The sequence below is a fragment of the Nocardia acididurans genome (genome assembly GCF_016741815.1).
Lineage (GTDB): Bacteria > Actinomycetota > Actinomycetes > Mycobacteriales > Mycobacteriaceae > Nocardia > Nocardia acididurans.
The window spans coordinates 569,543-625,738 of sequence record NZ_JAERRJ010000002.1; the positions used below are offsets into that span (position 1 = coordinate 569,543).

57 protein-coding genes (2 of these 57 only partly in view) are annotated in these 56,196 nt (G+C 68.0%); 29 read left to right on the forward strand and 28 right to left on the reverse strand.

Annotated features, from left to right (window positions below; genetic code table 11):
* From JK358_RS06990 to JK358_RS07010, 5 genes are all read left to right on the forward strand, one after another.
* On the forward strand, positions 1 to 430 hold the 3' portion of the coding sequence (locus JK358_RS06990; protein WP_201944966.1) for a BON domain-containing protein. Its footprint begins 413 nt before the window's first position; only the last 430 of its 843 coding nucleotides appear in the window; its start codon lies off the left edge, out of view; the stop codon is at positions 428 to 430.
* Positions 431 to 468: 38 nt separating this feature from the next.
* Positions 469 to 1,179, forward strand: coding sequence for a metallophosphoesterase family protein (locus JK358_RS06995; protein ID WP_307817355.1), 711 nt, complete (start codon positions 469 to 471; stop codon positions 1,177 to 1,179).
* A gap of 174 nt (positions 1,180 to 1,353) precedes the next feature.
* Complete coding sequence (locus JK358_RS07000; protein WP_232850835.1) at positions 1,354 to 1,770, forward strand: hypothetical protein; 417 nt, start codon at positions 1,354 to 1,356, stop codon at positions 1,768 to 1,770.
* 1 nt (position 1,771) lies between these two features.
* Complete coding sequence (locus tag JK358_RS07005) at positions 1,772 to 2,101, forward strand: hypothetical protein (protein ID WP_232850836.1); 330 nt, start codon at positions 1,772 to 1,774, stop codon at positions 2,099 to 2,101.
* A 235-nt stretch (positions 2,102 to 2,336) separates the two neighbouring features.
* Entirely contained in the window at positions 2,337 to 2,585 is a 249-nt protein-coding gene (locus JK358_RS07010) for a hypothetical protein (protein WP_181578867.1), read from the forward strand.
* A gap of 178 nt (positions 2,586 to 2,763) precedes the next feature.
* Here JK358_RS07010 and JK358_RS07015 read toward each other — a convergent pair whose 3' ends face one another.
* Both JK358_RS07015 and JK358_RS07020 read right to left on the reverse strand, forming a co-directional pair.
* Positions 2,764 to 3,648, reverse strand: coding sequence for a Sco1979 family transcriptional regulator (locus JK358_RS07015; protein WP_201944967.1), 885 nt, complete (start codon positions 3,646 to 3,648; stop codon positions 2,764 to 2,766).
* Positions 3,649 to 3,737: 89 nt separating this feature from the next.
* A complete protein-coding gene (locus JK358_RS07020) occupies positions 3,738 to 3,968 on the reverse strand; it encodes a DUF397 domain-containing protein (RefSeq protein ID WP_201944968.1) in 231 nt (76 codons plus the stop codon).
* Positions 3,969 to 4,450: 482 nt separating this feature from the next.
* Here JK358_RS07020 and JK358_RS07025 point away from each other — a divergent pair, with 482 nt between their 5' ends.
* Together JK358_RS07025 and JK358_RS07030 are read left to right on the forward strand one after the other, a co-directional pair.
* Positions 4,451 to 4,615, forward strand: a complete 165-nt coding sequence (locus JK358_RS07025) for a hypothetical protein (protein WP_201944969.1) — start codon at positions 4,451 to 4,453, stop codon at positions 4,613 to 4,615.
* A 144-nt stretch (positions 4,616 to 4,759) separates the two neighbouring features.
* Entirely contained in the window at positions 4,760 to 5,047 is a 288-nt protein-coding gene (locus JK358_RS07030; RefSeq protein ID WP_201944970.1) for a hypothetical protein, read from the forward strand.
* Between the two features lie 62 nt (positions 5,048 to 5,109).
* Here JK358_RS07030 and JK358_RS07035 read toward each other — a convergent pair whose 3' ends face one another.
* The 3 genes from JK358_RS07035 to JK358_RS07045 form a co-directional block, all read right to left on the reverse strand.
* On the reverse strand, positions 5,110 to 5,886 hold the full coding sequence (locus tag JK358_RS07035) for a GntR family transcriptional regulator (protein WP_201944971.1): 777 nt from the start codon (positions 5,884 to 5,886) through the stop codon (positions 5,110 to 5,112).
* 94 nt (positions 5,887 to 5,980) lie between these two features.
* Positions 5,981 to 6,688 carry a polysaccharide deacetylase family protein gene (locus JK358_RS07040; RefSeq protein ID WP_201944972.1) on the reverse strand — a complete coding sequence of 236 codons (708 nt, stop codon included), beginning with the start codon at positions 6,686 to 6,688 and terminating at the stop codon, positions 5,981 to 5,983.
* Positions 6,689 to 6,695: 7 nt separating this feature from the next.
* The gene (locus JK358_RS07045; protein ID WP_201944973.1) at positions 6,696 to 7,055 is read right to left on the reverse strand and encodes a winged helix-turn-helix transcriptional regulator; all 360 of its coding nucleotides are present in this window, start codon (positions 7,053 to 7,055) and stop codon (positions 6,696 to 6,698) included.
* A 56-nt stretch (positions 7,056 to 7,111) separates the two neighbouring features.
* Between JK358_RS07045 and JK358_RS07050 the strand changes: the two genes are divergently transcribed.
* Positions 7,112 to 7,891 (forward strand): SDR family oxidoreductase, encoded by a 780-nt coding sequence (locus JK358_RS07050; RefSeq protein ID WP_201944974.1) that lies wholly within the window; start codon positions 7,112 to 7,114, stop codon positions 7,889 to 7,891.
* A gap of 69 nt (positions 7,892 to 7,960) precedes the next feature.
* Here JK358_RS07050 and JK358_RS07055 read toward each other — a convergent pair whose 3' ends face one another.
* Positions 7,961 to 8,602, reverse strand: coding sequence for a LysE family translocator (locus tag JK358_RS07055; protein ID WP_201944975.1), 642 nt, complete (start codon positions 8,600 to 8,602; stop codon positions 7,961 to 7,963).
* 145 nt (positions 8,603 to 8,747) lie between these two features.
* Here JK358_RS07055 and JK358_RS07060 point away from each other — a divergent pair, with 145 nt between their 5' ends.
* Positions 8,748 to 9,098, forward strand: a complete 351-nt coding sequence (locus tag JK358_RS07060; protein WP_201944976.1) for a hypothetical protein — start codon at positions 8,748 to 8,750, stop codon at positions 9,096 to 9,098.
* Here JK358_RS07060 and JK358_RS07065 read toward each other — a convergent pair.
* Complete coding sequence (locus JK358_RS07065) at positions 9,052 to 10,443, reverse strand: oxygenase MpaB family protein (RefSeq protein WP_201944977.1); 1,392 nt, start codon at positions 10,441 to 10,443, stop codon at positions 9,052 to 9,054. The genes JK358_RS07060 and JK358_RS07065 overlap by 47 nt on opposite strands.
* Before the next feature lie 4 nt (positions 10,444 to 10,447).
* Entirely contained in the window at positions 10,448 to 11,464 is a 1,017-nt protein-coding gene (locus JK358_RS07070) for an oxygenase MpaB family protein (protein ID WP_201944978.1), read from the reverse strand.
* A gap of 164 nt (positions 11,465 to 11,628) precedes the next feature.
* Here JK358_RS07070 and JK358_RS07075 point away from each other — a divergent pair, with 164 nt between their 5' ends.
* Positions 11,629 to 12,210, forward strand: coding sequence for a TetR/AcrR family transcriptional regulator (locus tag JK358_RS07075; protein WP_201944979.1), 582 nt, complete (start codon positions 11,629 to 11,631; stop codon positions 12,208 to 12,210).
* Between the two features lie 18 nt (positions 12,211 to 12,228).
* Here JK358_RS07075 and JK358_RS07080 read toward each other — a convergent pair whose 3' ends face one another.
* The 4 genes from JK358_RS07080 to ligD form a co-directional block, all read right to left on the reverse strand.
* Positions 12,229 to 13,602 carry a hydroxysqualene dehydroxylase gene (locus tag JK358_RS07080; RefSeq protein ID WP_201944980.1) on the reverse strand — a complete coding sequence of 458 codons (1,374 nt, stop codon included), beginning with the start codon at positions 13,600 to 13,602 and terminating at the stop codon, positions 12,229 to 12,231.
* A gap of 112 nt (positions 13,603 to 13,714) precedes the next feature.
* On the reverse strand, positions 13,715 to 15,121 hold the full coding sequence (locus JK358_RS07085; protein WP_232850837.1) for an amino acid permease: 1,407 nt from the start codon (positions 15,119 to 15,121) through the stop codon (positions 13,715 to 13,717).
* A 206-nt stretch (positions 15,122 to 15,327) separates the two neighbouring features.
* Complete coding sequence (locus tag JK358_RS07090; protein WP_201944981.1) at positions 15,328 to 15,741, reverse strand: pyridoxamine 5'-phosphate oxidase family protein; 414 nt, start codon at positions 15,739 to 15,741, stop codon at positions 15,328 to 15,330.
* 101 nt (positions 15,742 to 15,842) lie between these two features.
* A complete protein-coding gene (ligD, locus tag JK358_RS07095) occupies positions 15,843 to 16,832 on the reverse strand; it encodes a non-homologous end-joining DNA ligase (RefSeq protein ID WP_307817382.1) in 990 nt (329 codons plus the stop codon).
* Positions 16,833 to 17,116: 284 nt separating this feature from the next.
* On the opposite strand from ligD, the gene JK358_RS07100 reads away from it, so the two are divergent.
* From JK358_RS07100 to JK358_RS07110, 3 genes are read left to right on the forward strand one after another with little or no spacing between them, the layout of a single operon-like run.
* Entirely contained in the window at positions 17,117 to 17,566 is a 450-nt protein-coding gene (locus tag JK358_RS07100; protein ID WP_201944982.1) for a hypothetical protein, read from the forward strand.
* Positions 17,567 to 17,596: 30 nt separating this feature from the next.
* Complete coding sequence (locus JK358_RS07105) at positions 17,597 to 17,752, forward strand: DUF6131 family protein (protein ID WP_201944983.1); 156 nt, start codon at positions 17,597 to 17,599, stop codon at positions 17,750 to 17,752.
* A 54-nt stretch (positions 17,753 to 17,806) separates the two neighbouring features.
* Positions 17,807 to 18,721, forward strand: coding sequence for a 2-hydroxyacid dehydrogenase (locus JK358_RS07110; RefSeq protein ID WP_201944984.1), 915 nt, complete (start codon positions 17,807 to 17,809; stop codon positions 18,719 to 18,721).
* 13 nt (positions 18,722 to 18,734) lie between these two features.
* On the opposite strand, the gene JK358_RS07115 is transcribed toward JK358_RS07110, so the two are convergent.
* A complete protein-coding gene (locus tag JK358_RS07115) occupies positions 18,735 to 19,331 on the reverse strand; it encodes an Rv1733c family protein (RefSeq protein ID WP_443677900.1) in 597 nt (198 codons plus the stop codon).
* A 196-nt stretch (positions 19,332 to 19,527) separates the two neighbouring features.
* Between JK358_RS07115 and JK358_RS07120 the strand changes: the two genes are divergently transcribed.
* Positions 19,528 to 20,127 (forward strand): TetR/AcrR family transcriptional regulator, encoded by a 600-nt coding sequence (locus tag JK358_RS07120; RefSeq protein ID WP_201944986.1) that lies wholly within the window; start codon positions 19,528 to 19,530, stop codon positions 20,125 to 20,127.
* A 27-nt stretch (positions 20,128 to 20,154) separates the two neighbouring features.
* Here the strand turns inward: JK358_RS07120 and JK358_RS07125 are convergent, their stop codons facing one another.
* Entirely contained in the window at positions 20,155 to 21,024 is an 870-nt protein-coding gene (locus tag JK358_RS07125) for an oxygenase MpaB family protein (RefSeq protein WP_201944987.1), read from the reverse strand.
* A gap of 176 nt (positions 21,025 to 21,200) precedes the next feature.
* Here JK358_RS07125 and JK358_RS07130 point away from each other — a divergent pair, with 176 nt between their 5' ends.
* From JK358_RS07130 to JK358_RS07160, 7 genes are all read left to right on the forward strand, one after another.
* Positions 21,201 to 22,439: an aminotransferase class I/II-fold pyridoxal phosphate-dependent enzyme gene (locus JK358_RS07130; RefSeq protein WP_201944988.1), complete on the forward strand. Its 1,239-nt coding sequence runs from the start codon at positions 21,201 to 21,203 to the stop codon at positions 22,437 to 22,439.
* A 32-nt stretch (positions 22,440 to 22,471) separates the two neighbouring features.
* Positions 22,472 to 23,605 carry an acyl-CoA dehydrogenase family protein gene (locus JK358_RS07135; protein WP_201944989.1) on the forward strand — a complete coding sequence of 378 codons (1,134 nt, stop codon included), beginning with the start codon at positions 22,472 to 22,474 and terminating at the stop codon, positions 23,603 to 23,605.
* A 32-nt stretch (positions 23,606 to 23,637) separates the two neighbouring features.
* A complete protein-coding gene (locus JK358_RS07140) occupies positions 23,638 to 24,393 on the forward strand; it encodes an oxygenase MpaB family protein (RefSeq protein ID WP_201944990.1) in 756 nt (251 codons plus the stop codon).
* On the forward strand, positions 24,390 to 25,166 hold the full coding sequence (locus JK358_RS07145) for a M50 family metallopeptidase (protein WP_201944991.1): 777 nt from the start codon (positions 24,390 to 24,392) through the stop codon (positions 25,164 to 25,166). The genes JK358_RS07140 and JK358_RS07145 overlap by 4 nt, the downstream gene beginning before the upstream one ends.
* A 131-nt stretch (positions 25,167 to 25,297) precedes the next feature.
* Positions 25,298 to 26,107, forward strand: a complete 810-nt coding sequence (locus JK358_RS07150) for an SAM-dependent methyltransferase (protein WP_201944992.1) — start codon at positions 25,298 to 25,300, stop codon at positions 26,105 to 26,107.
* A gap of 27 nt (positions 26,108 to 26,134) precedes the next feature.
* On the forward strand, positions 26,135 to 27,406 hold the full coding sequence (locus JK358_RS07155; RefSeq protein WP_201944993.1) for a sensor domain-containing diguanylate cyclase: 1,272 nt from the start codon (positions 26,135 to 26,137) through the stop codon (positions 27,404 to 27,406).
* 129 nt (positions 27,407 to 27,535) lie between these two features.
* Positions 27,536 to 28,336, forward strand: a complete 801-nt coding sequence (locus JK358_RS07160) for an alpha/beta fold hydrolase (protein WP_201944994.1) — start codon at positions 27,536 to 27,538, stop codon at positions 28,334 to 28,336.
* A 44-nt stretch (positions 28,337 to 28,380) separates the two neighbouring features.
* On the opposite strand, the gene JK358_RS07165 is transcribed toward JK358_RS07160, so the two are convergent.
* The gene (locus tag JK358_RS07165) at positions 28,381 to 29,172 is read right to left on the reverse strand and encodes a phosphatidylethanolamine N-methyltransferase family domain-containing protein (RefSeq protein WP_201944995.1); all 792 of its coding nucleotides are present in this window, start codon (positions 29,170 to 29,172) and stop codon (positions 28,381 to 28,383) included.
* Positions 29,173 to 29,295: 123 nt separating this feature from the next.
* Here JK358_RS07165 and JK358_RS07170 point away from each other — a divergent pair, with 123 nt between their 5' ends.
* Positions 29,296 to 30,303 (forward strand): TY-Chap domain-containing protein, encoded by a 1,008-nt coding sequence (locus JK358_RS07170; RefSeq protein WP_201944996.1) that lies wholly within the window; start codon positions 29,296 to 29,298, stop codon positions 30,301 to 30,303.
* Here the strand turns inward: JK358_RS07170 and JK358_RS07175 are convergent, their stop codons facing one another.
* Entirely contained in the window at positions 30,304 to 31,710 is a 1,407-nt protein-coding gene (locus tag JK358_RS07175) for a cytochrome P450 (RefSeq protein ID WP_307817383.1), read from the reverse strand.
* A 152-nt stretch (positions 31,711 to 31,862) separates the two neighbouring features.
* Here JK358_RS07175 and JK358_RS07180 point away from each other — a divergent pair, with 152 nt between their 5' ends.
* Complete coding sequence (locus JK358_RS07180) at positions 31,863 to 32,507, forward strand: TetR/AcrR family transcriptional regulator (protein ID WP_201944998.1); 645 nt, start codon at positions 31,863 to 31,865, stop codon at positions 32,505 to 32,507.
* Here JK358_RS07180 and JK358_RS07185 read toward each other — a convergent pair whose 3' ends face one another.
* The 3 genes from JK358_RS07185 to JK358_RS39890 all read right to left on the reverse strand — a co-directional run bounded on the left by JK358_RS07185 (position 32,508) and on the right by JK358_RS39890 (position 35,647).
* A complete protein-coding gene (locus JK358_RS07185; protein ID WP_201944999.1) occupies positions 32,508 to 33,809 on the reverse strand; it encodes a phytoene desaturase family protein in 1,302 nt (433 codons plus the stop codon).
* A gap of 23 nt (positions 33,810 to 33,832) precedes the next feature.
* Complete coding sequence (locus JK358_RS07190; protein ID WP_201945000.1) at positions 33,833 to 34,696, reverse strand: SDR family oxidoreductase; 864 nt, start codon at positions 34,694 to 34,696, stop codon at positions 33,833 to 33,835.
* Positions 34,697 to 34,798: 102 nt separating this feature from the next.
* Positions 34,799 to 35,647 carry a hypothetical protein gene (locus tag JK358_RS39890; RefSeq protein WP_269811739.1) on the reverse strand — a complete coding sequence of 283 codons (849 nt, stop codon included), beginning with the start codon at positions 35,645 to 35,647 and terminating at the stop codon, positions 34,799 to 34,801.
* Positions 35,648 to 35,716: 69 nt separating this feature from the next.
* Between JK358_RS39890 and JK358_RS07200 the strand changes: the two genes are divergently transcribed.
* The gene (locus tag JK358_RS07200; protein ID WP_201945001.1) at positions 35,717 to 36,709 is read left to right on the forward strand and encodes a 1-aminocyclopropane-1-carboxylate deaminase/D-cysteine desulfhydrase; all 993 of its coding nucleotides are present in this window, start codon (positions 35,717 to 35,719) and stop codon (positions 36,707 to 36,709) included.
* A gap of 52 nt (positions 36,710 to 36,761) precedes the next feature.
* Positions 36,762 to 37,613: an NAD-dependent protein deacetylase gene (locus JK358_RS07205; protein WP_201945002.1), complete on the forward strand. Its 852-nt coding sequence runs from the start codon at positions 36,762 to 36,764 to the stop codon at positions 37,611 to 37,613.
* Positions 37,614 to 37,619: 6 nt separating this feature from the next.
* Here the strand turns inward: JK358_RS07205 and JK358_RS07210 are convergent, their stop codons facing one another.
* Positions 37,620 to 41,282, reverse strand: a complete 3,663-nt coding sequence (locus JK358_RS07210) for an ATP-binding protein (protein ID WP_201945003.1) — start codon at positions 41,280 to 41,282, stop codon at positions 37,620 to 37,622.
* 146 nt (positions 41,283 to 41,428) lie between these two features.
* Here JK358_RS07210 and JK358_RS07215 point away from each other — a divergent pair, with 146 nt between their 5' ends.
* Positions 41,429 to 42,307: an alpha/beta fold hydrolase gene (locus JK358_RS07215; protein ID WP_201945004.1), complete on the forward strand. Its 879-nt coding sequence runs from the start codon at positions 41,429 to 41,431 to the stop codon at positions 42,305 to 42,307.
* On the opposite strand, the gene JK358_RS07220 is transcribed toward JK358_RS07215, so the two are convergent.
* A complete protein-coding gene (locus JK358_RS07220) occupies positions 42,304 to 42,900 on the reverse strand; it encodes a TetR/AcrR family transcriptional regulator (protein ID WP_232850839.1) in 597 nt (198 codons plus the stop codon). The two genes, JK358_RS07215 and JK358_RS07220, sit on opposite strands and share 4 nt — an antisense overlap.
* A gap of 88 nt (positions 42,901 to 42,988) precedes the next feature.
* Between JK358_RS07220 and ilvD the strand changes: the two genes are divergently transcribed.
* From ilvD to JK358_RS07235, 3 genes are all read left to right on the forward strand, one after another.
* Positions 42,989 to 44,833 carry a dihydroxy-acid dehydratase gene (ilvD, locus tag JK358_RS07225; protein ID WP_201945005.1) on the forward strand — a complete coding sequence of 615 codons (1,845 nt, stop codon included), beginning with the start codon at positions 42,989 to 42,991 and terminating at the stop codon, positions 44,831 to 44,833.
* Between the two features lie 204 nt (positions 44,834 to 45,037).
* Entirely contained in the window at positions 45,038 to 45,883 is an 846-nt protein-coding gene (locus JK358_RS07230) for a helix-turn-helix transcriptional regulator (RefSeq protein ID WP_201945006.1), read from the forward strand.
* A 165-nt stretch (positions 45,884 to 46,048) separates the two neighbouring features.
* Positions 46,049 to 46,813: a glucose 1-dehydrogenase gene (locus JK358_RS07235; protein ID WP_201945007.1), complete on the forward strand. Its 765-nt coding sequence runs from the start codon at positions 46,049 to 46,051 to the stop codon at positions 46,811 to 46,813.
* Here the strand turns inward: JK358_RS07235 and JK358_RS07240 are convergent.
* The 7 genes from JK358_RS07240 to JK358_RS07270 all read right to left on the reverse strand — a co-directional run.
* Positions 46,810 to 48,027: an acetyl-CoA acetyltransferase gene (locus JK358_RS07240; RefSeq protein ID WP_201945008.1), complete on the reverse strand. Its 1,218-nt coding sequence runs from the start codon at positions 48,025 to 48,027 to the stop codon at positions 46,810 to 46,812. The two genes, JK358_RS07235 and JK358_RS07240, sit on opposite strands and share 4 nt — an antisense overlap.
* A 24-nt stretch (positions 48,028 to 48,051) precedes the next feature.
* The gene (locus tag JK358_RS07245; protein WP_201945009.1) at positions 48,052 to 49,734 is read right to left on the reverse strand and encodes a class I adenylate-forming enzyme family protein; all 1,683 of its coding nucleotides are present in this window, start codon (positions 49,732 to 49,734) and stop codon (positions 48,052 to 48,054) included.
* Positions 49,735 to 49,981: 247 nt separating this feature from the next.
* Entirely contained in the window at positions 49,982 to 51,157 is a 1,176-nt protein-coding gene (locus tag JK358_RS07250) for an LLM class flavin-dependent oxidoreductase (RefSeq protein WP_201945010.1), read from the reverse strand.
* 14 nt (positions 51,158 to 51,171) lie between these two features.
* Positions 51,172 to 52,632, reverse strand: coding sequence for a carotenoid oxygenase family protein (locus JK358_RS07255; protein WP_201945011.1), 1,461 nt, complete (start codon positions 52,630 to 52,632; stop codon positions 51,172 to 51,174).
* A gap of 85 nt (positions 52,633 to 52,717) precedes the next feature.
* A complete protein-coding gene (locus JK358_RS07260) occupies positions 52,718 to 53,632 on the reverse strand; it encodes a winged helix-turn-helix transcriptional regulator (protein ID WP_201945012.1) in 915 nt (304 codons plus the stop codon).
* Between the two features lie 4 nt (positions 53,633 to 53,636).
* Positions 53,637 to 55,604 (reverse strand): MFS transporter, encoded by a 1,968-nt coding sequence (locus JK358_RS07265; RefSeq protein WP_201945013.1) that lies wholly within the window; start codon positions 55,602 to 55,604, stop codon positions 53,637 to 53,639.
* A gap of 111 nt (positions 55,605 to 55,715) precedes the next feature.
* A protein-coding gene (locus JK358_RS07270; protein ID WP_201945014.1) for a hypothetical protein crosses the window boundary here: on the reverse strand, positions 55,716 to 56,196 show its final stretch. The gene runs 1,019 nt beyond the window's last position; only the last 481 of its 1,500 coding nucleotides appear in the window; the start codon falls outside the window, past its right edge; it ends in the stop codon at positions 55,716 to 55,718.

Consider the following 56,196-nt stretch of genomic DNA (forward strand, 5'->3'; position numbering starts at 1 on the left):
CTTCACCAAACTCCTGCACATCGCCCGGGACCTGCGCGAGCAGGTGGATTGGGGGCAGGTGCGCGCGGAAACGGAGATGTCCCCCTACGCGCGGGCCTTCCTGGGCCTGCTCGACGATCTCGGAATCAGCGACACCCGGAGGTCCGACCCCATGACCGGTAATCCCGCCGACCGTACCGAGGAGATCCTGCCCCAGTATCTGGTCGCGAATCTGCGCCGCGCCTTCGCCGAGGATCCGCGCACCGCCGAACTCGGCGTCCAGGTCACCCTGCGCGGCGATGTGGTGGTGCTCAGCGGTGAGGTCGCCAGTATCGCGCGACGGCGGCAGCTCGAGCTCGTCGTCCGCGAGCAGGCGCCGAAACTGCGGGTGCACAACGACGTTCGCGTCACGCCACCCGATCCGCCGCACGCGCCCGAGGAGCTGCACTGAACACGCCGGCAGCCGACTCCCATGTCCGCATCGCCGCCGTGGGCGATGTGCATCTGGGCACGGATTCGGCCGGTGTGCTGCGGCCCGCGCTGACCGGGATCGCCGATCGCGCCGATGTGCTGCTGCTCACCGGTGATCTGACCCGGCATGGCACGCTCGAGGAAGCGCGGGTGGTGGCCGCGGAGTTCAGCGACCTCGAGGTGCCGGTGCTGGCCGTGCTGGGCAATCACGACCATCACAGTGATGTGGGTGAGCAGGTGGCGCGGGTGCTCACCGACCACGGCATCACCGTGCTGGAGGGCAGCGCCGTCACGCTCCCCGTCGGGGATCTCACCCTCGGGGTGGCGGGCACCAAGGGGTTCGGCGGTGGCTTCGCCGGCAAGTGCGCGAGCATCTTCGGCGAACGGCTGATGCGCGAATTCGCCGGGCACACCGTCGATCTCGCCGCCGCCCTGGACGCGGCGCTGGCCGGCCTGGACACCGATGTGACGGTCGCGGTCACGCATTACTCCCCGGTCAGCGACACCCTGCACGGCGAACCCCGCGAGATCTACCCGTTCCTGGGCTCGTATCTGCTCGGTGAGGCCATCGACGCGCATCCGGTGCAGCTGGCCCTGCACGGCCACGCACACCACGGCACGGAATGCGGCACGACGCCCGGCGGCATCCGGGTGCGCAATGTCGCGCAGCCGGTGATTCACGCGGCCTATGCGGTGTATGACCTGCATCCCGTCGTCGCCCACCGGTGATTCACCCGTGAAACGCCGGGTATCCGACCGTTATCACCCGCTCGAACACGGGAGAAAGGACACCGATGATGGCTGCCGCGCCCGGCAATTCCGCCGGCGCCGCGGGTCATCCGGAATAACACCGATGGTGCTCGAACACCGTCGCATCGAGACCTTGGCACGGAAGGAAACTTCATGACGCTCCGGAGAATTACCGGCGGCGCGCTCCTGGCGGCGGGTTTGCTCTTCGCCACGGCGTGCAACAACAGCACCGAAACCACGGTTCCCGGAACCACTCCCACCGGAGACGGCTCCGGCGTGGTGACGTCCGAGGGCGCACCGACCATCTCCACCGAGGCCGCGCAGCAGCTGTGCGACATGATCCGCCCGGAAATCGCCACCTGGCGTGATCAGGGGGTCGCACTGGGCAAGGTGGCGTTCAACGGAACGGTGCAGAACTGGGCCGCGCGCAACAACGGCATCAACGCGGCCATTGTGCGCGACAAGGAGGTGGTCGATCAGGTGACCACCGCGCAGTGTCCGGATGTGCGGCAGGATGCGCTGCAGGCCTTGCAGATCGACGAGCTGGCCGACGGCCTGGTGGGGTTCTGACATGGCCGGCATACGGGTGTCCGTTCGGTCCATGGCGGCTGCGGTGCCGCTCGCCGTCGCGCTGGCGCTGCTTCCGGGGTGCGACAAGGCCGAGGAGATCGTCAACAAGGGTGGCGACACTCCCTGCAGTGAATTCATTCAGCAGGACTCCGAAAAGCAGCGCGTAACCGTCCGCAAATTCCTGGAACAGGAGCAGAACACCACCACCGAGCCTGCCGCCGATACCGTCGACGCGGCCATCCTGACCATCCGTCTGATGTGTGAAGCGCAGGCCAATCCCGAAACGCCGATCAAGGAAGCGGATCTCACCGGGATTCTGGTTCCGAAATAGCTCCGCGAGATCCTGCGCGGCGCCTCTTACGGGGGCGCCGCGCAAACTTTTGGCATCCTGAAATCCCTGGTCTCCCTACATATTCGAGGTTGCAGATGTACTTGCATCTGCGCACAGCACGGTCATAGACTCGTCGTGCAAGGCACCAATAGGGGACAACCAGAGCGCCGAATGGTGAATCACCGGCGATTCCACGCCATCGGTTTGCCGTCGGCCTGGCGTCAGGGGCGTTCGAATGAACCAGCCAATCAACCTCAGCCGACTCGGGTTTGCCGACAGAAACCAGCCGGACCAAACCTATTCGCGAGAGACGGCAACCGCTTTCGTAATCCGCCAGGTCGAATCCACTGGAGCGGCCACTCGGTATGATTTCGATATCGAAAGGATCGTCACCACCGCACATGCCATGGTGAACGATTGGGATCTACACATGATGCAGCCCGAGGCGTTCTGGCGAATCGCCTCGAGCTTCATTCGGCAGTAGGTATCCAACGCCGAAGGCCGCCGTTCCACTGCGGCGGCCCTTTCGGTTGCGGTGCGATCAGCCACCATTCTTCGGCGCGGATCGGCACCATCTTCTCGAATTCGATTACAGCACTGCTAATTTGAGCCCTCGTGACATGGCGAAGCGCCGCAGGTCACCCCGAGGGCGACGCTGCGGCTCACAGCCCCGCGGCGATCTCCTTCAACTTCGCGCGAGCGCGCTCCGGCGGCTCGGCCTGGACGCTCAGCTGATCCATGACCTGGCGGTAGAGCTCCAGATCCTGGCGGCGATCCAGGTACAGCGCGCTCGTCAGCTGCTCCAGATAGACGATGTCGGGCAGTTCGGGCTCGGCGAATCGCAGCATGGTGAACGAACTCCCCGCCGCCGCATGGCCACCCGCCGAGAACGGCAGCACCTGAATGGTGACATTGGGTAGCAGCGACATGTCGATCAAATGCTCGATCTGCGCGCGCAAGACCACCGCGCCACCGATAGGACGGTGCAGCACCGCCTCGTCGAGTACGGCCCAGAAGCTCGGTGCGCCTTCACGAGTCAGCAATTCCTGCCGGCGTCGGCGCAGCGACACGCGCCGCTCACTGTCCGCGTCGTGCCCCAACGCGACAATGGAACGCGCGTAATCCGGAGTCTGCAGCAGACCCGGGATCAACTGACCTTCGTAGGTACGAATGGATTTGGCCGCGTGCTCGAGCCCTAGGTAGGTCTGGAACCAATCGGGCAGGAGGTCGCTGAACTGATGCCACCAACCCGGTTGATTGGCCTTGCGTACCAGTTCGAGGATCTTCTCGCGCTCGCCGGGATCGTCAACGCCGTACAGCGTCAACAGATCCCGGATATCGCGCTCCTTGAATCCGGTACGCCCGAGTTCCAGGCGACTGATCTTGGCATGGGATCCGCGGATGTGTTCACCTGCGGCTTCCCTGGTGATATTCCGTTCTTCCCGCAACTTCCGTAGCTGACTGCCTACTGCGATCCGCAGTGCAGTCGGGCCACGTTCGGCGACAGCGAGATCCGCCCGACCGTGGGCAACAGGGTCTGCGATCATGAGGGTCCACTCCGATGCTCGGTTTGCCGGCAGTGGTACCACAACAACCGCACGTCGCGAACCACCGCGCCGATTGCCAATGCTACCGCTCAGATGGCGAGATCGTCGAACTCTCCGCTCTTGGCGCCACGCAGGAATGCATCGATTTCGGGGCGGGTGTAGATCAGGACCGAACCTTCCGGATCCCGCGAGTTGCGCATGGCCACCTGGCCGTCGGCCATCGGCGCCACTTCGACGCAGTTACCACTGGGATTGCTGAAAGTGCTCTTACGCCAAGCCAGTTCCGAACGGTCGATCCGGGTTGCCGATATCTCAGTCATTTCAGACTCCTTGCCAGTACCGCCCGCAGACGGTGGTCCAGGTACTTGCAAATGTTCCTGCAGATGTTCTTACAGTTGCAACCGCAACATGAACGATAGCACGTAGGTAGCCCCGCATCGATCCCCGGAATCCTGCATATCCTTTGCAACACAACAGCATTGATCTTGGTGCGCAGATCTGTGCTGCGAATCTGCAAATCTTTCCGGACATTTCGTACCGGTAGGTATTGTTCTTTCGCCTCGACCAGCGGGTTTGCTCAACCGGGAGCCAACTATCGGCGAATCCTGTAGCGTCACGTGACTGGGACGGGTGGCCTCTGACGTCCCAATTGCACCGAATAGGACGAAACCCAGCTCGCCCCGGGGAAATGGCCTCTCCGACACGTCGGATCGACCGTGCAGATGCACTTGCATCTGCACGATTCACAGCCATAAACTCGGTGCACTCATCCATCTCCGGCCAGAGGCATCCAATGACACAGATGCTCGCCCCCTGTACCGATACCACCGGTGACTGCGACGTCGAGCCGCGCAATCTCAACTATCGCCGGGCCCGCACCATCTTGCGTGCGCACGATCAGCACTTCGCCTGCCGGCAGTATCTAGCCGCCGTCGCCTACCTGTCCGCGGACAACGACGTCGACTGAGAGCTCGGCGCCGTGTCCGTGTCGCCCACCGGACACGGCGCCGTACCCAACGTCCGCAACGTCGCCGCCGATTTCCTTGCGCGCCACCGCTCCAGGCGGGTACCCCGGTAGAGGAATACGCCATCCCGTGGGAAGAGCGCCGAGATGATTATCGATGCCACTATCGCCGCGAACGATCTGCTGGCCCAGGTCTTCAATCCAGATCCGGAGACGCCGCCGGTGGCGGACAAGCTGCTCCGGCTGGTCCGCTACTTCACCTGGTTCGTCCTGCTATCGGGCACTCTCGCCATCATCTACGCCGGTGGACGCTTCGCCTGGGAGAAGTGGAGCGGCGGCCCGCTGCAGTCACCCAAGCAGGTGGCCGGTGCGCTCGTCGGCGGCATCATCGCCACGAGCGCCGGAACCATCATGAATGCCGCGATCGGTGTATAGCCGGGCTGACCGGTCAGGCTTAGTACCGACCGGTCGGCTTGCCTCGCAACAGGATTCGAAGCTCAGGCCGTAGCCGCGTGCGGGGCCGTCTCGTCGAGTTCCTCGATACCGATCAGCTCACCGAACCGCGCGATCACCTTCTGGTGATACATGCCGAACAGATCCTCGAACAGCGCCAGCTGCGCCTGACTCGGACCGCCGTCCGACTCCCAGACCGCGACCAGCGCGCGCCACACCAGCACATGCAGATCCGGCGAGGCCGCGAAATACGCGTCCACCGCCTCCGGCACCTCGAGCACCATCTCACCGATGGAGTTCAGCACCGCGCGCTGTACCGAATGTCCGAGTGCCGTCAGCAGTTTGCGCAGCAGGCCCAGTTCGATCCGCAGCATCCGATGCGGATCGGGAGCGGTGCTGCGTGCCAGCGATTCCAGCTCGTCGATATCGGCCTTGAGCTCGGCCACCTCGCCGCCGCGCGCACCGGCGGTATAGGCGAGCAGCGCCTCGAGCGCGATACCGCGCTCCTCGTCGACGATATTGGAGAACATCTCCATCGCGATCTCGGGTGCGGGCATGGACAACCGGAACAGTCGCCGATACACGTCCACGCCGCCCTCGGAGCGCACATCGCGAATCACGAAACCCTTGCCGCGATACGCGTCCACGAATCCGTAGGACTCCAGGCGGCCCAGAATCAATTGCGCCGTGGCGCGATTGAGCTCGAACTCGTCGGCGACCTGACGGACGGACGGCATCAGCCCGCCGGGCGCGTACTGCCCGGATGCCACACGACGTGCCAACTCATCGGCTACGTCGGCGACGACCGTCCGGTCTCCCATCGTGAGTCACCTCTCCACAGAATTTGTACTACGTCCCAGACAGTGTATGTGGTTGTTGGATCAACCGCACAAGTCTCCGGCTATGCGCTTATTCTCACTTGGCTTCGAGTAAACGGGAGACCGTGACGAAGCGATAGCCTTCCGCCCGTAATCCGGCCACGATGCGGGGAATCGCAGCGAGCGAGGGCTCACCCGAGGCATACATGGCATGCAGCAGAATGATCGATCCGGGCCGGACTTTCGCCAGTGTCTCGGCCACGATTTCGTCCGCGGTGGCGGTTTTGCCGGAATCGGGTTCCACATCCCACGTGATCGTGGTCCGATCGTGTCTCTCCAGGTAACGGGGTAGCCCGAAGAGCTTCTTGCCATTGGGCGGGCGGAAGGTGATCGGGCCCTGATAGCCGGTCCGGGCGATCTCGGCATCACAGCGCTCGACCTCGTCCCGCACAGTCGCGGGGCCGACCAGCACCATGCGGCGATGGTGGTAGGTGTGATTGCCGATCTCGTGTCCGGCCTTCGCAATCGCCACACCCTGCGCGGGATGGGCCGCCAACTCGCTGCCGATCAGATAGAAGGTGGCCGGGATTTCGGCGTCGGCGAGGGCCCGCAGAATCTGCGGGGTGCGTTCGGTGGGGCCGTCGTCGAGGGTGAGGGCCACGACCTTCTCCTCGGTCTGCACGCGCGCCACGATGCGGCCGGCGACCTGGTAGGTGCGCGAGTTCATGAGGACGTAGAGGCCCACCGCGGTCACGAGGAGTACGACCAGGGTGAGCGCCGAGCCGATGAGCAGTGTGCGTTTCATACCGTTCCTACGCGTCGTCGCCGTCGGCTCCGGCGCGCTCCAGATCCGTGGCCCAGCGCTGCGACCACTGCCATACCGATGCCAGCGCCGCCCCGAGTTCCCTTCCCGCCGTGGTCATTTCATACGACTTGTCGGGGTTCTTGCGCAGCACTCCGGCTTCGACGAGGCGCTGCAGCCGCACCGAGAGCATGCTCGACGAGCAGTTGCCCATGCGCCGGCGCAGTTCCAGGAAGCCGAGCGGGCCGGCCCCGAGCTCCCAGACGATGCGCAGCATCCAGCGCTGCCCGAGCAGGTCCATGGCGGCAAACGCCGGGGCGGCCGACGAGTCCGCGCGGCCCGTCGACCGCGGCTGGTTTGCGCTTCTCATTTCGAACCACCATATTGGTTCTAAATCAGAAGCACTCACCAGGGTGGAGTTCCCGAATGACCACGACAGACGAATCCGGCGCGACCACCGCCCGGCGAATCGTGTTGATCACCGGCGCATCTCGCGGCATCGGCGCGGAAACCGCGCGCGTCCTCGCCGCCCGCGGCGACCACGTCGTCATCAACTACCGGGAGAAACGCAAGCGCGCCGAAACCCTGGCCGCCGAGATCTCCGCCGCCGGCGGCAGCGCCTCCATCGCGGGCGCGGATATCGCCGATCCCGGCAGCGCCCGCGCCCTCGTCGACGGCATCGCCGCCGACTTCGGCCGCCTGGATGTCCTGATCCTCAATGCCTCCGGCGGCCTGGAACGCGACGCCGCCCCCGACTACGCCATGCTCCTCAACCGCGACGCCCAGACCCACCTGACCACCCTCGCCCTGCCCCACCTACCCCCGGGCGGCCACATCGTCTTCGTCACCAGCCACCAGGCCCACTTCTCCCCCACCCGCCCGGCCCCCACCGGCTACGAACCCATCGCCGCCAGCAAACGCGCCGGCGAGGACGCCCTGCGCGCCATGATCCCCGAATTCACCACCCGCGCACTGTCTTTCACCGTGGTCTCCGGAGACATGATCGACGGCACCATCATCGTCCGCCTCCTCGAACGCCGCGACCCCGACGCCGTCACCACCCGCCGCGACCAGGGCGACCTCCCCACCGTCGAAGAATTCGCCAGCGCCGTCGCCGACGCCACCACCGCCGCAAACGCCCCCGGCCACACCGTCTACGTGGGCGGCCAGGACTTCCTCACCCCCGACGCCGCAGCCCACGCCTAGCCCACGTCGCGCCGGCACCAGCGCGTGCGCCCGCGACCGCGATTCGGCACGGGCACCCGGGGCGCGGTATCAGCGGGCCTCGGCGGCGAGGCCGATACCGAGGCCGATCAGGATCGCTGCCAGGGCGCGTTCGACGCGTTGCCGGATTCCGGTGCGGCGCAGCCAGTTTCCGGCCCGGTCTGCTGCCAGGACGATGCCGACACACCAGGCGGTGTCGATCACCAGCTGGATGAGGGCGAGGGCGAGCACGGTCGGGAGGACCGGTCCCTGCGACGGCAGGAACTGCGGCAGGATGGTGAGCCCGAAGACGGCCGCTTTCGGGTTGGCGGCTATCGAGATCAGCGAGGCGCGGAAGGCGGCCGCGGGGGTGCGGCCACCGGGCAGGGCGGCGGTGAGCGCGGTGCCGAACGCGTCGTCGCGGCGGGAACCGCGCCAGGCTTGGACACCCAGCCAGATGAGCACCACCGCGCCGAGGATGTGGACGGCGACGCTCAGGACGTGATTGGCGATCAACAGCGCGGACAGGCCCGCACCACCCGCGAGGGTCCAGCAGAAGACGCCGATCTCGTTCCCGGCCACCGCCGCCAGACCCGCGGCCCGTCCGTCGCGCACCGAGCGCTGCAGAAACAGCGCGGTAGCGGGCCCGGGTATGGCAGCCAGCACGAGACAGGCGAGCAGGAAGGCCGGAAGAACGTGGATCAGGTGCGGCATCAGCCGATGCTGACATGAGATCCGGCAGATCTCCAGGCGATTTCACCCTGCGACGGGTGCGCTGCCGGTGCCTCGGGAGTCGGCGAACCGGTCATGATGTTTGTATCGGCTCGACCGGGTACTTCCGCCACGAGGAGGTGGGGTGATGGTGAACGACGTGGAGAAACGATGGAATGATCCGCCGACCCTGCGGCGGGCGGCCCGGTATGTGCTGGCGGTGATCGTGCTGACCGGGATCGCGATGGCGGTGGCACTGGTGTGGGCGGCGGCGCGACCGCAGTGCCTGGATGCGGAGAACATGCGGTGCGATACCGTGTCGCGGCTGGTGGTGGGGTTGGGGCCGGGGTTGATGCTGTTGTTCGGAGGGATCGGGGCCTTCGTGATCACCTATCGGCAGTGGCGCGACGGGAAGCCGTGGCCGATCTGGCAGGGCGCGGGATGGTTCCTCTTCACGCTGATGGTGGTGTATCTGAGCCTGGCCGGGGCGAGCGGATAGGGCAGGGCGCGCCGTCGGCGGAGACATCGTGGTGGTCGAAGGGCGTGCCCTTGATACCGGCGCGGGCTCCCAGATAGCGGGCCACCCGAATATTGCGGTGCCAGAAGGGATCCAGGCGACGGGCACGGCGGATCATGCGCCGGCGCGCACCGGGCAGATGGTCGTCGATCCGGCGCAGGCGGACCGCCGTGGTGGCCGCCAGACCGGTGAGAGCCGACCACGGCTGGGTCGGCACCGCGCGTAATGGGGTGTCCGCCAGCAGGGTTCGCACCAGGGGCGTGCTGCTGTAGTAGGAGAGGACTCCCAGCAGTGGTGCGGTGGCGGCGATTTCGGCGCGGCCGCGCAGTCCCGCATTGGTGAAGCGGCGAGTGGCGGCCCCGGCCATGGTGGCGGTCCAGGCCGGAGCCACACCGGCGGTGGCCACCATGTAGTCGGCCATCTCGAACCCCTCGGAGGCCGAACGCGGGATGAGTTCCTCCGCGACACCGAAGACATAGGCGATGTAGGCCCAGTAGTGCATCACGGCATCGAGTTGCGCTGTACTGCAACGCCGTCCGTGGACATGGTCGAAACAGATGGGTGAGAGCCCGAAGGTGACGGCCGCACCCATGGTGGTGGCGTTGGAGATCGGATTGCCGTGCTGCGCGAAATGCTCGTCACCCCAGGCCCTGCGGAGCATGGCACGCACCTGCGCGTGCATGTAGCGCACCCGCACGGTGTCGTGGAAGATCGGGTTGCCGCGCTCGAGCGCGCGGGGCGCGGTGACACTGCCGAACCAGACGGCGGATTCGAGGTTGCGCCGGTACGGATCCTTGACGAAGCGCCCGGTCTGCCCCACCGCCGAGGCCACTTCCGCCCCGACGAAGGTGCCCATGAAGTCCTGTACGCCCATGGCCATCTTCCCTGCGGTCGAGACATTGATCCACAGCCGGCGGCCGTGCTCCCACTCGTCCGCGTCGTACCAGCCCGGCGGATTGTCCAGCCGGGCAAAGAGATTCACCAGTTCGGGCAGCGGCTCCTCGACACTGTCGATACCGTGGCACAGCGCCCGGTCCAGCATGCGCCGACCGCCCGCGGAGCCCATCCGCCGGAAGGCGGCGACCAGCGCGTCCATCGGTTCGTCGCCCTGCCACAGGTGGTCGGCCATGAGCCGGGTGCGCGGGGTGTCGACCGGTTCCCGCCGCACGTCGAGCCACGGCGAGAGCATGGCTCTGCGCGGCTCGAACCACAGCTCGGAGGCCACGGCGCGCGGCGGGGCCGGGCGCAGTGCCATACCGGGCCGGTAGTAGTAGTCGTAGGGATGTGTGCCCGTCGCGGTAACGCGGTGGCCGGTGAGTGGTTGCATGACCCTAGAACCCTGACAGTTGACGGAATCTGGTGACCGCGTCCGCGCCGCTGCCGGCGTGGACGGGACAGTAGTGCTTCGGCTCGTCGCGGTGTTCCGGTGCGGGCCAGAGGATTTCAGGGGCTTCGGGCGGCGGCATCCACGGTGCTCTTTTCCCGGCGACACGGCGGCGACCGGCCCGCACCCGGGGGAAGGCGTATTTGATCCCGTCCGGCGTCGCCCGGTTCATGGCGGTCAGCGTCCGGCACAGCCGCTCGAACAGCCACTGGTCGCGGGCGGTCCACCGGAATCCCATGGTGTCGCGGATGGCCGGATCGCACAGCCCGATCGTCACGAACTGGAAGAATCGCGCCCCGGACGGACGGAACAGCTTCTCCCACAGGGGTTCCGGCAGATGCCGCAGGATCGGGAAGGGCGGCACCGACGCGTTGTCGGCCAGATGGAAGACCTCGCGCGCCGCCCTGGTCGGTTCCAGGATCCGGCACATATCCCGCCAGTAGCGCTGGAATTCGGGCCAGCTGCCGGGCACCACCCGCATGCTCATGCCGTACATCTCGTACCAGCGATAGTGCTCGAGCCACAGCTGTTCGCGGTCGGCCGCGGTCAGTCCGCCGAGGAAAAGCTCTCCGGCGCGCAGGGTTTGGACGAAGAACACCGCGTGCGCCCAGTAGAAGGTGCCCGGGTCGAGGGCGTGGTACCGCCGACCCTGCGCGTCGACGCCCTTGATATCGCGGTGGTAGTCGACGATCTCGCGCGCGGTCTGCCGGGCGCGCGGCCCGTCGAACACCACGCCCATGATCGGGTACAGCGAGCGCAGCACCCGCTGGTACAGCTCGTCCTCGATCTCGGAGTGGAATTCGACGCCCGCCCCGAGCCCGGGATGCATGTTCTGCACCATGCCGACGAACAACCCGGTGGGCATGTAGTAGAGCGAGCCGAAGATCTTCCAGGTGAGCGAGTCCGGCCCGAGCGGCACCGGTTCGGTATGGGACTCGCGCACCGTTGCGCTGTGTGACACCATGACCTCAGGCTGACACGAATATTTACTCGCGTTCAATTCGCATTCGACACAGCGGCGGGAACGATATGCCACCGAAACGACACACCTCGAAATCGACTGCCGCACCGAGGAAGACGCCGCCCCCTCCGCCGCGCCGCACACCCCGCCAGGAGCGCTCGCGTGCCATGGTCGCCCGCATCATCGATGCCGGGCAGCAGGTGCTGATCGCACACGGTTACGACGGCGCGTCCACCAATCGCATCGCCGACGCGGCCGATATCAGCCCGGGTTCGCTGTACCAGTACTTCCCGAACAAGGACGCGATCGTCGCCGCGGTCATCGAGCGCTACACCGGCGAGGTCGCCGACCGGGTCCGCGCCGCGGTGCTGGCGAATCTGGCCCGCCAGCCGGAAATCGCTGTGCCGGTGACGATTTCCGAACTGCTCGATGCCCTGGGCGAGCACCGCGAACTCCTGCGCGCCGTGGTGGAGCAGACGCCGCGCCTGTCCACGGGGGCCACGGTGCTCGCCTTCGAACAGCAGATCGGCGAGCTGGCCCGCGCGGCGCTGAGCATGCGTTCGCGCTCGGTCCCCGCCGACGTGGATTTCGACGCGGCGGCCTGGATGCTGGTCCGCGCGGTGGAGCATCTCACCATCCGCTATGTGCTGGACGGCCCGCCCATCCCCCGTGACCGGTTCCTCGCCGACATCACGCGCCTGGTACTCAACTACTTTCGCCAGCCGCCGGCGCGAGCCGAACGCGAGTAGTCCGACCGAACGGTCGATTCAGCGCGCGGTGGCCACCGGGGCGGGGAGGGCGAGCAGCAGATCCACCGCTCTGGCGGCACTTTGCGCGGCGCTTTCCATGGTGGCCGACCAGTCGGTGCGGGTCCAGTCGCCCGCGAGCACCAGGCTGGGCACGGAGGTGCGCTGCGCGGGGCGCAGGCCGTCGGTGCCGACCACCTGGGAGAAGGTGGCGCGGGGCATCGGAACCACCTGGGCGTGCACGACTTTCGCCTCGCGCGCGGCCGGATAATAGCGGCGCAGCAGGGCCATCTGCTCGTCGACCACCTCGTGGCCGGGTTTGTGGATCTGCTCGTAGGCGCCACTGGTGGTGAGGCAGTACAGCCAGCCGTTCTCGGTGCGGCGGCCGTGCATGCGCTGACGGTCGAATACCTCGTCGATGACGCCCTGCCCGCCGATGAGCGCCTCCATAGCGCCCCTGGTGCCGAGTGGGCGATCCAGGTACAGGTTGGTGCTGACGATCGGCGTGTACCCGAGTTTGTCGGCGGCCGCGTAGATCTCGTCGTGTTCGGGCAGGTCGTCGAGCAGGCCGCCGATATTGGAGTTCGGGACCGCGCAGACCACCGCGTCGGCGGCCACGACCTCGCCGTCGGCCAGGAGGACCCCGGTCACCGCGCCGTCCTCGATGACGATGCGCCGCGCCACGGCCCGATGCTGGACGCGAACTCCGGAGCGGTCGAACACTTTCTGCGCCCCGGAGACGAACAGCGTATCGAGATCGGTGGTGGGATAGCCGATGGTGACCGGCCGCAAATGCTTGACGCCCAACCGGATTCCGGTGGCCATCACATCGGCGAACACCTTGGCCGACTCCTGCCGCACCGGTTCGGCGGCGATGCCGAGCGCCAGCCAATCCCACAGCGCCTCACGCGCTTTGGCGGGCATGCCGAGCCGCTGGAACCACTGCTCGGTGGTGAGTTCGGCGAGATCGGCGGGCTGGTTGAGACATTCCCAGCCCATCCGCACGGTGGCGAGGGCGGCCCGGGCCCGCTCCCCGGCACCGGCGTCCGGATGCGCGCCCACCAGCGCCCGCAGCGCCCCGAAACCCTTGGTGCCCATGATCGTCGTGCGCCCGCCCGGCCAGCGCAGGATCCCGCGATGCGGGAACGCCACGTACTGCCGGGTGCCGACGCTGGTCAGATACCGGAACAGATGGTCGTACCCGCTGGCGATCACATGCTGCCCGTTGTCCGGAAGATCGTGCAGCGGAGGCACTTCCAGCGCGTGTGTGCGCCCGCCCAACCTGCCGCGCCGTTCCAGCAGCGTCACCTGCTTCCCGGCCTCGGCCAGCCACACCGCGGAGGCCAGGCCCGCGAGCCCGCCCCCGATCACCACATACCGCCGGGGGTCCTGCATGACTGCTCCTCGAGCCGAGACCTATTCAGGCAAGGTAGCAAAAACGACGGTGGCGGCCGCCGGAATCGGCGACCGCCACCTGGAAACGCGAACTGTCAGTTCCGCATTCGCGCTACTTCTGCGTCGAGACGGCAGTGTGCTTGCGCGCCAGCAGCGGGTACCCCGCGCACACCAGCACCGCCCAGACCACGCCGACCACGAGGGCCGTGCGCCCGCCCTCGGTGAAGAACAGCAGCACCACCACGACCGCCAGGAAGGCCAGCGCCACCATGCTGGTCACCGGCGCGCCGGGCAGCCGGTAGTCGCTGGCGGGCAGCAGTCCGGCCCGCACGCGGGCGCGATAGATCATGTGGCACACCAGGATCACGCCCCACACGAAGATGATGCCCATGGTGGACACCGAGGTGACGTAGGAGAACGCCTTGTCCGGCGAGAAGTAGTTCACCGCCACGCCGATCACCATGACGGCCGCCGACACCGCGATGCCGGTGGCGGGCACGTGCCGCTTGCTCATGGCGCCCAGTCCGGCCGGGGCCTCCTCGCGCTGGGCGAGGCTGCGCAGCATGCGCCCGGTGGAGTAGATGCCGGAGTTGCACGAGGACAGCGCCGCGGTCAGCAGCACGAAGTTGATGATGCCCGCCGCGGCCGGAATGCCGATCTGTTCGAACACCTCCACGAACGGACTGCGCCCGGCGTGGAAGTTGCGCCAGCTCGACACCGACATGATGACGATGAGCGCGCCCACGTAGAACAGGCCGATGCGGAACGGCAGCGTATTGATGGCCTTGCGCAGCGTGTTCTTGGGGTCGCGGGCCTCGCCCGCGGTGACGCCGACCAGTTCCACGCCCACGTAGGCGAACACCACGATCTGCAGCACGAGCAGCGCCTGCCCGAAGCCGTTGGGGAACACCCCGCCGTCGGCCCACAGGTTGGTGACGGTCGGGTTGGTGGCATTGCCGAAGTGGAAGATGAGCACGCCGATGCCGATGACCATCATGGCGATGATGGCGGTGACCTTGATGGCGGAGAACCAGAATTCGCCCTCGCCGAACAGTCGCACCGACACCAGGTTAGCGACGAACATGATGCCGAGCACCACGAGCGCGGTCACCCACTGCGGGATGTCGAACCAGTACTGCACGTACTTGCCGGCCACGGTGATCTCGGCCATGCAGGTGCTGACCCACACCGCCCAGTAGGTCCAGCCGGTGGCGAAGCCTGCGAAGCGGCCCAGGAACTCGTTGGCGTACTCAGCGAAGCTGCCGGTGACGGGTCGATAGGTGAGCAGTTCGCCCAGGGCCCGCATGATGACGAAGATGGCGAGCCCGGCCGCGAGGTAGGCCAGGATGAGTGCCGGGCCCGCCTGTTCGATGGCGCCGCCCGCGCCGTAGAAGAGTCCGGTGCCGATGGCGCCACCGATGGCGATCATCTGAATGGTGCGCGGCGACAGGCCCCGGGAGTACCCCTCGTCCGCCTCGCCCGGTGCGGTGGCGGTTGCCTGACTTTCAGACGCGGTCAAATGTCGTTCCTTTCCGCCTCCCCGAACCTTCAGCGCGCGGCCGAGAGACGTAACAGTCGTGCATGCGTCACCTTCCGCATCAACAGTGATGCTTGCCCATAGGTTGCCGCATTCGTATCAACGGCGTGTCAGGCTACCGGAGGCGTAGCGGCGGTCACAGTGCGAGCCGCCGGTGTTTCAGGATTCTGCTATCGGCGGGCTAGCCGTCAGAGGCCCTCGTCGACGAGTTCGAGGCCGGTGACGACGTCGGTTTCGATGCGGATGACATGGTCGGTGGCGAGGGTGATCCACGGGTCGAGCAGGCGGTCGTAGCGGCGCACCTGTTCGATATCGGTGACCACGCGGGCGACGCCGGTGACGATGACGCTCCAGCCGCGCCGGGTGTTCTCGTCGAAGCTGTCGGCCTCGTAGGCGACGACCTGCCCGTCGCCGCGCAGCAGGCCCGCGCCCAGGTGCGCGCGCACCACCACGACATCGTCGTCGACGATATGGTTCACCGGCCGGATGATGGGAAGTCCGCGGCGCGAGTACACGATTCGTCCATAGTGCGCACTCGCCAGCCGCTTCAGTGAATCGGCAGCAGAAAGCGCACGCAGCTTTCGTGCCCCATCGCCGCCCATTCCTCCGATTGTGGTCCAACTCTTCTGAATATGCCAATTGTGTTGCAGCAACGCATGCTTCGATTCGAAGCCCACAGTTCCCGGTTATGGATGCGACCTGCTCAGCGCACCGGTGGTACTTCGACCTCCGCAGGAATCTTGTCGGTACGCAATCCTTTCCAGCTCGGCATGCGCAGTCGTTCTCCGGCGTATTCGCGATACTCCACCTCGCCCACCAGGATCGGCTCGGTCCAGCGCCAGCCGGCGGGCCGGGACTCGGGCGGCGGATCGGCGAAAGGGCTTGCCGAGGTTTCGATTTCGTCGAGGGTAGCGCGGATGATCCGGCGCGCCGCCTGGGTGAAGCCGGTGCCGACATTGCCGATGTAGACGAAACGGCCGGTACCGTCGTAGGCGCCCAGAATCAGGGATCCGAAGCTGGGGCCGAATGCGCCCGCGCCCGGAGTCCAGCCCGCGACGACCGCCTCGGTATTGAGCCGCAGTGGAGTTTTGATCCAGGTCGGCGACCTACGGCCCGGTAGGTACAGCGAATCCACGCGCTTGGAAACGATGCCTTCCAGGTGATGTGCGCTCGCGACATCCAGCAACTTCCCGGCATCCGTGTCGAGCCAATGCGGCGGCGCGGAAAGCGGGCCTTCCCACGGGAGTTCGGCGAGCCGCTCCCGGCGTCGCAGATAGGGCTCGCCCATCAGGTCCCGATCACCGTGCGCGAGCAGGTCGAAGGCGAACAACCGCACCGGCACCTCGGCCGCCAATTGCGCACCGGGCCGGGCCACGTGCATGCGCCGCTGCAGCAGTCCGAAGGAGGGCGCCCCGTCCGCGCCGAGTGCCACGATCTCGCCGTCGAGAATGAGGGATTCCTTGCCGGACAAGGTCTTCAGCGCCTCCACCAGTTCGGGGTAATTGCCGCCCACCGACTTGCCGCTGCGCGCGTAGAGCGCGCACTCCCCCGCCGTGCGGACAGCGATGACCCGCACCCCGTCCCACTTCATCTCGACCGCCCAGCCGGGCCCGTCCGGCGGCGTTCCGCCGACCGCCAGCATGGGCGCCGGGACAGGGTGGCGGGCGGCGGCCACGTGGACCGCTACCCGCACCAGCAATCGGGCGACAAGGACATGCCGAGAAGTTTGCCGACCGATAGCCACACCCGCCGATCGACGCGCCGGAGGCAATGCGGTCGTTACCGCTCAAATCACCGTGCCGATATCCCGGGCCACCGGACTCACCGCTGACAACACCACCGCGCTCCAGACACGCCCGGATGCCTCGTAGCGACACCGGCGGCCCGGCAGTCCCATCCGCCCCAGACTCGCCGCAATCGCACCGCGACCCGCCGCCCTGCGGGTTTGACGGTTCGAACAGCGGGAATCGCCTTGGCATGTTCACCATCATCGGGCTCATCGCTCTTCTCGGCGCCGTGGCCGTGGGGGTGGCCGGTATCCAGGCCAACAACGGCGACGACAACACGATCTCGAACGGGTTCACGGTGTTCAACCACACCTACACCGGTTCGACGGGGCTGCTGTTCGCCTACGGCATCCTGGTCGGCGCCATCGGCACCTGCGGGCTCATCATGCTGCTGGCCGGCGCCTGGACCACGTCCCGGCGCGGGGTCGTCGCTCGTCGCGAGCTGCGCCAGTCGCGGCGCGAAATGGCCGCGGCGCGTAAGGAACTCACCAAGCCCGCACCCGCGGCGACACCGCCGCCCAAGCACGCCGCACCGGCCGTGACGGCGAAGAAACCGGAGGCGCAGAAACCCACCTGGTCGTTCAACCGCTTCCTGCACCGGCCGGGCGCCGGGCCGAAGGCGGAAACCGTCTCCAAATAGCTCCACCCATAGTTCCAAAAGGATTTAGTCATGATTGTTCTCGGTCTGATTCTGCTCGTCGTGGGATGGCTCCTGGGCATCCCGCTGCTGACCACGCTCGGCATCATCGTCCTGGTCATCGGCCTCATCATGCTGCTGCTCGGCTCGGTCGGCCGTCCGATCGGCGGGCGACGGCACTATTACTAGACGCCCTCCCAGGTGGCGTGACCGCCCGGCATCGCGTCCGCTAGCGTCGCCCGTATGACGGTGACGGTGCTGGTTCCGGACGACTACGGTGTCGCGGCGGTCTCGCGCGTGACGGGGGCGCGGGCCCTGCGGTTCACCCTCGGTGAGCCGCTGCCCGCCGGGGCCGACGAGGCGGAGATCCTGGTTCCAGGGTTCCTCGTCGGCCCCCACGCTGTCGAAATGACCTGGGCCCTACCGAAATTGCGCTACGTCCAGCTGTTGACCGCCGGGGCGGAGAACTGGGTCGGCAAGGTGCCGGAGGGTGTATTGCTGTCGATCGCGCGCGGCGCGCACGGAGCCAGCACCGCCGAGTGGGCGCTCACCGGCCTGCTCAGCATGTACCGCGAATTCACCGAATTCGCGGTGGCCCAGCGGGAGCACCGGTGGACCCAGCATCAAACGGACACCCTGCACGGCAAACGCATCCTCATCGTCGGCGCGGGCGATCTGGCCGTCGAAATGCGCCGCATGCTCGCCCCTTTCGACACCGAGGTGACAGTGGTCGGCACCCACGCTCGTGAGGGTGTGCGCGGCGTCGACGAACTCCCCACTCTCCTGGGCGATTTCGACGCCGTCGTCCTCATGGTCCCGGTGACCTCCCAGACCATCGGCATGGTCGACGCCGAATTCCTCTCGCACATGGCCGACCACGCCATCCTGGTGAACGCCGCCCGAGGCGTGGTGGTCCGCACCGACGACCTGGTGGCGGAACTGTCCACCGGCCGCCTGCGCGCCATCCTCGACGTGACCGACCCCGAACCCCTCCCCACCGGTCATCCCCTGTGGGATGCCCCCGGTCTCCTCCTCACCCCGCACGTAGGCGGCAGCAGCCGAGGCAGCCTGCAACGAGCCTGGGCCGTGGCGACTTCCGAGATCGAGCGCTACCTGTCCGGAGACCAGCCCCGCCACCTCGTCCACGGCGAGTACTGACGATCTCCACGGGCTAGAGGGTGTCCTTGCCGATCGGCCGATTCATCAACCGCCACTCCCGATCCCACCGCGCATTCCGGCGCGCATCGAGCAGCGCCCCGCTGAACCACACGGCAGCCGCAGCGGCACACCAGGTTTCGACCAGCACAGCCAACCCGGTCCCGATCCCCTCCGCGGCAGCCGCCCCCGGCCGCGCGGGCGCGGTGGTGGGCTGCCCCTCCCTGTCGATCCACAGCGGCACCTCGGCCCCCACGGTCTGCGGCCCGGTCACATCAATGGTGGCCTTCCCATGATGCCCCTCGTAATTCCATTGCACCGCAGCCTGGTACCGATCGGTCCGAACCCCATACCGATCCGGCTCCAACACCACCCGGCTGTCCTCGGCGATATTCGCCACCACCCGCACCTTCCCCGTATCCTCCGCGGCGATCCGAGCAGCCGCCCCCGTATAACTCACCGTCCCCAACGCCCCCGACAACGGCACCGCCACCACCACGGCGACAACAGCCAACGCCCGAATCACCACCTCCGCCCGATCGGACGCGCGCATCAAAGGACTGGGGTTCCAAGGCCGCACCCGCCACAGTCTCATCAGCAAGGAAGGACTCATCGACACCTGGACCGCCTCTCTCCACGGCGTCGCTGTCACCGACTACATCGGTAGCAATACCCACTCTGATACACCCCGAACCGCGAAAACGTCAAGGTCAGAGCACCCTGAATGCCGTATGAGCCGCCCCGGACCGATCGCCGCGTCATGACGCGTCCACTATGGCGCCGAGCTTCCTCGCTATCCTGAACCGGATATGCGCAACTTGGTGGAGATGATGTTGACCAGCGCGGCCGTCGAGGACGAGCCCGCTCTCGACGCGGCACGGGCGTTGTTCCTCGAGTTCGGGATTCGCCGCACGACAATGGGCGATGTCACCCGTCGTGCCGGTATCAGCTCCGCGACCCTGTACCGCAGATATCCCGGCAAGGACGCGCTCGTCGGTGCCGTCATCCAACGAGAGGCGCGCCGCTTCATCCTCGCCGTCGACGGCAGAGTCGACAAGTCCGCCGACCCCGAGCAACAGCTCGTGGACGGGTGGGCCGCACTCATCGGCGAGCTGAGCGGCAACGCTCTCCTGCGACGGCTGCTGGAAACCGACGCCGAAACCCTACTGCCGCAGATTGTTTCAGCCGGTGGTCCGATCCTCGCGCTCGGCCGCGCCTACATCGCCGACAACATCCTTCGACTGCAAGCCGATGGCCGGCTCGCGGATTTCGATGCCGACCAGATCGCGGAGATCCTCGCGCGTCTCGCGGCCACCTTCGCCGTGGTCCCGGTCGGTGTCATCCCGCTCGATCCCGAAGGCGCACGCGAGTTCGCACGGACTCACCTGGCCCGTCTTACTCCGGGATAGTCAGCAGCGCCGCATGGTCCTGGATGCTCAGACCAGGGGCATGTTGCGGCGGCGTCGGCGACGCATATCCCACAGCAGGGTGTTCATCGGGAACAGGCGGGCAGGTTGCGGCAGTCGACGCTGCGCCGATCCGATCATGCGGAACAGCCGCAGGAAGCGCTGCTCATCGCGATCCGTCCAGGTCATTCCGAGTTGCTCGCGCACGTGCGGTGGCAGCAGTCCGGTCACGATGAATCGGTGAATCGGTGCGGCCAAGCGCAGTGGGCGTGCCAGCATCCGCAGGTCGATGAGGTGGTCGAAGTAGGCGACCGTGGCCGCGTCGATCTCGTGCCGCTCCAGGCCGGCACGCCAGTATTCGTCGAATTCCGCACGGGTGGCGGGCCACATCTCCGGTCGCATCTGCAGGGTGGTCCCGAGTGAGCTCGCATACCGGTAGAAGACATCGGCGGTGGCCTCGTCGAGTGGACCGTGCATCTTCTCCTTGAGATCGATGACGCCCCAATACAGGCAGGCCGCAACCCATTTCTGCAACTGGGGGTCGAAGGCGTTGTACTTCACCGGGCTGCCCGCTGTCGAGCGGATCGAGCGGTGCACCCGGTTGACCTCGGCACGATAGTCAGCCTTGTCGGCCTCGTCGCCCATCAGCGCGACGGAGAGGTAGGTGAGGGTGGTGCGCAACCGTTTCCATGGATGTAGATCGGCGCGCCCGGAATCGACGTCACTCTCCATGACTCCGTAGGCGACCGGCTGCAGCGCCAGCTGCATCACGACGTTGGCGGCGCCGCCCAGCACGGTGACGATGCCGTCGAAGAACTCCTCGATGGCGAAGTCGTCGGCCGTGCCGTAGCGGCAGGTGGTTGCGGACTCGTTCGGTAGCACGCGCAAGGGCTCGGTCATCGTTGGCCTCGTCTCTTGATCCCCGATTCTCCCCGCACTCGCTGGGCGGTGAGAAGATTGCAAGCAACACTCTCATTTCCTCAAACACCCTGTCAACGCCACATTCCCGGCGATTTGAGAAATCGAGAGAAAGATGTTGTTCTTTCTCATATTGTCACAGCGAGTGGGGGATGACGATGACGACGAATCAGCTCTGGGACCGGATGCGGACACCCGCTGCGGTGCGGAATCTGCGCGAACTCCAGGAAGCGGGCCTGGCCCCGTACTTCCGAGTCATGCAATCGGCGACGACAGCCTGGGTTCAGGTCGACGGCCAACGACGAATCATGTTGGGCTCCAACAACTACCTCGGATTGGCCAACCATCCCAGGGTGCTCGAGGCCGCGAGCGCGGCAATGGACCGGTTCGGTGCGGCCAGCACCGGAAGCCGGGTCGCGAACGGCACCTACGACCTACACGTCGAACTGGAGCAGGAGCTCGCCGACTGGCACGGCACCGACGCCGCGATCGTCGCGACCACCGGCTATCAGATCAATGTGGGAACGGTCGACGCTGTGCTCGGACGCGGGGACGTGGCGGTCCTCGATCATGCGGCCCACGCCTCGCTCCAGGACGGCGCACGAATGTCCGGCGCAGCGGTACACCGGTTCGCGCACAACGATATTCGCCGACTACACGCCGCGCTCGCCGAGGTCGACGCTGATCGCACGCTGGTGGTGGTCGACGGGCTCTACTCCATGGAGGGCGATATCGCGCCACTCCACGAGGTCGTCACGGCCTGCGACGAGTTCGGTGCACTGCTGATGGTGGACGAAGCACACAGCGTCGGCATCTATGGCCGGAACCGGACCGGCGCAGCCGAACATTACGGGGTGGCCGACGCCGTCGACATTCGAATGGGCACGCTGTCCAAGGGAATCGGATCCGTCGGCGGCTACGTGGTCGGGCCGCGGGACCTGACGGATTTCTTGCGCACTCACGCACGCGGCTACATGTTCACCACCTCGGGCGTTCCGGCCTCGGTGGCCGCGGCGCTGGCCGCCATCCGCGTCATCCGCTCCGACGAAGGCGCCGAGCGGGCGCGGCAGCTACGGACCAATGCCGAGTATCTGCGGGAAGCGCTGCTGGCACATGGTCTTCCGGTGGGCGGGGCCACCGCCGATCCGACCGGCGAGGCGCTGATCGGTCCGATCATCAGCGTGCACATCGGCGATGAGACCCGGCTCGTTCGAATCTGGAACGAGCTCTACGCCCGGGGTGTCTTCTGCGGTGTCGGCGTCTACCCCGGAGTCGCCCGTGGCGCGGCCATTCTCCGGGTGTGCGTCACGGCCGACCACACCCTCGCGGATATGGAGACCGCCGCGGGGGCGATCGCCGCGGCCTGCGCCGCTGTCCAGGTCGCCCCCGCCGTATGACCGCCACCCGCCGGCACCGAATCGAGGTAACCATGACCAACACCAGACTGCTGCAAGTCGAACGGGATACTTTCGAGAGCTACCTACCCGCCCTGGCCAAGGCGCTGTCCGCGCGACCGCTGGCCGAGCTCGAGAGCCGGAACAGCGATGCCTTGGCACTGTTCAAGCAGCACGACGGTCCCGCGCTGATCTTTCCTGTCGAATTGGGTGGGCTCGGTGCCTCCGCGCTCGACGCCACCCGGGTGTATCGCGCGCTCGGGGCGCTGTCGCCGTCGCTGGGCGCGGGCACCACCATGCACCAGCTGTCCGTGGCGGCGCTGCTGACCCATGCGCGCGCGGCAGGCTCCGAAGCCGACCTCGAACTGTATCGGGGCGTCGCGGCGGGCCGACTGCTGCTGTCTTCCGGTTTCTCCGAAGGACAGCCCGGCGGAACGGTTTTCAAGCCGACCGTGCTGGCCCGGCCCGTCGAGGGAGGCTATCTCGTCACGGGTCGCAAACAGCCGTGCAGTCTCGCGCGCTCGATGGATCTGCTCACCGCCAGCGTGGCCGAGGACCGTGGCGACCGGGCACGGCGCGGGGTGATCGTCATCCCCGCCGATTCACCCGGGATCAGCGTGGAACCGTTCTGGGACAACCCGATTCTGGCCGCCGCCGAGAGCGACGCGGTCGTGCTCACCGATGTATTCGTCCCGGAGAACCTGCTGCTGTGGAGCGATGAAGCCGATCCCGACGGGCAGTTCGAACAACACGGCTACATCTGGTTCGGATTGCTCATCTCCGCAACGTATCTCGGCGCCGCGAGCGCCGTGGTGGAGCGACTTCTACTCAGCGGCAAGGCGGACGCGGCCACCTACACGGTCGCCGCCTGCGAGCTCGAGGCGTCGATGGCCGCACTGGAAGGCATCGCCTGCGCCTTCGACGCCGGTGACCGCTCGACCGAGCTGTCGGCGCGAATGCTGTTCTGCCGTGAGGCGCTCAAAGGAGCCCTGCACCGGGCGGTGATCGCCGCGATGGACGGGCTGGGCGGCATCAGCTTCATCAAGAATCCCGAAGTCACCTACCTGGCGTCGGCCGTGCACGCGGCGGGATTCCATCCGCCGTCCAAACGCGCGACCGCCGACACGCTGCTGAACTATCACGCCACCGGCGTCTTCGGCATGTCCTGACCAAAACCCTTGATATCAAAGGAGATATCGCAATGAGCGACCGGCTGTCGGAATTCCCGCCACCCATCGGCCCGAGCGAAGGTTCACTGCTGCACCGATACCTCGCCGACCGCCGGTTCCTGCTCGCCCTCCCCCGCGCCGTGGGACTGCAGATTCTGCATCCGACCATCGCCGCGGCCCTGGTCGAACACGTACCGTACCGCCTGTGGCATCACAAGCGGCGCACCGTGACTCGCATGATCGCCCTCGCCTATCGTCCGCGCCATCCCAGCCATACGATCCGCTTCGCGCACGAACACGTGAAGGGCCGCGACGATCGAGGCGAGCGGTATCATGCGCTCAACCCGGAAGTCTTCCACTTCCAGCACGCCACCTACGTGGAAACCCTGGTCACGGCGATCAACACCTTCGCAACACCGCTGTCCGGGACCGAACTCGACCAGCTGTACCGCGAATGCTGTGACTGGTACCGCATCTACGGCGTATCCACCCGCCACATGCCGGCCACCTGGCCCGAATTCACCGACTGGTTCGCCGACACCTGCGCGACCAGCCTCCGCCTCACCTCCGATGGCGCAGCGCTGGCATCCCAGGCGCTTCGCCCGGATGCCTGGATCCCTTCTCTCACACCAGGGTTCGCCGTCCGCTCCCTACACCACGAACGGACGCGGGCCTTACTCGACATCGAGGTCGGCCCACTCGACCGAGCCGCTATGCGGATCTACGCCTCAGCCATCAGGCTGGGGATGTCGAGCCGCCCTCCGCGCCGCGCTATGGTGCGGCGGTGAATTCCGCTGAGATCGCCGAGCGTGGCAGCACCATCTTGGAACGGTTGACCACGACGCAGACGCCGCCGCCGTGGGAACTGGTGGTGGGGACCGGGGTGGCGGCGCTGCTACTCGTGGTGTTCCGGCCTACGTGGCGGATTCTGCGGAACGCGGTGACGGTGGCGCATGAGGGTGGGCATGCGTTCGTGGCGCTGCTCAGCGGGCGGCGGCTCAACAGTATTCGGTTGCATTCGGATACTTCGGGGCTCACCGTGTCCAGCGGGAAGCCCTATGGGGTGGGGATGGTGTTGACGATGGCGGCGGGGTATCCGGCGCCCGCGCTGCTGGGGTTGGGCTATGCGGCGTTGCTGGGGGCGCATCGGATCACGTTGATGCTGTGGCTGACCATCGCGTTGCTGGTGGCGCTGTTGGTGAAGGTGCGCAATGCGTATGGGCTGCTGTCGGTGTTCGTGATCGGCGGGGTGATGTTCGCCGTGTCGTGGTTCGGGACCGATGACGCGCAGGCGGTGCTGGCTTATCTGGCGGCGTGGTTCCTGTTGCTGGCGGCGGTGCGGCCGGTGATCGAGTTGCAGCGGAATCGACGGAACGAACCGAATTCGGATGCGGATCAGCTGGCCCGGCTGACGCGGATTCCGGGGATTGTGTGGGTGCTGGGGTTCGGGGTGGTGGCGGTGTGCGCGCTGGTGGTGGGGGCGCGATTGCTGCTGGCGGATGTGGAGGGGGTCTGTGTGCCGCCGTTGACGCACAGCACGTGTGCGCCGGCCGCGCCGTGAGTGCCGCCACGGGTGGCGGCGAGATGTGAGTCGCTGCAAGCCTTCTCGAGATGCCCGGCTAACATTCGCACTGCACCGGGCGGGTGAGCGGGAACACTCGGGTGCGCTCGTGAATCGATGAAGGGTTCGGTATGGACAGACCGGCGTGGGCGCCCGAGGGCGTGGATATGAGCCAGGTCAGCCCGGCGCGCATGTACGACGCGCTGCTGGGTGGCTCGCACAATTTCGAGATCGACCGGCGGGCCGCGGAAATGGGGAAGGCGCTGGTGCCGGATCTGCCGCGGGTGGCGTTGAGCAATCGGGCATTCCTGCGCAGGTCGGTGCGGTTCCTGGTGGACGCCGGGGTGCGGCAGTTCCTGGATATCGGGTCCGGCATTCCGACGGCGGGCAATGTGCACGAGGTCGCGCAGGAGATCGATCCGGAGATCCGGGTGCTGTACGTGGATATCGATCCCGTGGCGGTGGCGCATTCGCGGGCGATCCTGGCCGGGAACGAGCGGGCCACCGCGGTCGAGGCCGATCTGCGCAAGCCCGCCGACCTGTTGACGCAGGTGCGTGCGACCGGGCTGCTGGATTTCGAACAACCGGTCGGTGTGCTGCTGTTCGCCGTCCTGCATCTGCTCGGCGACGACGATCACCCGGGCGCGGCCGTGCGGTCGGTGTACGAGGCGGTGCCGTCCGGCAGCTATGTCGCGATCTCGCACCTCACCTCGTCCACCCGCCCGGAGGATGCCGCCGCGCTGGGCACCAATTCCGCGGAGCAGAACAAGATCGGCATTCACTTCCGGACGCAGGAGGCGATCACCGGCCTGTTCGGCGACTGGCAGCTGATCGAGCCCGGCGTGGTCGAACTGCCCACCTGGCGGCCGGAGCCCGGCGAGTCCGAGAGCGAGAACGGGGCCCGCTCACTGGGTTTGGCGGGCGTCGGCCGCAAGGCCTGACCGGACCTTCGAGTCAGGGGGATTGTGGTGGGAGCACGCGAGCTGGCGAAACGCTGGGCGGCCATGCTGGACGGCGCGGTCGCCCCCACCCTCACCCGCGCCCAGATCGAAGACCTGCTCACCGGATTCAGCGCCGACCTGATGGCGGCGGTTCGCGGCACGGGTGACCCGTCGGCGGCGCACCGGGCCGCCGACGCCCTCATCGCCGCCAATTACCGTGACCCCCTGGCCGTGCACCGTTCCGTGCTCGTCCTGTGCAACGACCTGGTGCAGGCGGCCTGCCACGATCCGGCGTGCGCCGACTACGCCCCGGTGCGCGAACGCGCCGCCGAGGTGGCCGCCGAATTCGCCGCCGCGTTCACCGCGGGCCTGCGCAATGCCGCACTCGCCGAACAGGAATCGACCATGGCCGCCGCCCTCACCGCGGCGCGGGAGGCCGAGGCCCGCCGCCAGTTGTCGGAGGCGCGGTTCCAGGCCATCTTCGAGGGCGCGTCGGTGGGCATCGGCACCGTCGACATCACCACCGGCCGCGTGGTGGACGTCAACAACGCCATGGCCGAGGCGCTCGGCGTCCCCGCCGCCGCCATGCCCGGCCGCACGGTCGCCGATATTCTCGGCCCCGCCAATATGGGCGACGCCTTCGAGCACTTCCAGCATCTGCTGTCGGGCGAGGTGGATCGGTTCCGCATCGAAACCCTGCACACGCGTCCCGACGATTCCACGACGGTCGTGGATCTTTCGATGACGGTGGTCCGCGACACCGCCGGCAATCCGCGTTTCCTGGTGGGCGTCACCGTGGATGTCACCGAGCGCAAGCAGCTGGCCGACCGGCTCTGGCACGACGCCCACCACGACTCCCTCACCGGGCTGCCCAATCGCCTGCTGTTCTTCAACCGCCTGACGGCCGCCACCGGGCAGGTCGGCGTCTGCTATCTGGATCTGGACGGCTTCAAGGAGATCAACGACCAGCGCGGCCACACCGCGGGCGATCAGGTGCTGCGGGATGTGGCGCACCGCCTGCGCACCGCGCTCCCGCCGACCGGCACCGCGGCCCGCCTCGGTGGCGACGAGTTCATCGTGCTGCTCGAAAACTGTTCCGGTGAGGCGGAATTGGCCGACCTCGCCGCCGAGATCCTGGCGGCCCTGGACGCGCCCTTCGAGGTGGCGGGCCTGTCGGTGACGGTGGGCGCGAGTATCGGCACCGCGCTCGTCGACACCCGTTCCACCGCCATCGACGAACTCATGCATGTGGTCGACACCGCCATGTACCGGAACAAGGCCGCCCGGCATCGCCGCTGAGCGCGGCACGCCCCGAAACGCCGCTCGCCCAGCTCGTTTCGGTCACCGGGCGCGAGTTATGCGGCTATGCTCTGATCTCGCCACAGTCGGCGTCCAGGCGGGGCGGCGATCGGCCCGAGGAGGGTTACCGTGCAGACCGTCCAAGAGGGAACACTCGACGGCGGACTTCCCCATCTGAGTTTCGGCGCCGGGGAGCCGCTCGTGACCATGCCCGGGTTCATGCCCATCCACGGCAACCCCACGGGTATGACACGGCGAAGTACGCTGGCCCCCTTGCAATCTCTGGCCACGACCCACCGTGTCCGGCTGGTGAGCCGTCGCCCGGGTATGCGGCAGGGCGCGTCGATCGCGGATGTCGCCGCCGATTACGCCGACGCCCTCACCGCGAATTTCGACGGCCCCGTGGATGTCGCGGGACTGTCCGCCGGTGGCGCGGTCGCACTGCAACTCGCCGCCGATCATCCGAAGCTGGTGCGCCGGTTGATCCTTGTCGGATGCGGGCACACCTGGTCGCCGTTCGGGAAGGCGGCGTTGCGGGAGTGGGTCACGCGCGCCCGCGCGGGCAGGCCGCCGATGCGGGCCATGACCGGTTCGGTGACCACCGTCCCGGCGCTGCGACCCCTCGGCCGAATGGTCATGTGGCTCAACGACCTCGATATTCGAGGCAAGGATCTGTCCGACGGCATCGCCATGGCCACCGCCCTGGCCGAGTTCGACTGCCGCGATCGCCTGCCCGACATCACCGCGCCGACGCTGCTCGTCGCGGGCGATCGCGACCCCTTGATCACGGCCGAGATCGTCGACACGACAGTGCGTTCGGCCGCCGACGCCCGCGCGGTCCGCATCCCGCGGCGCGGTCACCTGCGCACCTTCACCGGCAGCAGGCTCGCCCGCGAGATGGAACAGTTCCTCTCGGTCGCACCCCGATAGTCCCGGTCGTGCCCGGCGGCGTTCGGCGGGGATCCGGACCTGCCTCAGATCACGTAGGGCACCAGGGCTTTCCGGTTCGCCGGGTAGTCGGTGAACTTCTCCCGGTACCACCGGTGCGTGGCGAACGCGCGCGGCACCAGATTGCCGAAGGTGATCAGGAAGATCATCACGCCCGGCAGCGCCCAGGTCAGCAGGGCGAATCCGGCCCAGGCGATGAGCTCGCCGAGATAGGTGGGGCTGGTGACGTATCGGAAGCCCAGTCCGTGCGGGATCTTGTATTCCGTTGCGCCCGGGTTGTTCTTGTCGCGCAGATTGCGAACAATGCCCTCCGAGCTCACCAGCAGCCCGAATCCGAACAGGTACACCACCAGCCCGATCAGGAACCGCGGATCGGTCAGCCACTCGGAACCGTACTGCCCCAGGTAGTCATGGCTGAACAGCGCACCGTTCAGATATCCGTGCAGGGCCGTCACGAACATGCCCATGCCGAGGACCGATACATTGAAACTGCTGGTCTTCCCGGGCACCTGGCGAATGGACAGGGGGAAGAACCAGCCCCGATTGCCATAGTGCAGAATCCAGATGGCCGCCAGGACCAGCGAGGTGGGTTCGAAGCGGTTGGGTCCGGAAAGATAGGCGATGGCGAACACCACGGTCGCGGGAATCTCCATCAACCACCAGCCGAGTTTCGGATTGAGGTTGAATCCCAGCTTCGCGGTCGCGAAGCGACCGTAGGGGCTCTGGCCGAACAAGCCGCCGATCAGCACGAACGCGGCGAAGCCGAAGGCGATCGTCAGCACGGTGTCGTAGGTGGTGTTGCCGGTGTACCAGTTCATACGTGGTCCTTCGCTGAAAAAACTAGAACACGTTCTACCACGGCGGGTATGCGCACCGGTACCCATTGACCCGCGCCGGTGCCGACCGCCGGGTAGGTTGACGACAACCCGGAGGGAGGGCAAATGGGTGTCGAGGGCTGGGATGTACTGCTCAATTGCATGCCGTTCTTCCTCGAGGAGGATGAGGAGGCGGATGAGGATTCGGGGTTGGGCTGGAACCCCCGCTTCATCCAGGTGCGTGACGAAAGCACCGGGCGGCCGGTGCATTTCGCGCAGCAGGGGAACGATATCGAAGTGGTGATCGCGGTGCCCGACGACGCCGCGGACGCCGAGCAGCTGCTGTCGGTGCTGCAGGCGCAGCCGGACGGATTCTGGGAACCGTGCCCACTGCACAAGGAGGCCGACCTCGACGCGCCCGACCCGCACTGGCAGGCGGTGCAGCGGGTGCGCAAGCGGCCGGAACTGGCGCGCGAGTGGAACACCGGCTGGCGGCGCGGCTCGGCGATCGACTACCGGCGGCAGGTCGCGGCCTCGGTGGTGGAGGTGCTGCGCAAGGGCCTCGGGGCGAGACCTGAACGGCTGCGGTTCACTTCGTGGAGTCTGGACGCACCGGGCAGCGGCACCTTCGGGCTGGCCGCCGACCGGCCCAGTGAGCGCTACGCCCCCGCGGACTGCGACGACTGGGCCGATTTCGAGGCCCGGCTGGCCTGGGCGCTCACCACGCTGCCGTGGGACGGCGTGATCAACCTCAGCACGCCGCACCCCGGACCTGATCCGTGCTTCGTGCAGTTCCTGCACGGGCGGCGGCTCTACAACGAGGCCAGCGGATGGGATGTCGCCGGAATCGGCGCGGCCGAATTCGACCGGCGCATGGGCGATCTCGGCTGGTCCTTCGCCCCGCACAGCGCACCCGGCGGAGCCGCGCTCATCTGGGAGGGTCCGGTGGCGCGGGCCGGGTACAAGCCGAATCTGCAGGGGGCGCCACACCGCACGGTGACCACCTTCCGGGAGGTGTTCACCGTGCGCCACCCGCAGGATCTGGTGTTCCGGGCCTTCCGCAACGGCCGTCGCCGCGATCCCGAATTGCGTTATCTGGACCTCGAACTCGGCATTCCGCGCGATGTGCGGTGATCAGAGCCGATGCAGGTGGATCGGGAGACCGTCGGCGGGTAGCGGGCCGGTGCCGAAGGTGAGCGGCACCCGGTAGCCGGGCGAGACCGTCCAGCGGTAGGTGCGCAGCATGCGATGCAGCACCGACTTGACGGTCATGCCACCGAAGTACATGCCGATGCACTTGTGCGCGCCACCGCCGAAGGGCGACCAGGCGTAGCGGTGCGACCTGTCCTCCTGGCGTTCGGCATCGAACCGCTCCGGGTCGAAAACATCGGGCTCGGACCAGTATTCGGCATTGCGCATGAGCGGGGTCTTGCCGATCACGACCAGGGTGCCCGCGGGGACGTAGTAGCCGAGAATGTCGGTGTCGGCGATGGCTTCCCGGACCTCCTGGCCCACCGGCGCGTGCAGGCGCAGCGTCTCCCGGAACGCCATGTCCAGGCCGGGGAGCGCGGCGAGGTCGTCGTAGTCCAGGGCATCCGTCGGCAGCGCCTGCGATTCCGCGCGCAGCCGCTCCTGCCATTCGGGGTGCCGGGCCAATTCGTAGGCCAGCATGGAGATGGCGATGGTGCTGGTGTCGTGCGCGGCCATCATCACGAAGATCATGTGCGAGACGATGTCCTCGTCGCCGAAGTCGTCCTCGCGCGCGGCGGCCCGGCACAGCACGCTGAACAGGTCGGTGCCGTCCCCCCCGCGCTTGGCCGGCAGTTCGCGGCGGAAGTACTCCTCGAGCAGTTGCCGCCCGCGCAATCCGCGCGACCAGACGCCGCCCGGCACGTTCGCGCGGATCATCGCCTGCCCGCCGCGCACGGCATCCTCGAAAGCATGTGACAGGCGCGTACTTTCGGGCCCGAGCCGGGCTCCGGCGAAGACCACCGTGGCCTGTTCCAGCAGCAGCCGCCTGGCGTGATCGTAGAGGCGGAAGTCGCGGCCGGGCTGCCACGCGGCCATACCCTGCTCGAGGTGCGGCCTGGTGAGGTCGAGGTAGCCGATCAGGCTGGGACGGCCGAACACCTGCTGCAGGATGCGCCGGTGATGCAGGTGTTCGTCGAAGTCCCGCAACAGGATTCCGCCGCGGAAGAACGGGCCGATCAGGAAGTCGTACCCGCGCTGCGCGGAGAACACCCGCTTGCGGTCGAGCAGCACCACCTCGGCCGCGTCGGGGCTGCCGATGCCGACGACCGGACGGCCGAGCATGCCCGACCAGCTGACCGGGCCGTAGCGTTCGAAGCGCGCCCGAGAGAAGTCCAGGGAATCGCCGAGCGAGCTCAGCAGATGGCCGATGCGAGGTGGCCCGAAATCGCCCATGATGGGCCGCAGCCCACTGCCGGGGGGCGGTTCGGCCAGCGGGCGCACCGGCGACGGATACCGCTGTGACAATCGCGCCGCGGTGCGCTGCACGCGCAGATTGAGCAGGGTGCGCACATGGTGGGCACGCAGTGTTCCGGCGATCGGAAGATCACCTGGTACAAGGAGATTCACCGTTGGTTCTCCCTCCGGGATGCCGGTTTCCACGGTATCGGAAACAGATGTTTCCGTAAATGGTCGTTTCCGGACATCCATGCGAAGCTGGCTGGGTGACGCGGGGATTCAACGGGACCTATCGCGGGACCACCACCGAGGAACGCCGTGAACAGCGGCGGCGCAGGCTGCTGGACGCCGCCCTCGACATCGTCGGCACCCAGGGGCTGTCCATGCTCACGGTGCGCGGCGTCTGCGAGCAGGCGCGCGTGGGGCCGCGTTTCTTCTACGAATCCTTCCCGGATCTTGACACCCTGGCCGCCACCCTGCTCGCCGACGTCCAGCGGGAGGTGCTGGACCAGACGCGCACCACCATGGCGGCGACGCCGGGCGGCCCGGAGGACAAGATCCGTGCCGGGGTGGCCGCCCTGATCGTGGCCGTCACCGATGATCCGCGCCGCGCCAATATCGCCTTCGCGCAGACCTACGGCAGTCCGGCGCTCATCCGGCAGCGGTTCGCCGGTATGCGCGACACCGCGCAGTTGATCATCGAGCAGGCTCGACTGCTGCTCGACCGGCAGGCGGACGACACGGCGCTGATCGCCCTCGCCCAGCTGGTCAACGGCGGTGCGGCGGAACTGGTTCTGGTATGGCTGGACGGGGGTTTGAAGGTGGAGCGACCGGTGCTGATCGAGATCCTCGCCGACTACGTGATCGCCATGATGCAGCGGCTACCCGGTATGGCCGACAAGCTCGCCTGATCAGCCCGCGCGCGCCGCACCGCTCGAAACGATCTCCTCCACCACGATTTTCGCGGTCTCGGCGCAGGCGGTGGTGCCACCGGCCCCGTACTCCTTCACCGCGTCACCGACATTCCAGAGATTCGGGATCGGCGTGTCGTGCGGTAGGTCGTAGCCGGAGACGGCTCGCTGCGGCGGCCAGTCGTCGCGCGACACCTCGATGGAAAGTATTCGCGCCGAATCGAATCCGGCGATCTCCGCACGCAGATCCTGCAGTACCAGCGCGGTCTCGGCGGCCTCGTCGAAATCACCCACCGAAGGTTTGGGCACACCGATGCCCGCGTACAGATGCCAGCCGGGCGGCGCCATCTCCGGGCAGGTGACGGTGAAATTCGCTATGTAGCACAGCCTTCGGGTACGGGCGAAGCTCAGCAGACCGGGCGCGGCGAGCAGCGGTTCGCGGCTGGCGAAGTGCACCGAGATCATCCCGCAGGGCAGATCGCCCTGCAGCACCCGCCCGACATAGTCGGCGGGCAGATTCTCCGGGCCCACCAGATCGAGGGTGGCCGAGGGGCCGATATCGCTGACCACGAAATCACAGGTGATATCGCTGGTTTCACCGGCGTGCGTGACGTGCGCGCCGGTGACGCGACCGTCCGCGACGGTCAGACCGGTCACCTCGGTGTCGAGCCGGACCGCTCCCCCATTGCGTTCCACCACTTCCGCGAGCGCCTGCCAGATTCCGATGGTGCCCTCCGGACAGAATCCGAAGGGCGCGAACGCCGGTTTGCGCGTGAAATGGGTGAGAAAAACTCGGGCCGGTAATTCCTCTGAACCGACGGCGAAGATCATGCCGCACATATTGCGGAAAATCCCCAGCACGGCTTCATTTCTCGTGAATCGGCCCACCCATTCGGCAGTGGACAGTTCCCGGTCGGGCGGACCGCCGCCGGGGGTGTCCAGTGCGCCGACCAACCGCGCGCCGTGGCGCGTGAGCTGCGAGAGCAGCAGGCCCCAGCCGCCCGTGGTGACGTCCACATCGCGGCCGCCGATGCGGTAGAGGATCGGCGAATTCACCGGCCGTACTTCGAATTTGGCTCCCACCTCGGCGAACGTTTGCTCGGTGACACCTCCGAGTTCGATGACCACTGCGCCCTTGTTGATGGTGAAACCGTCGATGCTGTCGGTGGAGGCGCGTCCCCCGACCCGGTCCAGACGTTCGGCGACCAGCGTGCGGTAGCCGTGGTGCGACAGCCGGGCGGCGGTGCACAGCCCACCCGCCCCCGCTCCGACAACCAGTGCGTCCCAATGGTTCTCGCTCATGGCGAGGCTCCTGGAAAGAGGGCTCAGCCGGCAGGGTTGACGCCGGGTTGAGCGTCGGACATATCGGTGATGCGGTTCCAATTGTCGCGCACCTGCTCGACTGTCGGCACCTCCGGAAACAGCACCGGCTTGTTGGCGAACAGCTGCACCCGCTGCACCGAGCCGCCGCCCACGATGAGCACCAGTCCGGTGTCGTCGCACTCGGCGCTGAGCAGGTGGCCGATCACCGGGGCGACGTGGGCGGGCGGGAGTTTCTGCAGCAGATCCGCCGGGGCGATATCGGCGGTCATGCGGGTGGCGGCCATGGGGGCCACCGCGTTCACGGTGATGTCGTATTTGCGGCCCTCGATGGCGAGGGTGTTCATGAGCCCGACCAGGCCGAGTTTGGCGGCGCCGTAATTGGCCTGACCGAAATTGCCGAACAGGCCGGAGGTGGAGGTGGCCATGACGACGCGGCCGAAACCCTGCTCGCGGAAATGCGGCCAGGCGGCGGAGGTCACGTGATATGCGCCGAACAGGTGCACGCGCAAAACGGATTCCCAGTGCGCGCCATCCATTTTCGCGAAACTGGCGTCCCGGAGAATTCCGGCGTTGTTGACGATGCCGTGAATCGCGCCGAATTCGTTCACCGCGGTGTCGACCAGGGCGTGTGCGCCCTCCTCCGAGGCGACGCTGTCGTAGTTGGCCACCGCCGTGCCGCCTTCGGCGCGGATCTCGTCGACGACCGTGTCCGCCATGGCTTTTCCGAATCCGGTGCCGTCACGGGCCGCGCCGAGATCGTTCACGACGACCAGTGCACCCTCTCTGGCGAGCAGGCGCGCGTATTCGCGGCCCAGCCCGCCGCCCGCTCCGGTGACGATGACGACCCGATCGGTCACACCAGGCATGATTCTCCTCAGCGGTGCACGGTGGGCACTGCACGACCACCACATCCCACCGTACTCCGGAACCGCATCGACGTTCGAATAGCCAAGGGGCACAACGGAAGATCAGCATCGGACACCGGTGATGGCGAAGCGCTCCACCTCCTCCACATGCCCGCCGGTGGCGACCACCAGCGTGAGGGTTCCCGGGCACGCGGCGCTGAAGGGCAGGCTCGCCGTCCACGGGGAATCGGTGCCGCCCGCGGGAATCCGGCCGACCGCCCCGACCTGCTCACCCTGCGGCAGCTGCAGCAGGCGAAGGTCGAGGCTCTCGTCCACGCCGGTGATGCGGCCGCCCACCGCGATCGGGGAACCGACCTGGGCGCCGTAGCGCGGGGTGGTGATGGTGAGGGTGCGGTCCTCGGTGCCGACGACCTCCCACGGGGCGTCCTCACCGCTGCCCAGCCGGGCCAGGTGCACCACCGCGGCGGCGGCCGGACTGCCGTTCGGATTGTCGTAACCGACTGTGACCCAGGCTTCTTCGTCCTTCGTGGAGACCTGGATGGCCTGATCCACATTCTCGAAGCCCAGATAGTTCTGCGTGAAGTTCAGCGCGACCGCCGCCGGATCGAGATGCCAGGGCTGATGGCCGCCCGCACGGTAGGACTGCTGCCAGGCGGCGGCCTCGGCCTCGTTCGCGAACGGCCAGAGCGGCTGATAGGTGAAGCGGTTCGCGGCGGGTGTGGTGGCGGGTGCGGTGCCGTCCCGGGTGTTCGGGGTGGTCCGGCCGGGACCGGTGGTGGCGGGCTCGGTGACCGTGACGCCGGTGGTGGAGGCCGGCGCCGCCGAGTCGTCGCGGTCGCGGGTCAGCGCGATGAACAGTGAGGCCACCGCCAGCAGTACCGCGACCGCGGCCAGTACCAGCGTGATCACCGGCCCGGTGCGGCGGCCGGGCTGGTCCTGATTGTTGCTCATGTTCCAGAATGCACCTGTTCGCGGCTCCCGCGCTCGTCATTGAACTGGACAGTCGATACGCTGCGGGCTGTGACGCCGCATCTGCACCAGCTCTACCCCGAACTCGCGGACACCCTCCCGCATCTGCGCCTGGGGACCGGTCCCACGCCGGTGCGGCGGCTGATCCACCTCGACACCTGCGGCGCGGATATCTGGGTCAAGGACGACAGCGCGTTCGGGGACGGCGGTTGGGGCGGCAACAAGGTCCGCAAACTCGAATGGCTGCTGCCGGACGCCCTGCGGCTGGGCCGCTCCACCATCGTGACCGTGGGCGGGCTGGGCACCAACTGGGGACTGGCGACCGCGCTGTACGGCCGCGAGCACGGGCTGAAAACCGTACTGGCACTTGTCGATCAGCCGATGGACGAGCATGTGCGGGCCCAGCTGGAACGATTGCGGGCGTCGGGGGCGACGCTGTATCTCACCTGCACCAAGGCGCGCACGATCCTGCGCGCGCCGCTGATTCTGGCCCGGCACTTCTCCGGCCTGCGTCCGCCGTACTTCCTGCCCGCGGGCGGTTCTTCGCCGGTGGGTGCGCTCGGATACGTCGAGGCCGCTGTGGAATTGGCGGAGCAGGTGCGGGCGGGCGACCTGCCGGAACCCGGCTATGTCGTCACGCCGGTCGGCTCCGGCGGCACGGTGGCCGGGCTGTCACTGGGCCTGCAGCTGGCCGGGCTGCGCACCAGGGTGGTCGGTGTCGTCGTGAACGACACACTGCCGCTTGATCATTCGACCATCGACGGACTGGCACAGCGGACCGCGCGGGTCCTGCGGTCGCGGGGTGCGCGAATCACCCTGGAACCCTTGACGAACCTCGAGATCGTGACCGAATGGCTGGGACCCGGATACGGGCATCCGACCCCGGAAGCCCGGACCGCCCAGACGCTTTCGGCGGAGTTCGGGCATCTCACCCTGGAACCGGTGTACACCGCCAAGGCCATGGCCGCGCTGCTGGATATGAACGCCCACGGCCGCTTCGGCGACGATACGGTGGTCTTCCTGAATACCAACGGCCCGCGCTGACCTTCAGCCGGCTGGGCGGTCCGCGCGGCCGGGCTGCTCGTACCCTGTTCGCATGTCGTCCTCCGCGGTGCTGCCCGTGCCTCGCACAGACCTGGACCGGCTCGTCGACCTGCTGGCCGGTCGCCGCCTGGCGGTTCTCACCGGCGCGGGCATCTCCACCGACAGCGGCATCCCTGACTACCGCAGCCCCGGCGCGCCACCCCGCACTCCCATGACCTACCAGCAGTTCGTGGGCGATCCCGTATTCCGTCAACGCTACTGGGCGCGCAATCACGTGGGCTGGCGGCTCATGGACGCCGCCCGCCCCAACCCCGGCCACCGTGCCCTTGCCGCACTCGAACGCGCGGGCGTGGTCACCGGGCTGATCACCCAGAACGTCGACCTCCTGCACACCAAGGCGGGGCACCGCGCGGTCATCGACCTGCACGGCGTCTACGCGCGCGTCCGCTGCCTGTCCTGCGAGGCCCTCATCTCCCGCATGGCCCTCGCCGCCCGCCTGGAGGCCGCCAACCCGGGCTTCGCCGACTCGATCACCCTCGACGGCCTGGAGGTGGCCCCCGACGCCGATGCCACGGTGGCCGACACCTCCGCGTTCCACATGGTCCCCTGCGCCCGCTGCGGCGGCATGCTCAAACCCGATATCGTCTATTTCGGCGAAACCGTCCCGAAGGATCGCGTCACCGCCGCCTTCGACCTGGTCGAGAGCTGTGACGCCCTGCTGGTGGCGGGCTCCTCCCTCACGGTCATGTCCGGCCTCCGCTTCGCCCGCCGCGCCGCCAAATCCGGTCGGCCCGTGGTGATCCTGAACCGAGGGCGGACTCGCGGCGACGAGCTGGCCACGGTGAAACTGGAGGCAGGCTGCTCCGAGGTGCTGCCCGCGTTGGCCGAGGCCGTGGGCGGGTAGGGCCGGTCACTCGGCGAGCGCCGCGGCCAACAGCTCGAGGTAATGCTCCACCGGCTCCAGCGTGACCAGCCCGGTTCCGGCGCCCGCGAGTTCGGCTGCGGCAGGACGCAATCGGTCGTGGATGCGCCGGATGAGGGGCTGCTCACCGAGGGCCAGCGCGGCCCTGGCCACCAGGCACAGCCGCAGCTCCAGCAGCAGATCCGCGGGCGGATCCGGCAGGGCGAGAACAGCATCGCGCGCCGCGCCGGGCACGCCGCGCTCGAGCAGGATGAGCGGCCGCACCCACGGCTCGTGCGGCCCCCACTCGGTGCCGGGATCCTGATCCACCGCCAACCCGTGCCGAAGCCTGACGCACAGCAGTGCGAGCGGGAGCAGGCCGTCGGCGAGGCCCGGCATCGCCGTGGGCGCAAAGGCCGCCGACGCCGAGCGATACGCGGCCTCGGCCTCGGCGCTCGTTCCCGTAATCGATTGGCGCAGAGCCGAGTACCACGCCGTGAACACTCCCACCAGCGGTAGGTCGTAGCGCTCCGCCAGGGCGTCGACGGCGCGGGCGGCAGTGTCGGCGGCATCGAAATCCGCCATGGCGCTGAATGATTGGATGCGGATCAGCTGCCCCAGCACCTCGAAGGTCACCAGATCGTGCGCCCGGGCGAGCTCGATCAGGTCCGCGCCGATGCGGGCTCGCTCGGGCGCCAGGCCCGCACGGTGGAAGGTCTGCATGAACTGTGCGTTGCGGACGAGCGCGCGCAGGGACGGCCGGTCCAGTGCAGCGGCAAGAGTTTCCGCCTCGGCGATGGCCGTCCGGGCGCGTTCGGTGCCGGCTGCCCGGAGCTCGAGGGCGATGGCCACCAGCAACCGGCAGCGCAGTTCCCGGTCGGCGTCGGGCAGTTCGCGCAGCGCCCATTCGGCGGTGGCCACCACCTGATCGGCCAGCCGGGGATCATCGGTATCCGTCCACACCGCGGGCACATCGAAGGCGACGACCACCCGCGCGGCGACCTCCGGGTCGGCCAGACCCCGCGCCGTCCGCAGTGCCGCACCGCGATACCACCGGGCCTCGGCCAACCGGCCGGTCACCGCGAGCGCGCGAATCAGCCCCGTCAGCGCCATCAACCGATCCCGCACGAGATCCGCGCCGCCCTCGGAACCACTCCGCGCACCGCGTTCGGCTGCGACACCGAAATCACCGCGTAGGTCATGGGGCGCAGCGGTATTCGACGCCACGGACGAACCCCCGAGCACCAGCGCACCCGCATCGAACCCTGCCGGGTTGTCGATCGCCTCGTGCCCATCATGGGGGTGCGCCACCCGCGCGCCCGGGGAGTCCTGTCCGGTCGATTCGAACGGCACGCGTCCAGCCGAATCATCGCGAAGGAGACGGGGTGTGACAGCGGATCCACCGCGCGATCCAGCCCCACCAGCGAACCCGCCGGACGATCCAGCCCCACCAGCGAACCCGCCGGACGATCCAGCCCCACCAGCGAACCCGCCGGACGATCCAGCCCCACCAGCGAACCCGCCGGACGATCCAGCCGCACCAGCAGATCCGCTGGACGATCCTGCCGCACCAGCAGATCCGCCGCGCGATAGTGGCGCGGGCGCGGAGTCGATGCCGGATCCGGCAGCACCGAGCCGGTCGTAGGCGGCCACCGCGTCACCCCACCAGCGGGCTGCCTCATGGGGTGCGAAGACCTGTTCCGCGGCTCGGGCGGCCGCGGTGGCGTAGCGGGCGGCCTGTGCGGCGGTGGATCGCGTTGCGGCGCTGACGAAGTGGTGGGCGAGTAGCGCGGCATCGGCGGTGCCGCGCCGCTCCAGCAGTTCCCCGGCTCGGGTGTGCCAGAGCGAGCGGCGCAGGGCGGGGATGTCGCGGTACACCACGTCACGGACGAGCGCGTGTGTGAAAGCGACTGTGGTCGTGTCGGATTCGGTGAGGAACTCGGCGCGCGACGCGGCCTCCACCGCGGCCAGGACGCCGGGCGGGTCTCCGGACACCTCGGTCAGCAGTTCGGCGTCAACCTCGACGCCGAGCACCGACGCCTGCTGCAGCACGGTGCGTTCCGGTTCGGGAATGCGGGACAGGCGGTGCCGCACCACATCCCGGACGCCGGGCGGTACCGCGGTCAGGGCGTCGGCACCCTCTTCGCTCAGCAGGCGGGCGAGCTCTCTGGTGAGGAACGGATTTCCGGTGCCGCGCCGATGGATTCGGTGCACCGTGCTGTCGCTCACGCCGGTTCCGGCCAGGGCGCGCACCAGGTCGGCGGTTTCCGGCTCGCTCAGGCCGTGGAGCTGCAGGCGCAGCGGTTCCGCTCGGGCCAGGCGCGCGAGGGCCGCTGTCAGCGCGGCATTCGTGTCGGTGCCTCGATACGCGGCGACGAGGAGCAGCGGGCCGTCCATGGGCGCGGCGGACAGCGCGATCAGCAGGTCGAGGGTTTCCTCACCTGCCCAGTGCAGATCGTCGAAGACCACGAGCAGTGGGGCTTGTCGGGCCACCGATCGCAGGTAGTCCACGGCGGCCTGGTGCGCCTGGAAGCGCGCCACCACCGGGTCCGAGCTGTCGGGTTCGACGGAATCGTGCCGGGTGAACGGGAACTCGGGCGTGAGACGCTCCAGAATGCGGGTCCACGGCCAGTTCGGGGGCGTGCCGCGATCCTCGGGACTCGGGCCCCAGGCGGTGGCCCATCCCTGCTCGGCCAGTTCGGCCGAGAAGACCTCCGCCAGTGCGGTTTTGCCCGCGCCCTCGGTGCCGGAGATCAGGGCGAGGACCGGCTTGTCGCGCCGCGAGACGGTCTCGGCGGCGGAATGCAGCAGAGCCAATTGCGGTGCACGGCCGACGAACAGCGCGGGTTTGGGGATTCCGGCAGGGTGGGCGGGGATGGTGACGGCTGCCGGCTCGGGTGCGAGGTCCGGGGATTGGGCGAGGACGGCGGTTTCGAGGGCGCGCAGGGCAGGGCCGGGGTCGATGCCGAGTTCGGTGCGCAGCCGGTCTCGGACCGTACGCAGGGCAGCCAGCGCATCGGCCTGCCTTCCCGCGCGGTAGAGCGCGAGGACCAAGGTGTGCCAACCGTTCTCGCGGAGCGGATGCGCGGCGAGATGGGCTTCGAGGACGGCGGCGGCCTCGGTGTAGCGGCCGAGGATCACCAGGGCGGAGGCGCGCTGTTCGATTGCCAGCAGGCGTAATTCGTCCAGGCGGGCGATTTCGGCACGGGCCCAGGGGCGCTCGGCGAATTCGGCGTAGGCCGGACCCTGCCAGAGGGCCGGGGCGGCATCGAAGATATTGCCCGGTGCGCCGAAGGCCGCGGCTACCGCCGGTGCGCCCGCGGCGAGCAGGTCGCCGGATTCGCGGACCAGGTTCTCGAAGCGGCGGCTGTCGAGGCCGTCCGGGTGCAGGGCGTAGCCGGGGGCCTCGGTCACCAGGATCGTCGCCGGGTGCCGGGGTGGTCTGTTCGGTTCCAGGATGCGGCGCAGGTCGGAGACGAAGGTCTGGAGGGTGCCGACGGGGTCGCGCGGCGGGTCCTCCCACAGGTCGTCGACGAGCTGATGGACGGGGACCACGCGTTCGCCGGCGATGAGCAGGCGTGCCAGCAGGGCACGGTGGCGCGGGCCCTTCAGCGGCAGCGCGCCGCGCTCGTCCACCGCCCGCAGCGGGCCGAGCACCTGAAAGTACGCCACGCCTGCCGACTCTATCGGTGTGCCCGCCGCGCCCGCCGGACCGCCGCTGCGCGGTTGCTGATCACCCTGCTGACTCGATGCTGACCGGCCGCTGAGCGCCCTCGGCCAGGCTCGGTGCGACCGAGCAATCATCGAAAGGAATACCGATGTCCCTCCGCATTCCCGGGTTCGACTACCAGCGCGTCACGGTCGCCGACGGCGTGGCGCTCCAGGTCGCGGTCGCCGGACAGGGCAGTCCGATCGTGCTGCTGCACGGGCTGCCGCAGACCCATCTCATGTGGCGGCATGTGGCCGCGGAGCTGGCGGCTGAGCACACCGTGATCTGCCCGGACCTGCGCGGCTACGGCGACAGCGACAAGCCGATCGACACCGACGGCACGACCTACGCCAAGCGCACCATGGGCAACGATATCGTCGCTCTCGCACAGGCTTTCGGCCATGACCGGTTCGCGCTGGCCGGGCACGACCGCGGCGCGCTGGTGGCGATTCGCACCGCTCTCGACCATCCCGAGCGGGTGAGCCATCTGCTGTCCCTGGATGTGCTGCCGACCGTCGACTCCTGGGAGATCCTGCACGGCCGGACCGCCGCCGTCGCCTTCCACCTGTTCCTCATGGCCCAGCCGCAGGGCATGCCCGAACAGCTCATCGGCGCGAATCCGGACGCGTTCTTCGGCTACTTCCTCGAGAGCTGGGCGCAGCACCCGGAGGCCATCCCGGCCGATGTCCGCGCGGCGTATCTGGCGGCGTCGCGGGCGGCGGTGCCCTCCATCGTGGCCGATTGCCGCGCCTCCGCCCACATCGACGTCGATCACGACCTGGCCGATCGGGCGGCGGGCACCACGCTGCGCATGCCGGTGACCGTGGTGCAGCAGGACTGGGGTTCGGCGCTGGGCTTCGACGCGCGGTCCGTGTGGAGCGCCTGGGCTCCGGACCTGCGTCACGAGACCGTCACCTGCGGACATTTCATGGCCGAGGAGGATCCCACCGAAATCGTCCGCGCCACAAGGGAATTGCTGAAGCGCTAGGCGCGGATCTCGAGTCGCCGCACCAGTGCGACCAGCGCGGCCCGCAGGGCGTCCGGATCATCGGTGTCCGCGCCGAGGATCATCCGGACCACCTGCGGCACCGCGAAGAACCAGGCCGCCAGAGCCGCGACCGCGTACAGCAGATATCCGGGCGCGACCTCGTCGGGCAGGGCACCGGCCCGCTGTGCCGCCGCCAGCGAGGCCACCTTCTCCGCGTAGTGCGAGGCGCGCGCCGAGGCGGCGGGCAGTTCACCGTCCTGCTGCTGCAGGCCCTCCCAGTGCAGCAGGCGCAGGAACTGCGGGTGGGTGCGGTGGTAGTCGAAGACGTGCCCGGCGTACTCGGCCAGATCCCCGGCATGGTCGGCGCTGAGCGGGCTGGCCGCCGCGAGCTGTTCGAGCTGATCGGTGAGCACGGCCTCGAACAGCCCGCGTTTGTCGCCGAAGTACTGGTAGATGCGTTCCTTGTTGATGCCCGCGCGGGTGGCGATGGCGGCGACGCGGGCCCCGTCGGGTCCGCGTTCGGCGAATTCGTGCACCGCTGCCTCGAGCAGCCGCCGTTTGGTTCCCTCGGTATCCCACGCCATGTGGTCCATCCAACCATCTGCAACCGTACGGTTGCAGTTGACCCGACTCTATGTCAAACTCCAACCGTACGGTTGCAGATTGTCAGGAGGTGGCGTCGTGCCGGAATTGCGTTCACGAACGGTCACGCACGGCCGGAATATGGCGGGGGCCCGCGCCCTCATGCGCGCCAGCGGGGTGCCCTCGGCCGATATCGGGCGCAAGCCCGTCATCGCCGTCGCCAACAGCTTCACCGAGTTCGTGCCGGGGCACACCCACCTGCAGCCGGTCGGGCGGATCGTCTCCGAGGCGGTGCGCGCGGCCGGCGGCATCCCGCGCGAGTTCAACACCATCGCCATCGACGACGGAATCGCCATGGGGCACAGCGGAATGCTGTACTCGCTACCGTCGCGCGATCTCATCGCGGATTCGATCGAGTACATGGTGAACGCGCACTGCGCGGACGCCCTGGTGTGTATCTCCAACTGCGACAAGATAACTCCGGGCATGCTCATGGCGGCCATGCGATTGAACATCCCCACGGTGTTCGTCTCCGGCGGCCCCATGGAGGGCGGCACCGCCGTGCTGGTGGACGGCACCGTGCGCAGCCGCCTGGATCTCATCACCACCATGGCGGCCGCCGTCGCGCCCCAGGTGTCGGATGCGGATATGGCGCTCATCGAGGAGAACGCCTGCCCCACCTGCGGCTCCTGCGCGGGTATGTTCACCGCGAATTCGATGAACTGCCTCACCGAGGCGCTGGGCCTGGCACTGCCGGGCAATGGCACGACCCTGGCCACTCACACCGCCCGCCGCGAGCTGTACGAGGCGGCGGGGCATACGGTCATGGAGCTGACCCGCCGCTACTACGACGCCGACGATGACCGGGTGCTGCCCCGGAACATCGCCTCCGCCAAGGCTTTCGACAATGCCATGGCCCTCGATCTGGCCATGGGCGGCTCCACCAACACGGTGCTGCACCTGCTGGCCGCCGCGCAGGAGGCCGGCCTGGACTACACGCTCACCGATATCGAGAAGATGTCGCTGCAGGTGCCGTGCCTGTGCAAGGTGGCGCCCAACGGCAGCTACCTGATGGAGGACGTGCACCGCGCCGGCGGAATGCCCGCCCTGCTCGGCGAACTCGACCGCGCGGGCCTGCTGCACCGGGATGTGCATGCGGTGCACGCGGATTCGCTCACCGAGTGGCTCAGCGAATGGGATGTGCGCGGACCCGCCCCCTCGGACCGAGCAGTCGAACTGTTCCATGCCGCGCCGGGCGGAAAGCGTTCCGCCACCGCGTTCTCGCAATCCGAACGCTGGGATTCCCTCGACGCGGACGCCGCCGAGGGCTGTATTCACGATGTCGCGCACGCCTTCTCCCGCGACGGCGGACTGGCCGTGCTGCGCGGCAACCTCTCCCCCGACGGCGCGGTGGTGAAATCCGCGGGCGTGGACGAATCCATGCACACCTTCACCGGCCCGGCCGTCGTGGCCGAATCACAGGAGGAGGCGGTGGATGCCATCCTCACCGGCAGGCTGCGCCCCGGCGATGTGCTGGTGATCCGCTACGAGGGCCCGCGCGGCGGACCCGGCATGCAGGAAATGCTGTATCCCACCGCATATCTCAAGGGTCGCGGCCTGGCGGACAAGTGCGCCGTCGTCACCGACGGCCGGTTCTCGGGTGGTTCCTCGGGCCTGTCCATCGGGCACATCTCCCCCGAGGCCGCCGCCGGCGGTCCACTGGCCCTGGTGCGCGACGGCGACATCCTCTGCATCGACATCCCCTCACGGACCCTGACTTTCGAAGTCGACGAGGAGGAGATCGCCGCGCGCCGCACGGCGGTGGAGGCCGACGGCGGCTACCGGCCGCGCGCCCGCGACCGGCAGGTCTCTCTCGCACTGCGCACCTACGCCCTCCTGGCCACCTCGGCCGATCGGGGCGCGGTGCGCGATCCCGCGGGCTAGCTCGTCGGCACCTCCCTCGGCGGTGGATGTGCCGGAGAGATTCGGCACAACGACCGCAACAGTCACGGTAACCGAGCGGTCTGTTCGATGGACCCGATTGCGCCACAGGGTTTTTCACGCACGCAGAATTCATCCCGGTGTCAGCTGCGCGTCACCGCGACGAGCGGGGGTTCCGGGCCACCGGCATCCTTGTTAGCGTGGCGTATGACCAGCGAATCCGCACAGCTCCGGCGTGCGCAGCTCCGGGATTTCCTGCGCAGCCGGCGCGAACGGCTCACCCCCGGCGAGGTCGGAATTCCCGGCTCCGGCCGACGGCGCACACCGGGGCTGCGGCGCGAGGAGGTCGCGGTGCTGGCCGGGGTCGGGGTGTCCTGGTACACGTGGCTCGAACAGGGGCGCGATATCACGGTGTCGGCGGATGTCCTGGACGCGGTGGCGGGCGCGCTGCGGCTCGCCGAACCCGAACGGGCGCACCTGTATCTGCTGGCCGGACTGAACCCGCCGCCCCTCGGTGGCGCGGGAGGCGGCGAGGTCACGCCGGAAATGCGGCAACTGCTCGACTCCTGGGCCGAACAGCCCGCGCTGCTGCGCGATCGGTACTGGAATGTGCTGGCCTACAACGACACCGCTCGCGCGGTCATGGGCTTCGACGGGACCCCGCGCAACTGCCTGATCACCTTCTTCACCAGTCCGCGCTATCTGGCCATGCGCGAGATCTGGGAATCGGCGGCGCCTGCCGTGGCCGCCGCCTATCGCTCCGACGCGGCGCACGCGCCGGGTGACCCGGAGTTCCGGCGAGTGGTGGCGCAACTCGGCTCCGAGAGCCCGGAGTTCGCGGAGCTGTGGGCGCGCCACGAGGTGGGAGTGCCGGTGCAGGCGGTGAACGCGCTGCGGCATCCCGAGATCGGGGAGCTGTTCTTCGACGCGATCACGCTGACGGTCAGCGACCGGCCGGATTGGTCGGTGGTGCTCTACAACCCGAAACCCGGCACCGAGACGGCACTGCGCCTGGCTCGGCTGCGCAACCTGCGCCTCGCGGCACCGGCCTGACGGCCGTCCCGGCGTGGGTCACGGCCGCCTGACCACCATGACGCGAGCTGCGACGGCGGCCTTGCTGCCATGACGCGAGCTGCGGCGGACGGATTATCCGGGTGGTGCCAGGCCTACGATAAACGCGCACTGTATACCTCTCGCGCGCGTCGGCACGCTGTTGCCATGACGCAGAACAGTTTCCGATTCGACGGCAAGATCGCACTCATCACCGGCGGCACCAGCGGGATGGGGCTGGCCACCGCGCGGCGGCTGCGCGCCGAGGGCGCACAGGTGATCATCACCGGACGCGACAAGGCCCGGTTGGACGCGGCGGTCGAGGAACTCGGCGAACGGGTGACCGGAGTCGCCGGGGATGCCACGAATCTCGCCGACCTCGACGCGCTGGCCGAGCTTGTTCGCACCCGGTTCGGGCGACTCGACGTGGTGTTCGCCAATGCGGGCATCGGCGCTTTCCAGCCCATCGAGGCGGTGACCGAGACCGAGTTCCACCGGGTGCTGGATACCAATTTCAAAGGTGCGTTCTTCACCATCCAGAAGACGCTGCCGTTGCTCCCCGATCACGCGGCGATCGTCATCAACGCCTCGTTCGCCCCGCGTCGCGGAGTGCCGGGGTCGGCGCTGTACTCCGCGTCCAAGGCGGCCGTGCACAATCTGGCGCGGTCGCTGGCGGCCGAACTGTCGCCCAGGGGAATTCGGGTGAACTCGGTGAGCCCCGGGTTCATCGACACCCCGGCCTTCCGATCCGAGCTGTCCGCCGAGGGCCAGGCGGCGGCCGGCGCGTCGGTGGCAGCCGGGCGGGTGGGGACCTCCGAGGAGGTGGCGGCGGCCGTCGCCTACCTCGCCTCCGGGGAGGCGTCCTATGTCAACGGGCAGGACCTGCTCGTCGACGGCGGCCTGATCTTCGCCGGCCCAGCCACCTCGCTCTAGACCGCTTCGACGATGAAACTCACTGCCGTGGTGGTGCTTCCGCCGATATTCAGGGTGGCGACCCGACGCGCGTCCGGGAGCTGGTAGCCGCCTGCCTGGGCGGTCACCTGCTTGAAGGCGTCGAGCAGCATGCGGACCCCGGTGGCTCCCACCGGGTGTCCGATGCCGATCAGGCCGCCGCCGGGATTCACGGGAAGGCTTCCATCCCTGGCGATCTCACCGGATTCGATGGCCTTCCAGCTCTCGCCGGGCGCGGTGATGCCGAGATGGTCGATGGCCAGGTACTCCGACATGGAGAAGCAGTCGTGCACTTCGACGGCGTCGACCGCGGTGATGCCCGGGAGTCCGGCGCGGCTCAGGGCATCGAGGATCGTGCGGCGGACATGCGGGAAGACGTAGTCGTCCGCAGCCGAGGCAGCGAGCTTCTGATCCAACGGCAGGCCCACTGTCCGATGACCCCAGCCGGTGATGGTGGCGGTCGGGCGTAAATCGTTGCGCTGCCGCAGGAATCGATCGGAGACCAGAACAACGGCCGCCGCGCCGTCGGTCATCTGACTGCAATCCTGGCGGCGGAGCAGGCCCGCGACAGGCGGGTTGGCGGTGTCGTCGGCGGTGAAACTGTCCGGCGTGAACTGCCAATCCCGGGTCTGCGCCAGCGGATTCAGCCGGGCATTCGCGATATTGAGTTCACTCACCGCTCGCAGATGCGCGGGATCGAGCCCGTAGCGCCGATCGTATTCGGCTGCGATGGCGGCGAATTGGGCCGGCCACACCAGATCGGTGTCCTGCGCTTCGTGACCCGCCCAGGCGGCCGCACCCATGAATTTCGCCGCCTGCCCACCGGGGACCGTCTTCTCCAGTTCCGCGCCGAGGACCAGGGCGCAGTCGTAGCGACCGGATTCGAGGTCGGACATGGCGGCCAGGGCGGCGGTGCTGCCGGAGGCGCAGGCCGCCTCGTGCCGGGTGGCCGGGACGCCCCACAGGTCCGGATACACGGTGGCGGGCATGCCGCCGAGCTGCCCCTGACCGGTGAACAGCTGCCCGAAGGCATTGCCCACGTGTATGACTCCGATATCGGCGGGTACCACGCGAGCGGCATCGAAGGCGTCCTCGAGCACGGAACCGATGAGCGCGTCGAAGCCGAGACCGGCGCGATGCCAGTTCACGGCGAAATCGGATTGGCTGCCGCCCAGGATATGTACGGCGGTGGACATGCTGAACTCCTGAGAATCGTTGGATCAGAGACGTTCGCGCAGTTCGCGGCGCAACAGCTTGCCCACCGGATTACGCGGCAGGGATTCCGCGATCTCCAGCCGCTCGGGCAGCTTGAACGAGGCCACGTCCCGGGCGCGCAGATGGGCCACCAGATCCTCGAGGGTGACGCTCGCCCCGGGCGCGGGCACCACCACGGCGCAACACCGTTCCCCCAGTACGGAATCCGGATACCCCACCACGGCCACGTCGGCGATCGCGGGGTGGTCGGCGAACAGTCCTTCGATCTCGGCGGGCGCGATATTCATGCCACCCCGGATGATGATCTCCTTCACCCGCTCCACGAACCGCAGATACCGCCCATCGTCACCGCACCGCTCGAAAACATCTCCGCTGCACAGATATCCCTCCGCATCGAACGGTTCGGTGGTCGCGGTCCCCGGCAGGTACCCACCGAACACCGCGGGCCCCCGCATCCGAAGCTCCCCGCGCCCACCGAGTTCGGTCACCGTCTCCCCGGTGACGACATCCACCAGCTTGACCGCGGTGCTCCGCGCCAACCCGGTCGACCAATTCACTCCGTCCGCACCGTAATTCGGCAGATGCTGGGCGCGAACCTCCGGATCCGGAATGTCGACGGGAGCCCCCAGCAGGCTCACCCCCTCATTGGACCCGAAGAAATTGAGCACCGAGATCCCCAACTCCTCCTGCCACCGTCGCACCACCGACGGCGGCAACGGCGCACCCCCGGAGCCCACCGTCCGCAGCGAGCTCAAATCCGCTCGCGCACGCAGACTCTCGTTCTGCAACAGCATGGTCAGCAGTGCGGGCGGCATACTCGTATGCGTCACCCGATGCGCGGCGATCTGCCCGAAGAACACCGGCAGATCCAGCGGATGATGCTGCACCAGCTGCCCACCCGCCAGCAGCCACGGCAGAAACGCCGCCGCGAACCCCGCCATGTTCACCATCGGAAACGGATTGAGCACCACCGATTCCGGCGTGACCCCCAGCCCGTCCTGCACCCCCCGCGCAATGGCCAGCCAATCCGCATGACACCGCGGCACCCCTTTGGGCGCGGCCTCGGTTCCACTGGTCCAGCACACTGTCACCCGATCGTTCACCGACACCGAGAGCCCGGATTCGTACTCCCCGAACAACTTCCGCGCTTCGTCCCCCGGTGGGCCGATCTCCACCGCACCGTCGGGCACACCGGGCCCGAGGGCGAGCACTGCTCCCTCCCCCACCACCGACAACGCCTCGGCCGCGAGCTCCCGCCCGGCGAGCGCCCCCACTGTCACGATCGCAACTGCTCCGGTCGCGGCCACAATCCCGGAGATCTCATGCCGCCGATACGACACCGGCATCGGCGTGGCCACCGCCCCCAACCGCCACAGCGCCAGATACGTAGCCGTCAGCACAATCGAATTCGGCACCAGCACCGCCACGGCGTCCCCCTGCCGCACGCCGTGCGCGAACAGCACCGCCGCGATATCCCCGACCTGCTCGTCGAGCTCACGCCAGGTCAGCGTGCGCGGCGACGCACCGGTGAGCTCCGCGAGATTGGCCGGATCGGACAGGGCGAGCGCCCTGGGCGCGGCCGCCACCCGACCCCGGAATATCCCCGGCAACGTATCGGAAGTCCACCACCCCCGCTCGAGATACTCCCGCACGGTGCTTTCGGGGTGGCAAGTGGATGGTTGGGTCATCGGATTCCCCGCGTACTCGTAGGTGTTCGGTAGGAACGTGTATTCGGCGTGAACGCCTCGACCACCTGCTCGGAGCCGGATTCAGCGGTCAGTGGCATCGGGTGACAGCAGCTGCCGGCGCGCTCCGGCCACCCGGTCCCGTTGATCGTCGAGTCCGGTGGTGGTGGCGTGGGAGCTTTCGCGACCGCGGTTGCCGCCGGCGCCTCCGGCCGGTGGCTTGATCGCGGCCGTCGGCCTGAATCGGGGCTCATGGAAGCTTCCCCGCAAGGCTTTCGGAGCGATCGCTCGGGTCGCTGGTTTCCTCGCGGGGCAAGGCCGCCAGGGTGGCCAGTGTCCGGCGACCTGCGGGGTCGCCGGGCGAGGTCAACGGGACCACGACCACTTCGTCCGCGCCTGCGGCTCGGAAGGCGGCAAGCCTGGTGGCCAGGGTCGCGGCATCACCGAACATTCCGACCGCCGCGACGAGCGCATCGGGTACGGCCGCGAGCAGTTCGCGCGGGTGAGTGCCGTGGTGCGCCGCGTCGACAATGTCGGCGAAACCGGCGGCACGGAACATGGCGTCGTAGCCGGGGGCACGCAGATAGGCCACGACGCCCCGGCGGGCCGTTGCCCACTCTTCGGCGGTCGGGTCGGCGGCGGCGGTCACCCACACCGAGACGGGCGGGGTCGGGCGGCCCGCCGCCCACGCGGATTCCGCTATCGCTTCGGCACATCGGGACACCTGCTGTGGCGTGACCAGGTTCAGCACCGCTCGATCCCCGAACCGGCCCGCCACGGCCAGCGCCCGCGCGCCGAAGGCGGCAACCGCTATCTCGCAGGCATCGGCCGACCGGTGTACGTCGATGGTCGGCGGCCGCACCGCGCTGACCGCTTCCGGGCGCTCGCACATGCTCGTATCGGCCGCATGAGGAGACATGCCCGCGCGCAGCGCCGCCGAGTCCGAATCGCCCGGCCCCGGCCGGGGCACGGGCAGCCGCAGTCGGTAGCCGTGGCTGCGCTGTGCCACACCCTCGAAGTTCGCTTTGGCACCGGACAACAGTGTTCGCACGATCCGGGTGGATTCTTCGAGATGAGCGGTGGCTCTGTTTCTTTCGCGGCCATGCCAGTCGTGGACTACGACGTCGCTCGAGGTGCCCAGCGCGACGGATACCGTGCGGTCGGTCAAGGCCGCCACGCTCGCGATGCCCATCGCTATGGTCATCGGCGTCCGGACATTCACGGCCAGCGGACCGATACACATCGGCATGCGGCCGGGTGTCCGGCCGATCGCCGTGGCCAGGGCGAGGGCGTCGAAGGTGGCCATTTCGCCGAGCCAGAGGCGGTCGTAGCCGAGGTCTTCGGCGGCTTCGGCTACCAGGAGAGCGTCCATGGGGTCGCGGTCCTGCCAGTAGGGCAGGCTGACGCTGAGTAGCGGATCAGACACGCGCGCAATCCTTTTCAGCCGAGGGGTTGGGCGGCGGCGCGCATGCGGTCGCCGCTGACCCAGGTGGCGTGGAAGCCGAGCGGGACTCGGGTGGGGATGCCGAGGCGGCAGACGGGGCCGGTGGTGAGGTTCGCGGCGTCGTAGATCCAGAGTTCGGCCAGGCCGGTGTGGTTGTCGTGGGCGAACATGGTGAGCCAGGCGTCGTCCTCGGCGGTCGCGCCGGGGCGGGGGACGACGGTGAGTTCACTGCCGTAGATGCCGTCGCCGAAGGGGGCGGTTTCCTTTGTGCCCGTGCGGATGTCGTATTTGATGACGGCGTCGAAGATCATGGTGCGATCCACCGAGAGGCGCATCTGATAGGAGTAGCGGCCGGGGTGGCCGGTGCAAGACTGTGCGATGGCGGGGAATTCGGTGTTGACGTCGTCGAGGGTCTCCTCACGGGTGACACCGGTGCGCAGGTTGAAGCGGTAGCGGTGGAGTTTCGCTTCGGGGCGCAGGTAGGCGAGCAGTTGCGCGAGGGGGTGGGCGCGGTCGGAGACGGGGCTGGGTTCGGTGACCCGGCAGACGACCAGCACGATCTCGTCGCCCTCCTCCCAGGAGTTGACTGTGTGGTAGATGTAGCCGGGCTCGGCTTCGAACCATTTCGCCTGTGCGCCTTGGCCGTAGCGCGGGAGCACCGCGAATCGGCTGGGCAGCGTGCGGTCGAAGAAGATCTTGAACCGGCCCGCCGCCGCGGCCCGGGGATCGTTGTAGAGGGGCAGGTCCATGAGAATCGAATGGTTCTCGGTGATGGCCATATCGTGCGGCAACCGTGGGCCGGGAATTTCGAGGCCGGTGAAGTGGGTGACCGTGCCGCCCGCGTCGGCGACGCCGTAGCGCAGGTACGGGGCATTGATGCCGTAGTCGAAGAAGAGCAGTTCCTCGGTGCGCTCGTCGACCTTGGCGTGCGCCGAAACCTCGCCCGGCAGTGTGCCGTTGAAGGTGTCGATACCGCGCGTCTCCAGGCTGATCGGGTCCACCGCGTACGGCTTGCCCGCCCGGTACCACAGGGCCAGCAGGTTGCCGTGGTGGTAGAGCAGATCGGTATTAGCGGAGTTGCGTTCGCGGCGGTCGCCGGCCGGATTGCCGTCCCACGGCTCGATCACGCCGCGCCACAACGCCGTTCCCGCCGCCCGCTCGGCCTCGAATTCGGCGGTGCGCACATACCGGTTGCGGTAGGTGGCGCGGCCGTTCTCGAAATGCACCGCGTGCAGCATGCCGTCGCCGTCGAACCAGTGGTAGCGGCCCAGCGGCGCGAACTGCGGGTTCGGGCCGTTGCGCACATACACCCCGTCGAGGTCGGCGGGCAGTTCGCCCGACAGCACTTCCAGTGCGGTGCGGGTGATTTCGTGCGCCTGCGGCGCGTAGGGACCTTCGAGGTACGGATTGGTCAGTGCCTCGGCGGCGGGTGCGATGAGTTCTTCATTGAGCGGCATGAGCGACGCCTCCAACGGCCGGGCCGTAGCGGCTCCGGCAGATTCAGTACAGTTACTGAAGTGATACGCGTCTCATCGAGGGCTGTCAAGGCTCGACCGGATCGGCGCCGCCGGCGGCCGGGAGGGATTCGAATCCCACATCGGTACGCCCGATCTCGCATTCACACCCGCGACACCGCAGGCCGGGCTCCAACGCCACACCGCATTCCTTGTGCCGGATCAGCAGCCCGGCAGCCGCCGCCTCGACCTCCGGGTACGCTCGCCGCGACCAGGCCAGCAGAAAGGCGAACACCCCGAACAGCGCCCGGCCGCGCGGCGTCAACCGGTATTCCCGCCCGCCGTCTTCGGCCCGCCGCAGAATCCCGGCGGCCACCAGGCGATTCAACCGCTCGGTCAAGGTGGTCGGCGACATGTTCAGTGCCGCGCGGAAATCCGAGAACCGCCGCACCCCGGCCAGCGCCAGCCCGGTGATCGAGGCACTCCACCGGTCCCCCAGCGCCTCCATGATCTCCCCGAAACCGGCGTCCCCACCCGCCTGTCCCGCCGACCTGCGCCGCCCGGAGGTGATGTGCCACAGCGCATCCCGATCCAGTTCCACCTCGGTGTCGAACGCGGTGACGGTGCGCCCGCAGCCTCGGCACATCACCACCGGCGGACCGCGGTGCCCGCAGTCGGTGTGCAGGAATTCCGGCAGCAGCACCCCGTGCGCCGTCCACTCCCGCTGCCACGACCACACACCGACCAGAATCTCCCAGGTGGCCACGCCCAGTGCGGTGAGCCGGTATTCGAACCGCTCGCCCGTGCGCGGCGCGCGTTCCAGCACACCGGCTTCCACCAGCGCCGCCAGCCGTGCGGTGAGCACGGCGGGCGGCGCGCCCGTGCGGTCGGCCCACTGGGTGAACCGCTGCGCGTGATCGGTGAACGCGTACCGCAGGACCGTCAGCGTCAGCCGATCGCCGAGCAGATCGAAAGTCGCGGCCACAGGGTTGATCGATTGCACTTCATTAACTGTACCGGACGGGCTCCGGGGCCAGCTGTGCCAGTTCGCGATCCACGGCCGCCTCGTGCGCGGCGGCGGCCTCCTCCGCCTTGCGCGGGCTCCAGAACCCGGACATCAGGAAGACGAACGGCAGGAACAACACCTGCGCGATGAGGCAGATCCACCACCAGGTCTTCCACTGCTCGGCCGAATCCTGCCGCGCCTGCTGCACTTCGGTGGCGTGGTCGGACAGGTACTGCCGATCTTCGGCCGGAATCGCGGCCACGGCCTGCAGCTGCTCACCCGCCGTGGTCACCGAGGCCCCCAGCCGGGAGGCGACCGCCAGTTCGTTCACCGGAATCTGCTGTGCCCCGGCCAATCTCGCCGCGGCCTGATCCGCCGGGATATTGAGCTTCCGCGAAATCTGACCGACCGCATTGGCCGCCGCCGCCTGATCATTGGGATTGGTGAACAGCGCGGTCACGGTCTGCGTGTCGACCGCCTGCAGGGCGGCCAGTTCCGGCCCGAACTTCGCGTTCAGCGCCAGCACCGTCTTGATATCCGCCGGGGCTTCACCGGTGAGCTTGGCCAGCGCGGTCGCCTGCACATCCTGATCGCCCGGATTCTCACCCAGTTTCGCCATGTTGTCCGCGCCGACCTTCTGAATGGTCGCGATCTCCGTGTGGTACTTCCCGGCGATCTCCTGCAGTCGCGGACCGTAGTTCACCAGCGTGCCCGCCGCGGTCACCACGAACAGCAGACCCAGCAGCACGAAGGTGACGATGGTCCGCAGCGTGCCGCCCCACACCGCCAGCCCGACCGCCGTCGCCGCCGGATTGCGGTTCTCGACGGTCTCGGTGAAGCTGGCCATCCAGGTGGAGTAGGCGATGCCGGTGCCGATGGCGATGAAGCTCAAAACCATGGCGAAGGTGTAGTAGTCGGTACCCGGCCGATCGGTGTACCCGAGGAAGACGAACACGCCGATGATGCTGATGATCGCGCCGAAGATCATGAACGGTTTGCGGACCTTCAGATAGTCCGACACGATCCCGGTCAGCACCAGGGCCAGCGCGTTCGCGATCCAGTACCAGTTGCCCAGCGCATTGGCCTGCGCCGCGGTGAAACCGAAGTTGGTCGCCATGTACACCGGCAGGAACGACACGATGGTGTAGAAGAACGCCAGGAAGATGGAGATGGCGAAGGCGGATCCGACGATATTGAGCTTCAGCATCTGCTTCCACTGATCGCGTTCCAGCTCACTCACATTCAGCCCGCGCGCCCGCGCCTCGATGAGCGCCTTGTCCCGCAGCGACACCATGATCTGATCGCGCAGCGCGGGGCTGAGCTCACGCAGCCAGATCAAGCCGAGAATGGAGATGGCCACACAGATCGCGCCGCACAGCCGGTAGTGGAACTGCCAGTCCGGATGATCATCGAGGGTGCTGGCGGAGATCTCGGTGGTCACCAGCGCGCCGAGCACCGGCCCGAGCGTCCAGAATCCCATGGCCGAGGCCCGGCCCAGCTGCGGCGAGAAGTCGCGCACCAGGGCGGGCGTGGCCACCAGCACCGCGCCTTCCACAATGCTGACCAGGCAGTACACCACCAGATACGACTCCTTGGTGGTGGTGGCCGGTACGGCGAGCAGGGTCAGCAGCGAGACGATGACCGTGCCGTAGGCGACGATATTGGCCCGCCCCCACCGGTCGAGCAGGCCCGCGGCCACCGAGGCCGCCGCACCGAAAGCCGCGCCCGCGATGAAGATTCCGACGAAGTACCGGAAGGTGAGCCCGAAGTCGGCGATCAGCTCATTGCCCACGGCTCCGGCGATGAACAGCTGGTAGTACAGGGCGATCGAGACGATCACGACGAGGAAGAGGTACCAGGATCGCGCCGGGGTTTCCGGGTAGTGCGGCAGTTTGCGCTGCCACAGACCGGTCAGCAGCGTGGGTGCCGGCGGCGCGGACGATGGTGGGGCGGTCGGAGCGGAACTCATGGCCGAGAAACCTTTCTGCCCACGGCCTTTCGGCTGACCAGTTTCCTCCGTGGGCAGCGCTCTCGGCCAGGGTTAGAACAGGTTACCGTTCATGAGTGATTCGCATCACTGTTATGCGACACCGGCTCGAAAGTAGAGAATGTTGGATCCGTGCGCTTCCAGCGGCCCGGATTCCGCGGCCTGGCGGATACCGCTGGCGGGCAGTTTTGTCAGTTTCGCGAACATGGCCGTATTGCCGAATGCGGCGCGCACCTGGGTCTCGGAGGCGTAATCCGCGCCGTAATCCGACAGCGCCGCGAAATCCAAAGGTGCGAGGGGCTTTTCGAGCGCGATCTGCCCGGCCGGCAAACCCAGGGCGGCGTACTGAACAGCCGAACCGCCCTCGTACCAGCACAATTCATAGGACATATGTTCGGTGGTGGTGACCGAGACCACCGGCCATTCCTGGGAAAGCCGCAGCGCCAAAGGATGTTTGCCGACCGGGGCAAGCTCCCAGTTCAGACTCTTCACCGAAACCCAGTGCTCGGAAACCTTTTCGATGAGGATCACGTCCTCGCCCAGGCGTTCGGCGGTATTGGTTTCGGGTTCGAAA

Excerpts from the sequence above, each read along its gene's own strand:
- JK358_RS07265 (WP_201945013.1), bottom strand. The coding sequence starts at position 55,604 with ATGAGTTCCGCTCCGACCGCCCCACCATCGTCCGCGCCGCCGGCACCC.
- JK358_RS07110 (WP_201944984.1), top strand. The coding sequence starts at position 17,807 with ATGACGGTGACGGTGCTGGTTCCGGACGACTACGGTGTCGCGGCGGTC.
- JK358_RS07135 (WP_201944989.1), top strand. The coding sequence starts at position 22,472 with ATGACCAACACCAGACTGCTGCAAGTCGAACGGGATACTTTCGAGAGC.
- JK358_RS07040 (WP_201944972.1), bottom strand. The coding sequence starts at position 6,688 with ATGAAACGCACACTGCTCATCGGCTCGGCGCTCACCCTGGTCGTACTC.
- JK358_RS07125 (WP_201944987.1), bottom strand. The coding sequence starts at position 21,024 with ATGACCGAGCCCTTGCGCGTGCTACCGAACGAGTCCGCAACCACCTGC.
- JK358_RS07010 (WP_181578867.1), top strand. The coding sequence starts at position 2,337 with ATGAACCAGCCAATCAACCTCAGCCGACTCGGGTTTGCCGACAGAAAC.
- JK358_RS07065 (WP_201944977.1), bottom strand. The coding sequence starts at position 10,443 with ATGCAACCACTCACCGGCCACCGCGTTACCGCGACGGGCACACATCCC.
- JK358_RS07080 (WP_201944980.1), bottom strand. The coding sequence starts at position 13,602 with ATGCAGGACCCCCGGCGGTATGTGGTGATCGGGGGCGGGCTCGCGGGC.
- JK358_RS07100 (WP_201944982.1), top strand. The coding sequence starts at position 17,117 with ATGTTCACCATCATCGGGCTCATCGCTCTTCTCGGCGCCGTGGCCGTG.
- JK358_RS07020 (WP_201944968.1), bottom strand. The coding sequence starts at position 3,968 with ATGACTGAGATATCGGCAACCCGGATCGACCGTTCGGAACTGGCTTGG.
- JK358_RS07205 (WP_201945002.1), top strand. The coding sequence starts at position 36,762 with ATGTCGTCCTCCGCGGTGCTGCCCGTGCCTCGCACAGACCTGGACCGG.
- JK358_RS39890 (WP_269811739.1), bottom strand. The coding sequence starts at position 35,647 with ATGAGCAACAATCAGGACCAGCCCGGCCGCCGCACCGGGCCGGTGATC.
- JK358_RS07025 (WP_201944969.1), top strand. The coding sequence starts at position 4,451 with ATGCTCGCCCCCTGTACCGATACCACCGGTGACTGCGACGTCGAGCCG.
- JK358_RS07035 (WP_201944971.1), bottom strand. The coding sequence starts at position 5,886 with ATGGGAGACCGGACGGTCGTCGCCGACGTAGCCGATGAGTTGGCACGT.
- JK358_RS07170 (WP_201944996.1), top strand. The coding sequence starts at position 29,296 with ATGGGTGTCGAGGGCTGGGATGTACTGCTCAATTGCATGCCGTTCTTC.
- JK358_RS07130 (WP_201944988.1), top strand. The coding sequence starts at position 21,201 with ATGACGACGAATCAGCTCTGGGACCGGATGCGGACACCCGCTGCGGTG.
- JK358_RS07165 (WP_201944995.1), bottom strand. The coding sequence starts at position 29,172 with ATGAACTGGTACACCGGCAACACCACCTACGACACCGTGCTGACGATC.
- JK358_RS07255 (WP_201945011.1), bottom strand. The coding sequence starts at position 52,632 with ATGCCGCTCAATGAAGAACTCATCGCACCCGCCGCCGAGGCACTGACC.
- JK358_RS07015 (WP_201944967.1), bottom strand. The coding sequence starts at position 3,648 with ATGATCGCAGACCCTGTTGCCCACGGTCGGGCGGATCTCGCTGTCGCC.
- JK358_RS07045 (WP_201944973.1), bottom strand. The coding sequence starts at position 7,055 with ATGAGAAGCGCAAACCAGCCGCGGTCGACGGGCCGCGCGGACTCGTCG.
- JK358_RS07105 (WP_201944983.1), top strand. The coding sequence starts at position 17,597 with ATGATTGTTCTCGGTCTGATTCTGCTCGTCGTGGGATGGCTCCTGGGC.
- JK358_RS07005 (WP_232850836.1), top strand. The coding sequence starts at position 1,772 with ATGGCCGGCATACGGGTGTCCGTTCGGTCCATGGCGGCTGCGGTGCCG.
- JK358_RS07215 (WP_201945004.1), top strand. The coding sequence starts at position 41,429 with ATGTCCCTCCGCATTCCCGGGTTCGACTACCAGCGCGTCACGGTCGCC.
- JK358_RS07150 (WP_201944992.1), top strand. The coding sequence starts at position 25,298 with ATGGACAGACCGGCGTGGGCGCCCGAGGGCGTGGATATGAGCCAGGTC.
- JK358_RS07220 (WP_232850839.1), bottom strand. The coding sequence starts at position 42,900 with ATGGACCACATGGCGTGGGATACCGAGGGAACCAAACGGCGGCTGCTC.
- JK358_RS07120 (WP_201944986.1), top strand. The coding sequence starts at position 19,528 with ATGCGCAACTTGGTGGAGATGATGTTGACCAGCGCGGCCGTCGAGGAC.
- JK358_RS07115 (WP_443677900.1), bottom strand. The coding sequence starts at position 19,331 with ATGAGTCCTTCCTTGCTGATGAGACTGTGGCGGGTGCGGCCTTGGAAC.
- JK358_RS07245 (WP_201945009.1), bottom strand. The coding sequence starts at position 49,734 with ATGACCCAACCATCCACTTGCCACCCCGAAAGCACCGTGCGGGAGTAT.
- JK358_RS07190 (WP_201945000.1), bottom strand. The coding sequence starts at position 34,696 with ATGCCTGGTGTGACCGATCGGGTCGTCATCGTCACCGGAGCGGGCGGC.
- JK358_RS07235 (WP_201945007.1), top strand. The coding sequence starts at position 46,049 with ATGACGCAGAACAGTTTCCGATTCGACGGCAAGATCGCACTCATCACC.
- JK358_RS07070 (WP_201944978.1), bottom strand. The coding sequence starts at position 11,464 with ATGGTGTCACACAGCGCAACGGTGCGCGAGTCCCATACCGAACCGGTG.
- JK358_RS07055 (WP_201944975.1), bottom strand. The coding sequence starts at position 8,602 with ATGCCGCACCTGATCCACGTTCTTCCGGCCTTCCTGCTCGCCTGTCTC.
- JK358_RS07050 (WP_201944974.1), top strand. The coding sequence starts at position 7,112 with ATGACCACGACAGACGAATCCGGCGCGACCACCGCCCGGCGAATCGTG.
- JK358_RS07185 (WP_201944999.1), bottom strand. The coding sequence starts at position 33,809 with ATGAGCGAGAACCATTGGGACGCACTGGTTGTCGGAGCGGGGGCGGGT.
- JK358_RS07140 (WP_201944990.1), top strand. The coding sequence starts at position 23,638 with ATGAGCGACCGGCTGTCGGAATTCCCGCCACCCATCGGCCCGAGCGAA.
- JK358_RS07090 (WP_201944981.1), bottom strand. The coding sequence starts at position 15,741 with ATGGGCGGCGATGGGGCACGAAAGCTGCGTGCGCTTTCTGCTGCCGAT.
- JK358_RS07075 (WP_201944979.1), top strand. The coding sequence starts at position 11,629 with ATGGTCGCCCGCATCATCGATGCCGGGCAGCAGGTGCTGATCGCACAC.
- JK358_RS07000 (WP_232850835.1), top strand. The coding sequence starts at position 1,354 with ATGACGCTCCGGAGAATTACCGGCGGCGCGCTCCTGGCGGCGGGTTTG.
- JK358_RS07240 (WP_201945008.1), bottom strand. The coding sequence starts at position 48,027 with ATGTCCACCGCCGTACATATCCTGGGCGGCAGCCAATCCGATTTCGCC.
- JK358_RS07060 (WP_201944976.1), top strand. The coding sequence starts at position 8,748 with ATGGTGAACGACGTGGAGAAACGATGGAATGATCCGCCGACCCTGCGG.
- JK358_RS07230 (WP_201945006.1), top strand. The coding sequence starts at position 45,038 with ATGACCAGCGAATCCGCACAGCTCCGGCGTGCGCAGCTCCGGGATTTC.
- JK358_RS07030 (WP_201944970.1), top strand. The coding sequence starts at position 4,760 with ATGATTATCGATGCCACTATCGCCGCGAACGATCTGCTGGCCCAGGTC.